Below are 55,222 nucleotides of genomic sequence, written 5' to 3' on the forward strand. Positions count from 1 at the left end.
ACTGCCGAAGACCCTGTGGAAATTAACTTAGAAGGCATCAACCAGGTTAACGTCAACAATAAAGTGGGCTTAACCTTCGCTGCCGCTCTGAAATCTTTCTTACGTCAAGACCCTGATATTGTCATGGTGGGTGAGATTCGTGACCTTGAAACTGCAGAAATTGCAATTAAAGCAGCCCAAACAGGTCACATGGTTTTATCTACCCTCCACACCAACAGTGCGCCAGAAACTTTAACGCGTTTACGCAATATGGGCGTTCCTTCCTTTAACATCGCAACTTCGGTAAACCTCGTCATTGCACAGCGTTTGGCACGACGCCTATGCCCGCATTGCAAAGCTCCTTCCGATATTCCAAAACAAAGCTTATTGGAAATGGGCTTTACTGAAGCCGATTTGAGCAATCCAGAATTTCAGGTCTATCAACCTGTAGGCTGTTCTGAATGCCGTGAAGGTTATAAAGGACGTGTTGGTGTTTATGAAGTGATGAAAGTCACACCAGAAATTTCTAGAATTATTATGGAGGATGGTAATGCCATCCAAATTGCTGATGCGTCAGCAAAATCGGGGTTTAACAATCTGCGTCGTTCGGGGTTACTTAAGGTCATGCAGGGGGTGACTTCATTGCAAGAAGTCAATCGTGTGACCAGTGAATAGTTGTAAAATTTAAAATAAGGATAAATACGCATGGCTGTCAAAAAAGCACAGATGATGCCCACCTTCGTTTATGAAGGGATTGACCGCAAAGGGGCTAAGTTAAAAGGGGAAATTCCAGCGCGTAATATGGCCTTGGCAAAGGTCACATTGCGTAAACAAGGGATTACCATCAAGACGATTCGCCAAAAGAAAAAGAATATTCTTGAAGGCTTAATGAAAAAACGGGTGTCGACCTTAGACATCACTATTTTCACGCGTCAGCTTGCCACTATGATGAAAGCAGGTGTGCCTTTGGTACAAAGCTTTGAGATTGTTGCCGAAGGTCTTGAAAACCCCGCCATGCGTGAAGTGGTTTTAGGCATTAAAGGTGAAGTGGAAGGCGGGAATACCTTTGCTGGCGCATTGCGTAAATATCCTCAATATTTTGACAACCTATTTTGTTCTTTGGTCGAATCTGGTGAACAATCGGGTGCCCTAGAAACCATGCTAGATCGTGTCGCGATCTATAAAGAAAAGAGTGAGTTACTCAAACAAAAAATTAAAAAAGCCATGAAATACCCTGCAACGGTCATTGTGGTGGCCGTGATTGTGACCATTATTTTGATGGTGAAAGTCGTACCTGTGTTTGAAGAGTTGTTTAGCTCTTTTGGTGCGGACTTGCCTGCCTTCACTAAAATGGTGGTGAACATGTCACAATGGATGCAGAAATACTGGTTTATTCTGATTATTGTGATTGGGGTCATCATTGCAGGTTTCTTGGAAACTAAAAAACGCAGTAAAAAATTCCGTGACTTCTTAGACAAAGCGGCACTGAAAGCGCCTATTTTTGGTGACTTGGTCTATAAAGCGATTATTGCACGTTATAGCCGTACTTTAGCCACTACTTTTGCTGCTGGTGTACCCTTAATTGATGCCTTGGAATCTACCGCTGGGGCAACCAACAATGTGGTCTATGAAGAAGCCGTGATGAAAATTCGTGATGATGTTGCGACAGGTCAACAGCTACAATTCGCCATGCGTGTCACCAATAAATTCCCGTCTATGGCAGTGCAAATGGTAGCCATTGGTGAAGAATCAGGTGCGCTAGATGCCATGCTGGATAAAGTCGCAACCCACTATGAAAACGAAGTCGACAACGCAGTAGATGGCTTAACCTCAATGATGGAGCCGTTGATTATGTCTGTCTTGGGTATTTTAGTGGGTGGTTTAGTTGTCGCCATGTACCTTCCAATCTTCCAAATGGGTTCTGTGGTTTAATGCAAGAATTAATCGCGTACTTTATCCAAAATCCAACTGCGCTCTATATCGCAGTTGGACTTTTTAGTTTATGTATTGGCAGTTTTTTGAATGTGGTGATTTACCGCACCCCAAAAATGATGGAACAGGAGTGGCGTAATGACTGCCAAATGTTATTACATCCTGAACAAGCCATTATTGATGAAAGTAAAATCACCCTCAGCAAACCTGCATCGACCTGTCCCAAATGTCACAACCCAATTCGTTGGTATCAAAATATTCCTGTGCTGAGTTGGTTGGTATTACGCGGTAAATGTGGCAACTGCCAAAACCTGATCAGCGTACGTTATCCAATGATTGAAGTATTAACCGCTGTTTGCGCCCTGATTGTGCTTGCGGTATTTGGCCCAACTGTACAAATGCTGTTTGGTTTGCTGCTCACTTATACCTTGATTGCACTCACCTTCATTGATTTTGATACACAACTCTTGCCAGACCGTTACACCCTGCCTTTGGCTGCACTGGGTTTGGCAGTCAACAGCTATGCCATCTATACCTCACCAACCTCGGCAATTTGGGGCTATGTGATTGGCTTCCTATGTCTATGGGTGGTGTATTACCTATTTAAAATCGTCACAGGCAAAGAAGGCATGGGCTATGGCGACTTCAAGCTCCTTGCCGCTTTAGGTGCATGGATGGGGCCGATGATGTTACCCCTGATTGTGCTGCTATCGTCCTTAGTTGGGGCGATTATTGGCATTATTCTGTTAAAAGTACGTAAAGAAAACCAACCCTTTGCATTTGGTCCGTATATCGCCATTGCGGGCTGGATTGCCTTTTTATGGGGCGAGCAAATCATGAAAGTATATTTGGGACAATAAGGACAGCACATGCGTTTTGTTTTGGGTCTAACAGGAGGAATTGGCAGTGGCAAGTCTGCAGCCAGTGCGTGGTTCGAGACCCAAGGCATTGTTGTGGTCGATGCGGATGTTGTTGCACGTGAAGTGGTTGAAAAAGGACAGCCTACCTTAAAGCAAATTCAACAACACTTTGGCGATTGGGTTTTACTTGAAAATGGCGAACTAGATCGTCGCGCATTACGTGAACACATTTTCAAAGAACCAAGTGCACGACAAGCACTTGAAAAAATCACCCACCCTGCAATTCGTGAATCGATTATTCAACAATTAGATACTGCCGACAGTCCCTATGTGGTTTTGGTTTCACCACTCTTGTTTGAAACCAATCAACATCAATTGACCCGACATACATTATTGATTGATGCTACTGAAGCCCTACAAATTCACCGTGCTTCACAACGTGATGGTCAAACGGTTGAGCAAATTCATAAAATTATTCAAGCACAAATGCCACGTGCTGAAAAACAACGCCTAGCCGATGACATTGTGCTAAATGATGGGCATTTAGATCATTTGTATAGCAAACTTGAAGTATTGCATCAGCAGTATTTAAAGCGAGCGATGCAGTAAGCAAATTAATCTGACTGTTGTTTTTGCTGTTCAAGTTGAGCTTTTAAGCTGTCAGGTCGGGCCCACCAACGCCAAGGTTGCAAAGCACCAATCCCCATACCCACCAAGCCACATAAAATTGCTAAACTCAAAGGTTCACCCAATAAAGGGACAGCAAGAATCGCAGCGATAAACGGCGCCAAGGTCACAATACTGCCAGTTTTGAATGCTCCCAAACGCTTAATTGCCTCGACATAGCTAAGTGTTGCGATGATCACCACAAACACTCCATGAAAAATAGTTTGCAGCAATAAATGAATCGGTTCAGGTGTGCTGAGTTGTTTCGGGAAAAACAGTACGTAAATCGGGACATAGACGATTGCCGACCAAATTGCGACACCCGCCATAGCATGCCAAGCGGAAAGCTTCCATTGTCTTAATAAAACCGTAAACACACCCCACCAAATAGCGCTGATAAAAAACAGTCCATCCCCAAGTCCAAAGGCAACACCTGTTTCTTGATACATCAGCGCACTCATACCCGCAATGGCGGTCAGCATAATTACAATACTGATCCATGTATGGCGGTCAAAAGGCACTCGAAATAACATCCAAGCAGCAATGGCGGTACAAACAGGAATACAGCCATTCAAAAAAATGGCAGCATGCGCAGCAGGTACATAATGAAAAGCACTATACGCAGTCAGGCAATAGCCCACTCCACCAATCATTGCCAAAATAAAAGGCTCTTTTTTCCATAAAAATGCCGTATCTTTTTTCCAGATAAGAATCGGCATTAAAATACAAAAAGCCAAAGCAAAGCGTAAGGCGGTAATATCCCAAGCACTGATCTGCCATTGTGCATTCAGCCGAGCAGTTAGGGTAAAACCACCCCAAATGCACATGGTAACAAGCACCAAAGCATAACCTTGCTTTTGGGGAGATAGACGAATCACGGTGTTGAAAGCATCAATAAAATAGCAAATACAAAATCAGCAATTAAGCCTGACGCTGACGACAAGCTTCATACAAGGCCATACCTGTTGCAACACTGACATTCAGACTTTGCAGATTTCCTGCCATTGGAATAAATACGGTTTGATCACATTGTGACTGGGTAATTGGGCGTAAACCTGTATCTTCTGCGCCCATCACCACGCATACTGCTGTGCCTGTAAAGTCAAATTGCTGAATTGGCAAAGCTTTTTCATCCAGCATCGTACCCACCACGCGCACATTAAACTCTTGTTTCAAATGCGCCAAAGTACGTGCCAAATTGGTCACTTGGATAAATTTGACTTTTTCTGCACCACCTGCAGCTACTTTGCGTGCAGTTGGGGTCAAACTTGCTGAACGATCACGCGGCACAATCACGGCAGTAACCCCCATCGCAGCGGCAGTACGGATACACGCACCCAAGTTATGCGGGTCGGTGACTTGGTCGAGCGCCAAAAGTAAAGGCTTGCTATCAGCCTGCAACAAGGCATCCAAGTCTTTTTCATTCAGAGTTGGATGTGGGCGTACTGCAGCCACCACTCCTTGGTGAAAAGGCAAACCTGCCAGTTTTTCCAAGCTGTCACGGCTGGCTTTTTGCACACTAATGCCAAATGGTTCGGCAAGTTCTAAAATCTTTTGTAAACGCTGATCATCACGCCCTTTTAAGGTAAAAAGAGTTAAGACGCGCTCTGGCTCAAGCTCCAATAATGACTCCACCGAGTGAACGCCATAATAATATTCAGGTTTTGCCATGAACGACCTCTAATTAATGCACCAATAAACCAGCGAAAACGAAAAATCCTGCAAAGCTGACTTTACAGGATTTCAATAAGATCTAGTTTAACCGATTCGGGTGAAAATTTCTTGATTCAATTCCGCTTGATTGGGTGCTCAAGCAGGAGAAAAATGAAATCTTAATTCAATACCCTATTATCGGCTGATTAGCCTTCTAAGTGGCACACGTAATCGAGCACTTCATCGGTTTCGATGCTGAAACGGCTATTGCCAGGCACATAGAACGATTGACCCGCGCGGAATAATTCACTTTCTTCGCTATCGGCAATTTTGACACGACATTCACCTGAAATAATTTCCATACGTTCAGGTACATGCGTTTCGAAAGTCAAGGCTTGTTCAGTCGGTAAAATTACCCCTAAGGTTTTTTTGGTACCGTCTTCAAATTGCACCGTGTGACTGATGCATTGCCCACCAAAATAGACATTCGACTTTTTCACAACTGATACATGATCAAACTGAGCTGACATGCGTATTCTCCAGGTAACGCGTTTTTATATTTTTGACTGATGTAGTTTAATTCTGTCCTCAGAACTAATCAATCTGTGTTTACAGTGGGCTTTGCGTAAATTGAACAATGTTTCAATACGCAGCATGCAACACGCTGACAGCACAGTCTAAGCCAATGCCAGAGGCATGCAAAGTACTCTGCTCTAGATTCTTCCCCACTAAAGTGCTAAATCTGAATGTGAAACAGATCACGAATAGTATCTATATCGTTTAAGTTCCACCATATCAAGCAGCACCGAAAACTCCCCAAGTGAATATACTGCAATTTAATGACCATCCAATGAAATGATCAAATGATCATGTGTTTTATATATGATGCTTATCGGGTACATTTTTTGTTGTTTGCGCTGCAATTTAAGCTAGAATTAAATAGAAGAAAATAACAGCCTTGTTATGGCATTTCCAAAACTTGACTCTCTTTCACTGACACTTTTCGCAGCTTGGATGCGTTTATGCTGACTTATTTAACACTGATTAACTTTGCCCTTGCCGACCACTTAGCACTGGATATTGAAACAGGTTTTAACGTTCTGACAGGGGAAACAGGTGCAGGTAAATCCTTACTTTTAGATGCGCTCTCTGCCTGTTTAGGTGAACGTACCGATACCAATTATGTACGTTTTGGCTCAGATAAAGCCGATGTGACCGCGAGTTTCAGTTATCAGGACAATAGCCCTGAAGCACAATGGCTAAAAGAACATGAATTAGATGATGAGTCTGGTGAAATCCATTTACGTCGGGTAATTTTTGCCACAGGGCGCAGCAAAGCATGGATTAATGGTCGTCCAAGCAGTTTGGCAGAGCTGAAAGAAATTGGACGCTTACTGGTACAGTTATACAGTCAGCACAGTCAGCAACAATTGCTCGAACCGCCTTATCCAAAACACTGGCTTGATCGTTATTATAATTTTTATGCCCCTGCCCAAGCAGTACGTGATGCTTACAGTACCTGGCAAAAAAATATCCGACAGCATCAGGCAGCGCTGGATGCACAGGTAACCCGCAAGCAACGCATCGAAACCCTGAACTTACAGCTCGAAGAACTCGAAGAACTGGTACAAATCGATTATAAGGAGATTGAACAAGAGTTTGATCGCCTAAGCCATCATGAACATATCATGCAGGATTGCAGTTATAGCTTAAATGCCTTGGATGAAGCCGAGCAAAACATCACTCAGGAAATTGCTTCAATTATTCGCCGCTTGGAATCGCATGCGGGGCGCAGTGAGCAATTATCGGAAATTTATAATTCATTGTTAAATGCGCAAAGTGAATTAGATGATGCGACAGCCAATTTACGTCAGTTTATTGATCGTCAAAGCTTTGATCCAGAGCGCATGGAAGAACTGAATCAGAAGCTGGAAGTTTTTCATCGTTTGGCACGTAAATACCGCACTCAGCCTGAATTACTGAAACAAGAGTTCGATACTTGGCAAGCCGAACTCACGGCTTTACATGAACTGGAAGATCCTGAAACTTTGGCAGAACAAGTAGAAGTGGCACATCAGGACTTCTTAGCCAAAGCACAACATTTAGATGATATCCGTCGTGAAGCAGCTGCACCGCTCGCTAAACAACTAACCGAGCAAGTTAAACAATTGGCACTGCCTGAGGCACATTTTGAATTTAAATTTGAACCTTTAGAACAAGTTTCTGCGGAAGGGTTAAGTTTTATTCAATTATTGTTTACCGCCAACAAAGGTATTCCTGCACAGCCATTGGCACGCGTGGCTTCTGGTGGCGAATTATCGCGGATTGCCTTGGTCATGCAAGTCATGAATGCCGAAAAAACCGAAGCTGAAGTTTTGGTTTTTGATGAAATTGATGTCGGGATTAGTGGTGGTACTGCTGAAATTGTGGGGCGTTTGCTCGCAGGTTTGGCGCAACACGTTCAAATTTTATGTATTACCCACCAAGCACAAGTAGCTGCACAGTCTGATCAGCACCTTTTGGTGAAAAAGCGTCAGACCGATCCTGCCAGCAGTACCATTGTTGAATTAGAAGAAGATGCGCGTATTTTAGAATTGGCACGCATGACAGGCGGTGTTGAAATTAATGACACTACCTTGCAACACGCCAAACAATTACGCCAATTGAAGTTTCAACAGGCTTAAAAAATAAATCCCCTGATTTTCAGGGGGATTTATTTAGGTCTAAAACAAGCTTAATCATTATTTACCATTTCACAGGTTGGTCACTTGAACCAGGTGTCATTTCATAACCTGGAGAGGTATCATAAAATTGACTGCTAGAAGATTGCACAGGTTGTAGTTTAAGACCCTGTAAAATTTCAGGATTTAAACTTTGGGCAATCTTATCTGCAGTACTATCATTTAAACTATTATTTAAAAGATTCTGTGTCATCAAGTTCGATAAGGTACGATTAAAAGTCCCTGCCGCAACTACCTTACTGGTATTCGCTTCAATCACTCGCCACGTTAAACGCACCTGCTCTGCACCAGCATTTAACCCATACATTTGTTGACCGCTAGCAACTGACAAATCGTTAATACGCCCCACGAGTAAATAATCAGCACCTACTTTTTGACCAATACGCGCTAACTCATGCGGTGCACCATCCCAATACAGGAAGTCATTTTCAAATTGCATTTCATCTATGTAATGACGATCAACAACACTTAACTGCCCTGACTGTGCCAAATAAGTACCTAAAGTATCTGATAATTCTTGACTAAAGTCAGAAGCAGAAGCACCGCTGGCTAAGCGGTTATTTTTTTCTGCCATTTGAAATGGCAAGACTGCAATACGGCGCATGTGTTGATCTTGTACAGTAGATTCAAACTTCACCACATGTGCGCGAACTTTAGCGCGATAATTATTTTTAGCACCAGAAACACTCAAGACCTGAAACTTGGTGACAGAACCCGAACCTTGATTGGCTACACTAAATACAGGTGAAACTTTACCCGTATATGTCCAGCCCTGATTATTTACAGATAAAGAAACTGTTTCTTCATAATTCATTTGTGACGATACCGAAGCACCATTCACCGATTGAACTGCAATCAATAATGCTTCAGAAATAGCTTGGTGTTGTGTTGGACCACTACCCGTTGCCTCTTTAATCACTTCTTTAATCGCAGCAAAAGCAGGACTGCACAGTAATCCAGATAATAAGCCTGCAAATAATATTTTTTTCATGTTCTATTCTTCAACAGCAACTGCGCTTATCACAGCGCAGTTGCTTTCAGATTAAATTAAAGACCAAAAGTTGAGCGCTTTGCTGCCTTACGGATTTCTTTTTCGCCTGTCCACTCTACAATGCCAGTTTGTAAGTTCTGCAATTTAAATGTGAACTTGTAATACACATCGCTCTTACCACCTGCATTTTTTACAATACTAGATAGATTGCCATTGAGCATATATTCAGCACCGATATGTCCACCAGTACGCACTGCAGTCGCTTGATTGACCATGCCGCTTTGCTTTTGATAGGCAAGTTGCTGCGCCATCGCATTGACAGATTTCATATCTACAAAACGAAACTTCCCTGAATTAATTAATTTGTTCTGAATCGTATCTGTAATAGATTCTGTATCGATATGTTCTTGTGTCTTGTTATGAATACGATCAAGCACAATGACTGGACGACGAGTTTGCGTCATTTGCACCACAGGTGGGAAGGTCAGCATATCATCCACCATCTTTGCAGCAATCATTTGTAGATCTGTCGATCCAAAATCTTTCGTTAAAGTTTCTACAGCTTGAGCATCACCATAACTCACTGCACTACCCGTTGTTGCACAACCTGTTGCCAAAACAGAAGTTGCTACCACAGCCATGATTAACTTTGCATTCATTGCTCTATCTCGCTTATTTCTTTAAATACACAACAACATCTACAGCCGATGGATTTGGTGCTAAAGATTGCACGCCCTTCACCTCTCGACCCGTTAACTGAATTGGTTTCCAAATCGCACCTTCAGGGTTCACTTCTGCCCCATGTGCATCGACCCATACGATTTTGTAGCTAAAATCTTTGTTATTGAAACGGCGGTTTTTAATGGCAATTGATGCCTTTTTTAAGTCGCCTGCCATAGACATTCCCACACGCTCAACAAATACCTCAGTGGTTAAGACTGGGTTATTGGTAATGGTGCGAATACTTACTTCGTTATTCGCATCTGTCTGTGTAGACAAAGCATTAGGGGCTGTACATCCAACCATCGCCGCAGCACTAAGACCGAGTAATGCGAGTTTTAACTGATTTTTCATAAAGTTCTCTTCAAAATTATTGGCGTGGAATACTACTTACACTTGCTGTAATTTTGTCATTTACATGATGTGCATAAACAAATACTGTCTCATTGGCTTTTACATCTAACTTCACAGAGGAGCTTGACAAATTACCTGACGATAACTGTAAGTTGTGTATCCCTGGCGTTAAGTTCAGACGTGCAATTTGCGTATTACTTGGCAAAGTTGTCCAAGCTCGTAAATCTGCTCGCTCGGTTGCCATATTGAGCACGTTACCTGCCAATTGCCCTAAAACACCAAATTGGTTACCAAGCTCTTTTTGAGCAGCATATTTGGCTGTGGCACGAATCACTTGGGTTGTTAAAGTTCCAACGACTTTTTCTTTTAAGTCTTTAACAGCCAATGCACCAATATCACTAATCACATAACTGTCTTGCAAAACTCGGTTATTCAGCTTCACTTTCAGGCTTTTGGGTGCAACATAAGTGCTAGGTTCATAAGTCGCAAAAGCAATGTTGATAATGCCGCCTGGAGTCGGAATATCTAACTTATTTTCAATTTTCTGTGGAACGATACCTTGTTCAATAAATACAATAACAGGCACACTACTATTACTTTGTTTTGCAACCAATTGATCTAAACGCTTTACATCTTTAGCAATCTGCTCATCAGGCTGTAACTCATAAGCTTTTTTGTAATCCACCAAAGCATCGTTGTATTCGCCTAAGGTTTCCCACAAGTTAGCTGCCATATAAAAAGCATAAGCATTTTGATAAGTATTCTTAATCTTGCCCGCAATTGGATCTAAGCCAACAAATGCCTCATCTAAAACATGCAATGCGGCATTTGAAGATGTATTTGCTTTTGTATTTTTCTCTTTTTTCTTTTCAAACTCAGCCTGATGTGCCAGTTCAATTTCACGCTGAATGCCCTGTGCAACACGCATTTCTACTGCAGCAGCCTCAAGATTTTTTAAAAAAATATAATTTTTCGCTTGAGAAATATGCGCCAATACCTGTTCATGAGGTGGCACCAAATAAGGTACCACCGAATCATTACTCACCATAGAAAGTGCTTTAAATCCGACCCGACTCAGACTAATTTTTGCACGACTTTTTTGTTTATCTAGAAATTCAAAAGCCTGCTTATAATGATTCAAACTTTCTTCATACTGATGATTGACTTGTAATAAACGTGCCTGCTCCAGTAAATATAGTACGCCGTCTTTTGAATCTACTTTATCTTTAAATTTAGCAACTAAATCTTCAGATAAATGATTATTCAAATGACTGCGAAACAAATTACCTTCATCATTATAAGTTCCAAAAATTGCTGCTTGAGAAAAAACTGAAGCTGAAAAAACAGCAGCAAACAAACTTCCCTTTATTAAATAATTCATATTAAACCATCAAAAAAAGCTATAAAAGATGAAAATTTCACCATCTTACAAACAATTATTTTTTGTTTCAATATGTATTTTATGTATATTTATTGAAACATATCAAGCTATAAAAAACACAAATTTTACACTAAAGCACAAAACTTACAAAAGAAATAAATAGACTTATAGATTTTTTATATTAAAAAACCACTATTCATTAGACAAACTTAATATTTAATAAAAGAGAATATAAATGCAATCAAACTGCCTATTTTGCAATTAAAAAACAGAAATCACATTCGTTAAAATTAAAAGTAGATTAAAAAATATACACTAAAACATTTAAACAAACCCACATCACAAAGATAATAAAGCAATCAATTATTATGTTCCTATATCTTCAACTTTGTAACTAAATAGATAAATTTAATGACATCATTTTTTCTAAATTTTAAATTTATTCTTTTATTTATCCTTTGTCTCACTTTTACCAAAGCAAAGTTGTCATCACAGTGGTTTTATGGGATAAGTACAGCTAAGAAATGTATATTTGCATGATTTGGCTGTAACTCGTTTACGTTTCCAAGTCGGTTTACAGTTCTGTTTGCCACCACCTCAGATTAAGGAGAATTGCTTAGGTGACTAAACAATATCTGACGCATCGCTGTCTCATAGCCCCGCCCGATATGAATGATGAGTTTTTTGCAAACACCGTCATCTATTTGGCACGTCATGATGAAGACGGTGCGCAAGGCATTATTATCAACCGTCCATCGGGTATCCAAATCAAAGAATTACTCAATGATTTAGATATAGACGCAGATAATGTGCATCCTCACGAAGTTCTACAAGGTGGTCCATTACGACCTGAGGCAGGTTTTGTTTTACACACAGGGCAGCCAACTTGGCATTCATCTATCGCTGTTGGTGAAAATGTCTGTATCACCACCTCTAAAGATATTTTAGATGCGATTGCCCACAACGAAGGCGTTGGACGTTACCAAATTGCCTTGGGCTATGCCAGTTGGGACAAACAGCAACTGGAACAAGAAATTGCCCGTGGCGATTGGCTCATTTGTGAATCGGACATGGACTTGATTTTCAATTTACCTTATGACGACCGTTGGGATGCCGCTTATCGTAAAATGGGCGTAGATCCAACATGGTTATCTTCAGAGATTGGTCATGCCTGAAACAACACAAGCCCAAACTATCATGGCATTTGACTTCGGTACTCAAAAAATGGGCATGGCTGTGGGGCAGGCACTAATTGAAAGTGCGACCCCACTCGCCCTCTTCCCCATGAAAGATGGCATTCCACAATGGGAAAACTTGCTGAAAATCATCAAGCAACATCAGCCACAATTATTTCTAGTGGGCTTACCTTTAAATATGGATGATAGCGAGTCGGAACTGTCTACCCGTGCACGTAAGTTTGCCAGACGCTTACGCCATCAAAGCAATATCAACACCCTAATGGTCGATGAACGCCTAACCACACGTGAAGCACGTGATGAGCTTGATCATTATAAAGCCCAAGGGCGTGGCAAAAAGCTCGCAGCCGACAGTCTTGCCGCAGCACTATTGATTGAAAGCTGGTATCGTGAGCCTCACGGCATTCAGCCTTAAATCCTGTTTCTGAATAGATAACAACGACAAACGAAAGAATTGGGATATTGATCGTTAGAATGCCTAAGACCATCTTTAAAAAGTCTATTGGTCTGGCGATTTTTTGATATAAAGTGACACCATCCTTTTGGTGTGAATGGGTAAATCCGCATGGCACTGTCTAGCTTTGGCAAGATTCTCACAGTCTTAGACTTATTTTCAACCGCACGTCCTGTCATTAATGTAGATACCATTAGTGAGGAACTTGGTTTATCTAAGCCTACCAGTTACCGCTATTTAAAAGAGTTGGTTTCAGCAGAGTTGTTGCAGCGCATGAGTGGCACATCGGGAGATTACACCCTTGGGCCAAAAATTGCGGTATTGGATTTTATCTCTCGCACGACCGATCCTTTGGTCACCATCAGTATTCCGTTTATGAAAAAAATTGCGGAACGTACAGAATTTTGCTGTTTATTGACCCAACTCAATCAAGATTCCTGCATTGATGTGCATCACGAAATCTTTAAAGATACGCCTTTGCTGTCTTATGGTCGCGGCTGCCCACGTCCTGTTTATGTCGGCTCATCGCCAAAAATTATTATGGCGCATCTGCCTAAAGCTAAAATTTTAGACTATTACCAGCGTTTTTCTACCGAATTGGCACAAGTCAATTTTGCACAAGATGAAGATGACTTTTTGCAGCAAATGCGCAAAATCAAAAAACAAGGCTATTATTTTTCTAACGGCGAACTTGATGCAGAAATTGCAGGTTTATCTGTACCGATTCGTTTTTCATCGAAAGATGCGCCTTATGCCTTGACGCTGTTGGCATCTAAAAACCGTTTTGAATTTGTCAATTTGCAAAAGCTGATTGAAATTTTGCAGGACAATGCAGAGCAAATTGAAAAACAGGTGGAAGTACTGAATACCAGTTTTAATATAGAGCTCTCTTAAATTTTTAGGTTATCGACACATTAAAGCACTGAATTTAAATACAATTAAAATTTATTTCTGAATAAGGATTTAGAGTGCTAAATCAAGTCTTATTCAGTAGCCGCGTGAAAATAGCGAAAGGTCAGATTAATTCTGGGTTGTATAATTTTATTGGACTTCATTAAGGCATGTTTCCAATGGTGTTGCGTCGTGCCACGCATGACCAACAACTGACCACTTTGCAACAGTAGCTCAATTTTGTTGGCACGGTGTTTATGCTGAAAACAAAATTTACGGGTTGCCCCCAAACTTAAAGATGCAATGACAGCCTGTCTGCCTAAATTTGGCTCATCATCACTGTGCCAACCCAAGCTCTGCGTACCATCTTGATATAAATTGGCCAAACATGAGTTAAAGGGATGCCCGACCCATTGTTCAATTTGCTGTTTCAGTCGCCACAAAGCAGGCCGCCATAGCTGTGCCTGCTTAACTGCTCCCGAATAACGATATTGATACTGCTCATCGCCATACCATACCACTTGGCGCTGTGTCCGATAATACTGACCAAAGAGCAGACCTTCATCAGGCTGCCATGCCAAATGTTGCAGAAAATACTGCAAATAACGCTCACTATGCTCCGCACTCAGCACCAAACCATAGTCCTGCACAATGCCGTCATAAGGCAGTACGTTGTCACAACGCTCAGGTGCAAACAATTCTAGATTCATGGTCATTCCTATGCTGAATAGCTTATTGTTTAATCTAAAACAAGGATCAGGACTGCTCACAAAATGACACAGCTTTTTGGCTTGTGAGTCGTGAAGTTCATCCTTAGACTTAAAATCATCGTTCTTATAACAATAATAGCTTATGAATTTATGGCATTTATTTCAAAAATTGCGTCCCTTCGTTCGACCTTATCAGCTCTTGGTGATTGCTACCTTAGTTTTAACGCTCATCGGCTCATTAACAGCTCAAGTCAATGCACTAACTTTACAATACGCTGTTGACCGTATTAACGCCTTAATTGAGGCAGGACAAGGTCTGTCTGCAGGCTGGCACATTTTAATCACCATTTCAGCCATTTTGCTGGGTAAAGAAATCATCAATGCCTTTGTGCAGTTTGGACAGAAGTTTTATGGTGAAAAACTACGCATTTTTGTGTCACAAGATTTGGCACAGGGCATTATTGAGAAATTTTTGCGTTATCGACTGGCCTTTTTTAATCAGGACAACAACCAAGCAGGTAAATTACAAACACGTATAGATCGTGGCATTGGTTCGCTCACCCGCTTAGTGCAAATTTTCTTTATTGATATTTTGCCACTCTTTACCAGTGCAATTGTGGCTTTGGGCTTAATGTATTATGCCAATTTTTATGTGGGCTTGGTCGCGACACTCATTGTGCCTATTTATTTTTGGCTGACCTATCAGCAGGCACAAAAACTAGGAAGCTGGCGACGTAATTTACGTGATGGACGTGAGAAAAAAAGCCAAGGGATTCTCAGCATCATCAACTCAATTACCGTGATTAAATCATTTAACAGAGAAAGCATCGAAGCAGAAAAACAACTCACCCTGCAGAAAAAACTGACCCACAATCAAATGCAGACCCGCCAAACCAGTTTTTTATTTGATGGTTTAAAAAGCTTTATTGAACAAATTGGCGTGGTGCTGATTATTATTTTAACTGCTTATTTTGTGTTAGATAGACAAATGAGCATCGGCATGATCATGTATCACGTGTTGCTGTTTGGCAATGTTTCTGCCCCAATTCGCTCATTGCATCGTATTTATGATGAAGTCAATGATGCAATGATCTATTCAGAAAGCTTCTTTCAAATTTTGGAAGCCGAGCATGAAATTGAGCCAAGTGGTACGCTTAAACCAGTTATTCGAGGGCAGTTTGATCTGCAACAGGTAAACTTTTTTTATCCGAATGGACATCATGCACTCAAAGACATTCAAATGCAGATTCAGCCCAATAAAATTACCGCATTGGTGGGATTGTCGGGAGCAGGAAAATCTACCCTGATCAGTTTATTAGATAAATTCTATGAACCACAACAGGGAACAATTCAGCTCGATGGGATTGATATTAACCACATCGACACTCAATATTTGCGTGACCATATCGGCTTGGTTTTGCAAAAAAATCATATTTTCCAAGGCTCTATTTTTGAAAATATTCGTTATGGCAAAACTGATGCAAGCTTGGAAGATGTGATTCTGGCAGCCCAAAAAGCCTCTATTCACGAACAAATTTTGCAATTGCCTCAGGCTTATGACGCAGATGCCCTCATGCTTTCAGGCGGTCAACAACAACGGATTGCCCTTGCACGTATGTTCCTGAAAAATCCACCTATTATTTTTTTAGATGAACCGACTGCTAGTCTGGATGCCATTGCAACCGAACAAATCAAACAAAGCCTCGATGAAATTAAACAAGGGCGTACGGTCATCATCATTTCACATAGCTTATCGCAAATTATTGATGCCGATTACACCTATGTCATGAAAGATGGCAGGATTGCGGAACATGGCGAACATGATGCGCTTTATCATCAAAATGGGGTTTATAAAGAAATTTTTGATGCGATGGCAAAAAGTTTAAATATTGAAAAAATTGCCAAAACTTATGAGGATGATGCCGAGGAAGAAACCCATAGTTAATCAAAAAGTGCTTCAATCAGAAGCACTTTTTAATGAAGAATCACGATATTTAAGGTTGTTTCAAATATGGCCATGCCGCTTTTAAATAAATAAACATCGACCAAAGCGTTAGAATTACAGCAGTATAGAGCAACAAATAAGCCACCATTTCCAATGGTTGCCAGTTCAATAAGAACACTGAAATCGCAATCATTTGGAATGCTGTTTTATATTTCCCCACTGTAGACACCGCCACACTGGTACGTGCGCCGAGTTCAGCCATCCACTCTCGTAAGGCAGATACGGTAATTTCACGGGAAATAATTACAATCGCGGCAAAAGCCATAGAAATAGTCGGTTGCCATTGCACTAAAACAATCAATGCCGCAGCGACCATAAGTTTATCGGCCACAGGGTCTAAAAAGCGCCCAAATGCAGAGGTCTGATTCAAAGTACGTGCCAAATAGCCATCAAACCAGTCGGTCACAGCAGCAATCACAAAAATAGACGTCAAAATAATATGACGCGTCATGCCACCATCATAACCATTTACGCCCATTGCAGGCGGCCAATACGCCACCAACAAAAAAACAGGAATCAAGGCGATTCGAGCCAAAGTTAATATATTTGGAATGTTCAGGATACGACCTGTTGTCATAGACACCGCCAATGTTTCCCCTCTTTACGCTGCATATTCACAAGTTTTTTGAGGATTTGTCATCGTGAATAGGCTTCACTTTATACGAAATGCTAGTAGGTGTCACTAGGCAAACACGGTGATGGTCTGTCGGGCAATCGCTATTAGCCGATCCTGATCATCCCATAAGTGCGCATATTCTGTGGCATAACCACCGCTAGCATGATCGGTAAAAACTTTATATTTCATCCAATCTTGCAGCTGATTTTGCAAAGGATTGACATAGGTCACATGCCAAGTCAGTGAACTGGCAGGAGCAAGCTGCTCAAACATCGGCAGTACTCCAGGCGGCCACATATCAAAAGCCACCATCAAATCGGCAATGGTCATGGCACGATTCGTATGCTGTTTTGGGTTAAAACGCATCCAGCCTGCAAAATCAGGTTTATGACTAGCAGTAAACGGATATTGTCCTTCAGACCAAACCAAATCCATCTGCTGAAAACATTCAGGTGCTAAAGGATGATGCTGTGTAACAGGCAATTCCGTTGCAGGTGGAAAATTGGGCGCAGTACGTTCTTGTTGCACCACAATGCTGGATTCACGTGCCGCACCAAAACTGGCAATTAAAATGCTTTGTACTGCATCATCCTGCCATAAACGAACTTCGACACTGGTCACAGATTTGCCTTCACGCAGAATTTCCGCCGTGAGCCGTGCCCGACCTTGTTGCACAGGTCCGACAAACGTGACACTGCTGCTTAGCAAGCGCTTTTTCGGATCGGCAATACAAAGCTGGGCTTTTTGCATCATCAAACCTGCCACCAATCCACCATAAATAGTGCGCCCTTGTAACCACCCAAGCGGGATGTCTATCCATTCTTGCTCGGCAATGGCTTGATAGGTCTGTAGCAACGACATAGCTTTTCCTTAAACAATGTTGTGGTTGATATTACAGGGTTTCGATCTGATGTGAATGTTCAATGACGACAGAGTCAATGCACTTTTTTGCTATTTACCTTTGTAGAAAATACTGCTTTTTATGCAGTAAATAGGGTCTGTTGACAATTCGTCTATGTTTGCGACGTGAGAGATATATCTCGCAAGATTTTTAGCTAATATAAGGCATGAGGCAGGAAATTTAGTCATTCATGCAGCACTTTATAAATCGTACGCGCCATTACTTCACCCAGTCCGGGTACTAAAGTCAACTCTTTTTCAGAAGCTTTCAGGACACCTTGTATGCCACCAAAATGGGTGAGTAAATCACGACGACGTTTTGGCCCTAAGCCCGGAATCACTTCAAGTATTGATGAGCCACGTTTTTTATCGCGCTTGGCACGGTGCTTGGTAATTGCAAATCGGTGTGCTTCATCACGTACCTGCTGAATCAAATGCAGCGCCTTATGATCTTCAGGCAGCTGAATTTTGCTGCCATCGGTAAAATGTAGCGTTTCTAGACCAGGTTTGCGTCCTTCGCCTTTGGACACCCCAATCATAAAGGCATCCAATCCTAACTCCTGCATGACCTCCATCGCCATATTCAACTGCCCTTTACCGCCATCAATCAGCAATAAATCGGGCAGCATGGCTTTTTTATAACGGCGCGTTAAAGCTTGGCGCATGGCAGCATAGTCATCTCCAGCCTGAATATCCTGAATTGAAAATTGTCGATAATCACGTTTGCGAATACCACCACTGTCAAATACCACGCAAGATGCCACAGTGTCTTCGCCCATAGTGTGCGAAATATCAAAACATTCAATCCGATCAATCGGGCGTCCAACCACTTGCTCTAACTGATGAAAACGCTCATTTAATTCAAAGTGATTGGCGAGTTTACCTTTAATGGCATGCTGCACATTCATTTGTGCCAATTCTTGCCACTCGGCACGGGTTTCACGCACTTTATGTTTAATTTGAATTTTTTTATCGAAGTGTTGCTGTAAGGCTTGTTCCAACTCTTTGCAATCTGCCACTTCCACATTAACAATCAATTCCGCTGGAATTTCATCGGCCACCTGAAAGTAAAAGTTGGCAATAAAATCGGCCAACATTTGCCCCAAATCATCGCCCAACATATCAGGAAAATAGCTTTTACCGCCCAGCATTTTGCCATTGCGCACATGCATAATTTGCACACAGGTCACACCTGCCTGATAAGCAATTGCGATAATATCGGCTTCGCCTTTGAGTTTATAAATGGCTTGCTGTGCCTGCACATCACGCAACAAAGCCATACGGTCACGGTAAAAGACTGCTTTTTCAAATTCCAACGCTTCGGCTGCAGCTTCCATTTTAGCAATCAATTGCTGATTCAGTTCTTTACTATCGCCCTGTAAAAATCGAATCGAATTATTAACATCTTCTTTATATTCTTCGGGCGAAATCAATCCTACACACGGTGCCGAACAGCGTTTGATCTGATATTGCAAACACGGACGCTGCCGTTGAGCAAAATAACTGTTTTCACACTGCCGCACATTAAACAGTTTTTGTAACACCACCAAAGTATCGCGGGCATTGTACGCACTCGGATAAGGCCCAAAAAACTTGCCTATCTGATGCTTGCCTTTGCCGCGTCCACTGGCAATACGCGGATAAGGCTGATCTGCCGACACAAAAATATAAACATAGGACTTATCATCGCGCAGCATAATATTGTACGGTGGACGATGCAGCTTAATCAGATTTTGTTCAAGCAATAACGCTTCAGTTTCGGAACGCACCACCAAAGTTTCAATATCATAAATACGCGCCACTAAAGCCTGCGTTTTAGGATGCTCGATGGTTTTGACAAAATAACTCGACACTCGGTTTTTTAAATTTTTGGCTTTGCCGACATATAACAACTCCCCGTCTTTACCCAACATACGGTAAACCCCTGGCAATTGGGTCATATTTGCCAAAATTTTCTCGATATGCTCACCTGCGTTTGGGTTCACGAGTCATCCTATTCTTGCTACATTCTTTACATGATGTGCTGCTTTATCTGATTTTTTCAAGCTTTATCCTGTGGCATAGCGCATGATCTATCCACTAAAACGATCAGCTCAGTGCTAAAAACGATCAGTCGGCAACACAAGATTTGCTATGCTCAGGCATCTTGTCAGCAGAAGGAAAGTGCAGGATGACGACCGCACCACACGGCATACCGACCATTCAATCCGCAACGTCCCAGCCGATCAGTACACATCAGTATGTATCCGCCAAAGACCGTTTGATTGGCAAGCCGCGCTTTCATTTTGAACCTACACAAGTCATGCAATTGTTACGTCAACGGATTATTGGACAAGATGCAGCGCTGAATGAAATCGAAAAAATGCTGTATGTGGTCAAGGCCGATTTCTCCAGCACAGAGCGACCACTTTCAGTGACTTTAATGCTTGGCCCGACAGGTGTTGGCAAGACCGAAACGGTGCGCCTGATTGCCGAAGCCATTTATGGTCGCCCCGATGCCTTCTGCCGCATTGATATGAATACCTTGGCGCAGGAACACTATGCGGCTGCACTCACAGGCGCGCCTCCTGGCTATGTCGGCTCTAAAGAAGGCCATAGTTTATTTGATGAAACTGCGATTGCAGGTTCGCACACCCGCCCAGGCATTATGTTATTTGATGAACTGGAAAAAGCCTCAAGCGAAGTGATACGTGGCTTAATGAATGTGCTAGATACAGGCAAACTGACCCTGACTGCAGGCACCAAAACCATCGACTTTCGCAATTGCATGATTTTTATGACCAGCAATGTGGGTACTCAAGCCGCACAACAATACTTAGATAAATTGAATCTGTTGCCGCAAAAAGTACAACAACTGTGCTTAAAACGCATGCCCACACAACGGATCATTGAAAAAGTCATGCAGCGTAAATTTGACCCTGAATTTTTAAATCGGATTGACCGTAGTTTGCATTATCAAGCGGTATCTGCTGATGCCCTGCCGCAATTGGTTGAAATTGAATTGGAAAAGTTAAACCATCGCCTGCAGCATCAACAGCGCCAAGTCGAACTCACTGCAGCAGCTAAAGCCTATTTTTATCAGGGGCATGATATTCGTTACGGCGCGCGGCATTTGGGGCGTAAAATTCGTACTGAACTTGAACCCATTTTAGCTTTATATTTTTTAAAGTATCCTGAAAAATCGGAAATATGTGTAGATTGCAGTGCAAATCAATTGCACCTCAAAATAGAATAAGCCCGCGACTTATGCTGCGTGAATCTTGAGAATGCCGCTCTGCTCATCCTCAAAGTTTTGATGCTTATTTTTGCTTAAAAAGCCTAGGGTCTGTTGACAATTCGTCTATGTTTGCGACGTGAGAGATATATCTCGCAAGGTTTTTTAGCTGATATAAGGCATGAGGCAGGAAATTTAGTCATTCTAAATGACTGACTCATAACGCAATAGCAGCAAAAAATATGCTCGTCCTGAAAGGCTGTGGCTAAAACTTTCTCAGATTGCGTTATGAAACTTGGCAATAGTCTCGCTATTCCCTACGTTTCATGCCTGATCTGCTCAGTTTTAGCCTACAGCGCAAGCCATTTATGAAATGTCAACAGACCCTAGGGATTAGTCGGTAATTTCCATTCCCAAGGCTTGACTAAATTTGGTCTGATCTTTAGGTGAAACCAATACAAATTTTGGCTGCCCCGCTTGAAGATAATCAATTTTTAAACGCTTCAGCGACAAAGCAGGTGACGCTACAGAATTATTGGTTTTAGATATTTTTTGAATACTGTCGCGCGGAATATCCCATTTTAAAAACATGCAACGGATCTGCAAGCGTTCTGCATCAACCTGATAACGCGTATTGAACACAGGCCACCACAACACAAAAATGGTAATGAAATACACCCCTGTGTGCACAGGAAATGCAGGCATCGTGCCTTTGGCATACATGGTCAGCAATAATTGAATTAATAAGCCTGACATACAAATCACAAAGGCCAAGACCCACCAATCTTTTTTAGAACGAAACGTTTGCATAAATTTTCCCCTAAGTTGCTTCATTCTATACATAAAAGCAGCGTGAAATTGAAGCTTGACGCTAAAATTATGGAAAAATGCCATAAAAAAACGCCCCGAAAGGCGTTGTGATGATTTAAAACAGATAAGGACGAATAAAAATTAGGAAGAAAATACCTAACATCAAAAACCATTTTAGAAAGTAATACAAACGGCTATTTCTGGCCTTTAAAGCTTTGGCTTTTAAACGCACTTGGTAAACATAACCAAAGACTTTATTTAAGCCGCCCGTTTGGTCACCGGCTTCATTTGGAGAACTGGCTGCAGTCATGACATTCTTACCAAACCAGTGATTAAACTTTTGCATTAACCGTGATTTTAACGGGCGCTCGACATCCGCAAAGAAAATAATACGGTTTTGATCAGTGCCATTTTCGGCATAGTGAATATAGGTTTCATCGAACACCACACTTTCACCATCACGCCATGAATAGCGCTCACCATCGACATCAATAAAACAACGGTCATCATTGGGTGTCATTAATCCCAAGTGGTAACGCAATGAACCCGCATAAGGATCACGGTGACGCACCAAGCGACTGTCGGGTGCAAGCTCGGTAAACATGGCTGCCTTAATACTAGGTAAAGTTTTTAATAATGCTGTGGTTTTTGGGCATAATTCTGCGGCAGATGGATGCGCGGAGTCATACCATTTTAAATAAAAACGCTTCCAGCCTGTTTTAAAGAATGAGTTAAATCCCAAATCATCGTAGCTACTTGAAGCTTTAATACCACCCTGTTCATACAAAGCTTTGGCTTCATCACGAATCATTTCCCAATTGTCATCCAAAACCTTTAAATCTTGAAAGTGCTGGGTGTCGATATAAGGTTGATTCGGCACTTTAGAAAATAAGTACATTAAATAGTTGATCGGTGCGAGAATGGTAGAATGGTCAAAAAACTGACGATAAAAACTATGACGCACCTTGCCGCGCTGTTGAATATACAACGCTGAAGCGATAAAAATCGCCAAAATAACCCACTTCAACATAGAACAACCCAAATTGCTGAAAACAGCTGAAATTCAAAAATGGCGCATATTCTACTCAATTTCAGCGCATGAGGTCATAGCAGAAAATAGAACACAGCATTGCAAGTCGCTGTCCAAACCTATCGACTTCATGCTTTAAAACTTATCATCAAAACAAGGGATTGACTTTCCTGTCCCAAACAACCCACTGATAACATCTATTTATCAAGCTTTTCTAAATCGAAAATGCAATACAACCTGATTAAAAATAAAAGAGAAAACAATCACTTTCATCTTTCTTTAAACATAGGATTTTAAAATCGGGTCAAAAAGCAATTCCGCGCTATGAGAAAAATCATGACCCTTGCGTCACGGCTTGATACAACTTGCTATATTTTTTTTCGATATAGTTATCGTAAGATTAGCGAGGCATATATGTGTGCAGGACTATCGCACACGCTTCATAACATCAACTTAGAAGTCCTCCAAAATAAAGGAGATCAGGCATGATCCACGCTGGCAATGCCATTACCGTCCAAATGCTTTCGGACGGAATTGCAGAATTCCGCTTTGACTTACAAGGTGAGTCGGTCAACAAATTTAACCGTGCAACGATTGAAGACTTTAAAGCTGCGATTGAGGCTGTTAAAGCAAACAATGAAGTGAAAGGTTTAATCGTCACTTCTGCGAAATCAACCTTTATCGTGGGTGCAGACATCACCGAATTTGGCGCAAACTTCGCTCAAGGCGAACAAGCCATTGTGGATTGGGCATTGCCTGTTCACGACATTTTCAATGCTTTTGAAGATTTAGAGATTCCTAAAGTTGCTGCAATCAATGGTATGGCATTGGGCGGTGGCTTTGAAATGTGTTTGGTATGTGACTACCGTGTCATGTCAGACCAAGCACAAGTGGGCTTACCAGAAATCAAACTCGGTATTTTCCCGGGCTTTGGTGGTACGGTTCGTTTAAGCCGCGTTATTGGTATCGACAATGCGGTTGAATGGATGGCAATGGCCAACCCTAAACGTCCTGATGCTGCACTTAAAGACGGTGCTGTAGATGCTGTAGTTGCTGCAGATCAATTACAAGCGGCTGCGCTTGATTTGGTTAAACAAGCCATTGCAGGTCGTTTGGACTGGAAAGCAAAACGCCAAGAAAAATTAGACCCAGTGAAATTGAACCCACTTGAACAAATGATGGCGTTCAACACTGCAAAAGGTGCGGTATTAGCCAAAGCGAATCCTGCACAATACCCTGCACCAAAACTCATGCTTGATTCTTTACAAGCAGGTGCAAGCTTGCCACGTAATGACGCACTCAAAGCGGAAGCGGAAGGCTTTGCTAAAGCTGCGGTAACGCCACAAGCAGGTGCATTGATTGGTTTGTTCATCAACGACCAAGTGGTGAAGAAGACCTCGAAAAAATATGAAAAAGGTGCGCATCCTGTTAACCAAGCGGCTGTACTCGGCGCGGGTATCATGGGTGGTGGTATTGCTTACCAAGCGGCAAGCAAAGGCACACCAATTATCATGAAAGACATTGGCAATCCACAATTGGCATTGGGGATGTCTGAAGCAAACAAATTGCTGACCAAGCAAGTTGAACGTAAAAAAATGACACCTGCCAAAATGGGTGAAACTTTGGCACGTATCCGCCCAACTTTAAGCTATGACGAGTTTAAAGAAGTGGATATCGTGATTGAAGCTGTGACGGAAAATCCAAAAATCAAAGGCATTGTACTGAAAGAAACTGAATCTAAAGTACGTGAAAACACGATTATTGCATCGAATACATCGACCATTTCAATCACGCGTTTGGCTGAAAACCTAGAGCGTCCTGAAAACTTCGTCGGTATGCACTTCTTTAACCCAGTGCACATGATGCCATTGGTTGAAGTAATCCGTGGTGAAAAAACTTCTGCTGAAGCGATTGCTACCACTGTTGTTCTTGCTCAAAAAATGGGTAAAACACCAATTGTTGTAAACGACTGCCCAGGCTTCTTGGTGAACCGCGTATTGTTCCCTTACTTCGGTGCATTCGACTTATTACTTAAAGATGGCGCAGACTTCCAACAAGTCGACAAAGTCATGGAAAAATTCGGCTGGCCAATGGGCCCTGCATACTTAATGGACGTGGTCGGTATTGACACGGGCGTTCACGGTGCAGAAGTTATGGCAGAAGGTTTCCCTGACCGCATGAAGCCTGACTACAAAGGCTCTATCCAAGTCATGTACGAAAACAAACGTCTTGGTCAAAAGAATGACGTTGGTTTCTACAAATATGAATTGGATCGCAAAGGCAAAAAAGCCAAAGTGGTTGATCCAACTGCATACGAGCTTGTGGCATCTGTTGCAACTGCTGAAAAACGTGAATTTGATGCACAAGAAATCATTGACCGTATGATGCTGGCTTTCTGTAACGAAACTGTTCGTTGCTTAGAAGACAACATTGTAGCGACACCATCTGAAGCAGATATGGCGATGATTATGGGCGTAGGTTTCCCTCCATTCCGTGGTGGTCCATGCCGTTACATCGACCAAACAGGTGTTGCTGAATATGTTGCGCTTTGCGACAAGTATGCACACTTAGGAAAAGCTTATGAAGCGCCACAAATGTTGCGTGACATGGCTGCTAACAACAAAAAATTCTACGGTTAAGGAGCAACGTGAATGGCTACTTTAAATCCACGTGACGTTGTCATCGTTGATGGCGTACGTTCTGCAATGGGTAAAACCAAAAACGGTATGTTCCGCAATGTACGTGCTGACAGTCTATCGGCTGAATTGGTTCGTGCTTTAGTTGCTCGTAACCAGTTTGATGTCAACGAAGTTGAAGATGTGATCTGGGGCTGTGTTAACCAAACCCTAGAACAAGGTATGAACATTGGTCGTAATATTGCTTTATTGGCTGATCTTCCAAAAACAGTAGCGGGTCAAACTGTGAACCGTCTGTGTGGTTCTTCAATGCAAGCGATCCACACCGCTGCGGCACAAATTGCAACCAATCAGGGTGATATTTTCATCATTGGTGGTGTAGAGCACATGGGCCATGTGGGCATGATGCACGGTATCGACATCAACCCTGCTGCATCGAAGCACTATGCCAAAGCCTCAAACATGATGGGCTTAACTGCTGAAATGTTGGGTCGCATGAACGGTATTTCTCGTGAAGAGCAAGATGCCTTTGGTGTGGAATCACACCGTCGTGCATGGGCTGCAACGCAAGAAGGCCGTTTTAAAAACGAAATCATTGGCATTGAAGGTCATGATGCAAACGGCTTTAAACAACTATGTGACATCGACGAAGTGATTCGTCCAGATGCTAACCTTGAAGCATTCCAAGCTTTACGTCCTGTATTTGATCCGAAAGGCGGTACCGTAACTGCGGCGACATCTTCAGCATTGTCTGATGGTGCTTCTGCTATGTTGCTTATGTCTGCTGAACGTGCACAAGCATTAGGTTTGAAACCACGTGCGGTGATTCGCTCTATGGCCGTTGCAGGCTGTGATGCAGCAATCATGGGTTATGGCCCAGTACCTGCAACGCAAAAAGCACTTAAACGTGCGGGCTTGTCAATTGCAGACATTCAAACCTTTGAATTAAACGAAGCGTTTGCTGCACAAGGTCTATCTGTTCTAAAAGGCTTAGGCATTTATGATCAGCAAGATCGTGTGAACTTGAACGGTGGTGCAATTGCACTCGGTCACCCATTGGGTTGTTCAGGTGCGCGTATCACCACCACGTTATTGAACGTGATGGAACAACAAGACACGCAAATTGGTCTTGCGACCATGTGTATCGGTCTTGGTCAAGGTATCGCGACAATTATTGAGCGTGTGTAAAAAGTCTTCGTAATAAAAAAATCCTCGCATCATGCGGGGATTTTTTATTTTGTTGTTTTGAGCTGTTCTAATTTTTAAATTTTATTCTTTTGCATTGTTATCTTGAAGACTAGATGGCTGATCAGTTGTGATTTACCTGCACGGCTTAAACCAACAACTCCCCCATCAACCATGTCATATAGCGTTCTTTATCCATAAAATCTGGGGCGCTGCCTGTATCCAAGCAATAATATTGTTGATTAAATTCAATCACAATTTGTTCAGTCTGATGCCAATCTTCAACCAAACGAAAGTGCTGATTAAAGAAGTAACGGTTCTTGCCCCAATTATTTAAATTTTCGAGTTTCGGGTAGTTTTTATTTTCTAAGAATTGCAAATACAGTTGTTGAATATCATCAAAGACTTGAATGCTGTTCATATTGGACCTGCCTAGCTGAGCAATTAAATCAACAGGCACAGTTTAGGCAAGAGATTTGAACGGCAGATGACATTCTTTTGACAATTTGATGTAAGGATTTGCCAGACCTTACAACTTGCTTTCCAGTGCCCGCTGATGCTGCTGAGTGATCTCTTGCATTTGCGTATTGAGCTGCACCATCTCTTGATATACCGCATTAAATTCTTTCAAGGCTGCATCTTCATAGAACATGAAGGTATTGTTTTTGAGCTCCCATTTATTGTTTTTTAAAATTGCAAACAACACATACGCCTTACCCAAATTTTTCTTTTCCAATTCAAATAATGCGTGTCCTTGGTCATTATGGCGGCTTTCTAGCAAAGATTCTGCTAAATGACGGCGCAAATTATGATTGATTTCAAGATTCTCAATCTGCTCCAAAGCCATCGCTTCATGCTGTTCTAAATGTTCCTGATACAGCTCTACCATGGCACGTACTTGCACCAACATGGCTTCGGTATCAGCATAGTCTTGTTTTTTATCTGCAGCAAGTCGTTGAGGATCTAAAAACTGATCCCAATTCAAGGCTTTTAATTCACGTAAATAGCTATTGCGCGCTTCGGCACTTTGCACCATGTGACTCAAGACAAAACTCGCCATAATTTGATAGTCGCCATCTAAACGATTATCTTTTAAGTCAATTTGAATCGGCTTAGACCAATCCTGTGCCTGTACAAAAATTTGTTCGGCTTTTTCATAAATCACATTTTGATAAGCATGCAATTGAGTGACTTGTTTTTGCTGCTGTTGATATTGATAAAACATCCCGCCAAAAATCAGCAGCGTTGCACATCCTATAATTAGCACTATACGTCGCATGCGTGCCCTCTTATTTTTTAGTATTTGCAATATCTTAGCGTGAAGCCTGTCACATTTGTATAGCATTTTATGCTTATTTTCTAATGCAGCCATTAGAATATAGTGAAATAAATCAATTCATTTATGCCTTTATATGATTCTGTATCCATGACGCTATTTGATCAGATGCTCAAAAATAAGTTTAGCATCGCTTTATGCTTTAAATTTTATGTAACATCCCCATCTTAGTAAAAAACAGAATTTGAGATTGTTCATGCGCGTTGATATTTGGTCAGATATTGTTTGCCCGTTTTGCTATATCGGCAAAAAACGTTTAGAGGCTGCTGCTGAAGAAGCAGGTGTAGAATTAGAAGTGCATTGGCACAGCTTTGAACTTGATCCAGATGCGCCACCGCGTCAGGAAGTGTCCAATTCAGAGCGTTTGGCACAAAAATATGGGCGCAGCCTTGCCGAAGTAGAAGACATGCAGCGTAATATTGCCGAAATGGCAAAAGCTGAAGGCATTGACTTTCAATGGGAAAATGCCAACTCTGGCAATACCTTTAATGCCCATCGCTTGGTGCATTTAGCGCAAAGCAAAGGCTTGGGCAGCGAAGCCAAAGAGGCTTTTTTCTATAGCTATATGACTCAAGGTTTGGCAATTGGCGAGCGTGAAACACTGGAAGATGTTGCATCACGTATTGGGCTGAATCCTGTAGAAGTGGATGATGTTTTGGATTCTGACGAATATGCCGACTTTGTAAAATTTGACCAAGAAGTTGCACGTGAACAATTAAACGTCACTGGCGTACCGTTCTTCGTATTTGATCAGCGTATTGCTTTAGCAGGTGCGCAGCCACGCGAAGTTTTTGTGCAAGTTCTGCAAAAAGCCCTTGAAACAGCAAGCGAGCTAGAGCTTGACGATGCAGCAAGCTGCGATGCAGAACAATGCGATGTATCTGAACCTAAAGCTTAAGATTGAAATACAGACAAGGCTGAATAGTGTTCTTCCAGCTGATTAGACGCACAAAAAAAATCCCATTACGGGATTTTTTTGTGCTTTTAAAATGGGTCAAAGTTCCAGCTTTGCCCCGCAACCATGCTTCGGTTAGTTGTCATCTTACTATGCTTCGTTAATGAAGCGAGGTGTTATTCAACCAAGAAGCTGATTTTTAAATTGACCCGATACTCCGTGATTTGATTGTCTTTAACCACCACTTTTTGTTCGTTAATCCACGCCCCTTGGACATTTTTAATTGTTTCTGTCACTTTAGCGATTCCAGTCTGAATCGCGTCTTCAAAACTTTTTGTACTGCTTGAATTAACTTCAACTACTTTTGCAATTGCCATGATTTTCTCACTGTCCTTTATCGTTATTGGAATTCCATCATAGATTAAAAAAACCGCATTTTTAGACTGTTTAACCAATCACAGCCAAAACATTACATGATTTCACACTGTCAAAAATTGTCACCATTCACCCTCATTTCAGACTTATCCAAATACAAATTTTGCAGACATCTCAACCATTTAAGCCTACACAAAAAACTAGAGCTAAAACTCTAATATATTGTTTTATATTGCTATTTTTAAAATAATTGCCGAAATGATCATTTTGTAAATTTTAAACTTTGTTATGATTCATGTGAATTTTTTATTTCGTTTGATCTCCCTACGATGTCTATTCTTCTGCCTAGACATTAACACTTTGGATGGATATTCCCATGAATATGTTTAAATCTGTTTTGATGGTTTCACTTTTAGCAATTGCTGCAAATGTATCTGCTCAAATTGTGCATGTACCTGATTTTCCAACTCAAAAAGTGAATACAGAATCGGCTGCATCTGAAGCTGTTGTAAATGAACCAACTTCGCAAAAGGCAGCTTAAGTTACGCGTTTTATCCACAAATTTTAGCTGTATTAATCTCTCCCATTTCTCTCCCCAAACAGCAGTCTAAAGCAGGCTGCTGTTTGTTTTTCTAATGCTAAATTTGCTTTAAATCGTCCATGCAACATCTAAAAACTGTGTTCTACCCAATTGCTAATACTTTTTTGGCACTGCGATTTAAATTTTTTTGATTATTTTTCATATAAAAAGCGCATTTTTTGTCAATAATGTCTAAAAAAGCACAAAAGCTGACAATTTTTAGCATGTATTTTTTAATTAAATCCATATAATTAAAGTGATTTTTTTTCATTGCTATAGCAGATGCCTATGCAACAACTTCAAGCACTTATACAAAGAAAAATTCCACCTCAAGCGATTGAGGTCAACCATTTAATCGAATTAGCCAAACGCTATCCTCAACCACAATCGGCAGAATATAAATTGATTGAATTGGCTCTGAATATTGTCTTGGCAGATTATTTGGAAAAAGCACAACAACATATTTAAGTATGCATCAATGAATACACTAGAAAAATCACTGTTGATTAAAGAATTACGCGACTTAATTGATGCTTTAACGCATAAAAGACTCAGTCTGTATGAAACAGCCAAAGCCAAAGCACGCATTAAAGAAATTTTTATGCTGTGCGATAAACCGATTTTTCAAAAACAGTTGCTCACATTTAAAGCCTCACAAAATCCAATTCAAACTGCGGTAACTTTTGCAGAACAAAGTTTATATGCACAATCTTTTCGTGGCGTATTTACACAACTTGAAGCACTTGAAACAGTACTTTATCAACAGCCTGAAGCAGGTTGGGCGATTTTGTATCAACCGAGAGCAGGTTGGCAAATTTGGTTAATTCCTGCTGCTGACCGCACTGCTTTACTAAGTGAGTTTCAAGATTTAGAGCAGGTCTATCGCTGGATGTTGGAACAGCAGCAACAATATCACTGCCTTCAAACCGATGCAGAACTCAAGCAAGCTGCTGTGCTAGAAGCTGCTCAAACTGTAACGATAGAAGCAGCACAAACTCAACCAATTTTTGCCACTGTAGACCCAGAAGAAAATAAAGCTGCAGATCCGCCAATTCAATTTGACTTTATTACAGACCACATCGCTACAGAAGAAGTTGCCTCGTCTGATACTCAAGTTGTGGACGTGGCTAAAGATGAACTTACAATTGAACCGACAGCAGACCAAACGATCATTTCCAATGCAACATTGGATATAACTCAGCCTGATGCAACGACAATAGATACTGCCCAGATGACGGCTGGCACGCAAAAACCAAGCGTCAACCCAGCTTATAATCTATTGTTAAGCCAATATAGTTGCCCCATTTCTGCGCTCAATCTTAGCCAAAATGAGTCAGCACAGTTGTATCGGGTCTTTTTGCCTGAAGCGCCAGAAGTCACGCAATATGCCGATGTATTGGTGCATTTGTCTGATCCCGAAGAAGATCAGCAACAGGTGTTGGCGCGTGCGGTATATTTGGCAGAACAAACCAATACGCAAGGACGCTTTATTAAATATGTGGTACTGCTTGGCGCATTAGATCAAATGCAAGCGATTCGTTTGACTCAAAACTTTTGCCAACAGTTTGAACATGAAATTGCAGCAATACGTGAAATTTCTTGGGAAAAATTACAAGAACATTTATTTGATTTCGATCAGCTTTTTCAATGCTATAGTCATGATGCTCAAATCGTGTGGCAGCAAGAGCATTATTTTCCTTTCATTCCAATACAGCACATTCAAACTACTAAGTTTATTCAGTTTGAAGAAAGTGAAGCACAGAGTCATACCCCTTTGATTTTACTGAAAGAACGACAAAAAATTCGTGTGATTCATGGTCAAAAGCGCTTACAACTGTCCCGTACTGAACAAGCTATACCGCACATTTTATTAGATCGACAACAAGGTATTAGTTGGCAAATGATTCAAAAAGTCATCTCCCAATTACAGCAACCGATTGATGCTTTGCAGTTATGCCAAGCACTTCAAATGTATCAAGAAAAAGAGGTTTCTGCCTAAAAACTGCCGTTTATATTATGATTTTGTAGCCAAGTCTTGCTTTTATCTCATAGATTTTCAACACTAACAAAAATGGCTTAAAGATCAGTAAATAATGTCAAGAATAAAGCACACATCGCCTTTTATATTAAGCTGTCTCTTAAGTGGGGTCGCAGGCATCACTTTTGCACAAGAATCAACTCAAGCAGTGGATCAAGCCCATACGCCACTGCCACCTTATGAATTGCTTGTCGCTCCGCCAAGTGCAGCAGATAAAAACGGTTTTTATTACACGATTCCACGTTGGATTGATGCTACACCGACGGTGTTACCCGAACAATCCAATGAACCCATTGTACCTGCCACCGCAGAAACGGAACATTTAACTTGGTTCGATCAACGTCAAAAAAATATTCGCAACTGGGCAGATAAAACAGCACATAAACTGGATAACTGGTTTGGTGAACCAAGTCCTGAACAGCCTGCCTCAGCCACTTTGCGGGTTTTGGTCGATAGCAGTTGGGATAAGCATAATGAATATGAAGTCAAACCTCGTATTCGCGGGAAAATCAAACTGCCTACGCTTGAAAATAAACTCAGTGTGGTCTTTGGTGATGACTCGCTCGATAACGAATTGCAAAATAACGTCGCCATTACCAACGAAAACCCAGCGCATGATGCAGACAAAACTGTAGACAGCAAACGTAGCCGTGAAGACAACAGTTCTCTGGCATTACGTTGGTCGAACTTTGCCGAGCGTCTACCTTTTGAAACAGATGTCGATTTAGGGGTACGTTCTGGCGATGATATTTATCTGCGTTTAAAAGCCTCTAAAGACTGGACTTTGGAAAATGATTTCTCTTTTCATGCCGAACAAATTTATCGTTATGGCATCGACAGTGAAAATTATCTCAGAACCAACTTGGAGCTCACGCACGCACGCCCCAATCAGGCTTTCTTGTCCAATCAATTTAGCCTGACCTATGCCGATGAACAAGATGATGATTTGGTTTGGGACAACTACACCTTTAGACAACATCAATTCTTTGCAGGCAACCGCTTTAACTATGGCATTTATACAGGCGGTTATTATCACGATGATGACTTACGTTTAAATCGTTGGGGGCCATTTGTCTCTTGGCGTCAACCATTTTTACGTGAATGGTTCTTTATTCAGGGCGATGTCAATTATTTAAATGATGATCGCGCAGATCGTAATCATTATCTCGGTGCTTTAGTGCGTTTAGAAGCCATTTTCTAAACAGGTAACATCTACAATCAAGCCAAATTAAAAAACCAAGTCTTGCGAACAGGACTTGGTTTTTTTGCAAGATGATTTTGCAAAATGACGATGCATTATTTGGACAACGCATCATCAATCACGTTCGTGTAAAAATAGTCTTACTTTAACAGTAAGCTATTAATACGTTTCACATATTCCGCTGGGTCTTCAGGCAAGCCACCTTCAGCAATCACAGCTTGATCAAAAATCACATGCGCCAAATCATCAAATTGATTGGAGTCCTGTAATTTTTTCACCAAAGGATGCTCTGGGTTGATTTCCAAAATTGGCTTCATATCAGGTACAGCTTGCCCTGCATCCTTCAACATACGAATCAATTGTGGTGACAGTTCACCTTCACCTGTTACCAAACAAGCAGGGGAATCAACCAAACGTGTAGTCACACGCACTTCTTTGGTTTTACCGCTTAAAGATGCAGACAATTGCTCAACCACAGGTTTAAATTGTTCTGCAGCCGCGTCTAAAGCTTTCTTCTCTTCAGCATCTTGTAGATCGCCTAAATCAACCGCACCTTTAGATACGTTTTGCATTGGCGTGCCATCAAACTCCTGCACAAAGTTCATCGCCCACTCGTCTACGCGTTCTGCCATCAACAACACTTCAATGCCTTTTTTCTTAAACAACTCCAACTGTGGAGAATGCTTTGCTGCGTTCAAGTTGTCTGCCGTAACGTAGTAAATGGCTTTCTGACCTTCTTTCATTCGCGCTTTATAGTCCGCCAATGAGGTACTGATGTCATCATTACTTGAAGTAGCGTAGCGTAATAATTTCAGGATACGTTCACGGTTGCCAAAGTCTTCGCCTAAGCCTTCTTTTAAAACTGAACCAAATTCTTGATAGAATTGCTTAAATTTTTCTTGGTCTTTTTCATCTTCAGACTTGGCTAAATTGTCCAACATGGTCAACACACGACGGGTATTGCCTTCGCGGATGGTTTTCACATCACGGCTTTCTTGCAATAACTCACGGCTCACGTTCAATGGCAAATCGGCGCTGTCCACCACACCTTGTACAAAACGTAGATAGTTCGGGATCAGGTTGTCTGCCTCATCCATAATAAATACGCGCTTCACATACAATTTAATCCCCGCTTTGGCTTCACGAGTAAAAATGTTGTGCGGTGCTTTACTTGGCACATACAACAACTGGGTGTATTCAGTACTGCCTTCAACACGGTTATGCGCCCATGCCAATGGTGCGTCAAAATCGTGGCTGAGGTTTTTATAAAACTCAATGTACTGTTCTTCACTAATTTCGTTTTTATTGCGCGTCCACAACGCACTGGCCGAGTTAATTGCTTCCCACTCATCAGTTTTCACATACTGACCTGCTTTCGGTGTTTCACCTTCAGCTGCTTCTTCTTGCTGCCATACTTCTTTCTGCATTTGAATTGGCAAACTGATGTGATCAGAGTATTTATTGATGATCTGCTTAACTTTGTAGCTTTCTAAATAATCCAGTGCATCTTCACGCAAATGCAAAATAATATCGGTACCCCGTTCTGCTTTGTGAATTTGCTCGACATCAAACTCGCCCGTACCCGCACTGCTCCAACGCACGGCTTCATCTGCAGCCAATCCCGCACGGCGTGATTCAACGGTGATTTTATCCGCCACGATAAAACCCGAATAGAAACCCACACCAAATTGACCAATCAATTGCGCATCGGCTTTTTGATCGCCCGTTAATTTAGACATAAAGTCTTTGGTGCCGGATTTGGCAATGGTACCCAAATGCTCAATTGCTTCCTGTTGGCTTAAACCAATGCCGTTATCTGAAATGGTTATGGTTTTCTGATCTTGATCTAAACGAATACGCACACGTAAATCAGGATCATTTTCATAATATTCAGGATGATTGATACCCTCAAAACGTAATTTGTCGCAGGCATCTGATGCGTTAGAAATCAGTTCACGTAAGAAAATTTCAGGGTTGGAATAAAGAGAATGGGTCACCAAATGTAATAACTGCGCCACTTCGGCTTGGAAACTGTGTTTTTGGCTTTGCTCGCTCATTCATCACTCCTTAAATTCATAAACATGGTTATTGTTGGATGTGTTAATGAATTGGAGTGATTACCAGATTTTTCAAGCCTAAACCCAGAAAAATTTAAAAAGGCGCACGTTGATAGACCTGATTTAAATGATACTCTAATTTCTGCTGACGCAAATTATACACTTGGGTTAAACAATCGACGGAAGCGCCACAACGATCACGCAACTCTAACCAACGCAGTTGTTCATCACGAATTTGTGAGCGCGTCCCCATAGCGACCAAACGGCTGACGATACGATAGGTGGTGGCCATTTTCACATCGGCATCATTGACCGCACGATGTTCACAAATGGCATGTTCCGTTTGTGTTTTGGCTTTCTCACAAGAAAAACTCGCCGCATGCCCTGCGACACTCAGCATTAAACCAAGACACACAAACCAACCGTATTTGATCAACATGAATTAATTCCTTTTTTTATCGTTCTTTACTTTATCTTTCAGACTGTAAATGAACATGGCATATGCTCTCAATTTTTTCATTCGCTACATTTGTTATTTTTTGCAATAAAAAACCCCATCATAAAGATGGGGTTGCGCTGATTTTTATTATTATAAAGAGCTACATTTTATAATTAGAATTTGTAGCTATAACCGATGGTGTACACCATTGGGTCGATGTCTAAATCGAATTTATGGTTACCTACATCAACTAAAGTTACTTCAGGACTCAATTGTGCATAACGTGCATCAACGAATACACCCCAGTTTTTCGCATCAGCTGGCTGGAAGTTAAAACCGATTTGGCCTGCAAAACCAAAATCTTCTTTAACTTTAACTTTACCTAATGCATCTGATTTTTCATCCCATGCAACAAATGCAGTACCACCTACACCAATGTATGGTGTAAAACGGGTTGCATTTTTAAAGTGATATTTCGCTGTTAACGTTGGTGGTAAGTGTTTGATTTTAACAGCAGACTCGCCTTCCACCAAAACATCATGGCTAATCGGAGTTGCAAGCAATAATTCTGCAGAGATATTGTCATTAAAGAAATATTCTACAGATGGGGTAAATGCATACTCATGATCAGCCTCAACATTAAGACCTAATGTTGTACTATCTTGGGTTGGAGAAATAACCGAACCACCAACTTTAACTTGCCATTGACCTGCCATAGCAGAAGCAGACATTCCCATTAATGCAATTAGAGCAACATGCTTTAACATTTCAAAACCACCTTTAGAATAAAAATCTTAACGCTTAATTAATATTAAACATGACCACTATTAATATGCAACACATATTAAACATAATATTTTAATTATTTTATAAGCTATTCATTATTATATAAATTTATTTTAAATAGACTAAATTACTTGGTTTTAAAACCCGAGTTAATTAATAGAGTTTATATTATTATTTCCCGACTATATTACTCAATTTTATTTAAAAAATATATTAAAAGGTTTATTTAAAATACATCTTATATTTATTTAAAAATTAAAACAAATTTATTTTAAATAGATTGATTCACTCGGGTTTTATATTTTCAAAAAATAAAAAACCAATAAAAATTATTTAAATTAAATAAAGAGAATTAAAATCATCTTCATTCTAATATTAGAAGTTAATTACAACGAAAATGAATCATTCTGTTTGAAGATTTTAAATCGTGTATTGAGATTCAATCGGCAGATGCAAGGATGAATTTGAGAAAGATTCTTCTTGTCGTTTTAGCACGATGCTGCAACGTGCCCAACCTATTCTGAACACGTGTGCTTACAAATTTTGGTGATGATTTACAGCACCATCGCTGCAATCCAGCCAAAAATAATCAGTGGAATATTAAAGTGAATAAAAGTCGGTACCACACTGTCTTTCATGTGGTCGTGCTGCCCATCCATATTTAAACCCGAAGTTGGCCCCAAGGTTGAATCCGATGCTGGAGAACCCGCATCTCCTAAGGCTGCTGCTGTACCAATAATCGCAATGGTTGCTGCAGGGCTAAAACCGAACTGCAAACATAAAGGCACATAAATAATCGCTAAAATAGGCACGGTAGAGAAAGATGAGCCAATCCCCAAGGTGATTAACAAACCAATCAATAACATTAAAAATGCAGCCAAAGCTTTGCTATTGCCAATCCATTCCACCGACGCTTCTACCAAAGCAGGCACTTGATTAGTCGCTTCAATCACTGAAGCGAAACCTTGTGCAGCAATCATAATAAAGCCGATGAGTGCCATCATACGCATACCTGTAATGATCACATCATCTGCTTCTTTCCATTTGAAAATTCCCGCACAGCTTAAAATGGCAACACCCACCAAACCTGCCAGAATCATCGAATCTGAATACAATTGCACCGCCAAGGTTGCAATAATCGCAAACACTGCCATCCACAAGGTAAATTTTGCAATCTGAGGCGCTTGTAGGGTTGGCGCGGCGGTATTTGCATTGAGCTCACTCGAAATGCTTTGAGTACGTGCTACCTGCACATCTAGATAGTGTCGTGGCTTGCGATAACTTACAAATAACGCAAACAATAGACCAATAAACATCCCAAATACAGGAATAAACATAGCAGAAGGAATATCTTCATTTTGAATGGCAAAACCATACGGAGCACCAAAGGTGTTGATATTGTGCGCCAAAATATCATTCAGGAAGATTGCACCAAAACCGACAGGAACAAACATATAGGTGGCAACCAAACCAAAAGTCAGCAAACAAGCCACTGCACGACGGTCTAAGTTTAAATGATTGAAAACACTTAATAAAGGTGGAATCAATACAGGAATAAATGCAATGTGTACAGGGATTAAGTTCTGTGAAAATACCGCTGCCAAAGCCACAGTAAAATAAATCAGATATTTAACGCGGTTCTGTACCTTAGTATTACTGCTACCTGTTAAAGTGCGAATCAGTTTGTAGGCCAATAAGTCAGGCAAACCTGAACGTGCCAAAGCCAAAGCAAATGCACCTAAAATACCGTAAGCAAGGGCAATTTTAGCGCCACCACCTAAGCCATTATTAAACGCATCTAAAGTGCCTTGTAAGCCTAAACCAGCCAGTAAACCACCTGAAACTGCACCAATAACCAAGGCAAAAACCACAGGCACACGAGCCAACGACAATCCGAACATGATTGCAATGGCAGCAAGAATTGCGAACATAAGAGATGAAATTCAAAAAAGAAGCTATTTTATCAGAGATTATGAAGATTGGAGTTGACCAAACATTCAACTCCGACAAATGAATCTAAGTATGATCAAGCAAAAATCACTGATTTTCATGCTTATAAGCAAAGTCACGGATAGCTGTAGCAACAGCTTGTGGCTGACTAAGAATTGCCCAATGATTGGCAGCCAACTCTACACGTTGAAAATCATCTACCCAAAGCGACATTTCATCAATCAATTCAGCACCCACAAATTGATCATATTTCAAGACAATAGCTTGCACAGGACAAATTGCATAACGTTGACGCGGCTTTAATAAACGTGGGATAAAATTGGCACGATATAAATTGACGCCATAGCGCCCATCTTTGCGGATATTAGGATTGACCGGAATATCTTGATCGCGTTCTAAGCGCATCACTACCTGACGCCATTGTTCAGGTTGAAAGAACTGCCAAACTGTAGGCGCAAGTGCAGGAAGTTGAAAGGCAGCAATATACCAAGATTTACGCATTTGTTTGAAAAATTTAATTTTATTTTCAGAAAACTGCTTACGCATCCAGAACGCTGCATGATCCAAACATGGGCCTGAAATACTGCTGTACGATAAAATTCGTCCCTTTAATTCTGGATCCGTCACTGCTTCCCAAGACTGAATTGAACCCCAGTCATGAGCTGCCAAGTGAAATGCACGCTGCCCCAAAACGGCATTAGCAACAGTCATTAAATCTGCAGCCAATTGAGCCAAGCTATAGGCACGAATGGATTTGGGAATGGAGGATTGTCCCGCACCACGTACATCGTAACTCACCACATAAAAATCTTGCACCAACACGGCAATCACCCGTTCCCAGACTTCTTGGTTATCTGGATAGCCATGCACCAAAATCAGTGCAGGTGCTTTTTTTTCGCCCCAAGTTTTGACATAGAGCTGTTGTCGATCAGAGGTTTCAATCCATTGCGTTTGCGCTTGCATAAACATCCTGTTGGTTTTTATTGACACGATTGCTGTTGAGAATAACAAAATATGCCATAGGTTTGCTTAAATTTCATACTAATATAAAAGACAATCTGCTCTAGGCTCTATGAAATATCACATGAACCTCATCAAAAAATTGCAGCAACTTCCTATCGTTTCTAAATACTTTTTAAATCGGTACCCACCCTATCGGGGTGCAGGTATTGAAATTGATCAAATCGATTTAGCCAACCACCATGTCCGTGTCAAAATGCCACTCACTCGCAAAAATCAAAATATTGTCGGCGTACATTTTGGCGGCAGCCTCTATTCCATGGTAGATCCATTTTATATGTTAATTCTGATGCATCACTTGGGTTCAACATATATTGTTTGGGATAAAGCGGCAACGATTCATTTCCTCGCCCCAGGACGCAGTACGGTGTATGCCGATATTCGCCTAAGTGCCGCTGAAGTCGAGGAAATCAAACAGATCGCAGAAGACTATGCTCCTCTGACACGTCAATATACGCTCAATATTATCGATGAATCAGGTGTACGAATTGCAGAAGTGCATAAAACGTTATATATCCGACGTAAAAAGCCCAAAGCCGTAGCAACGTAATTTTTAGCTCACATAAAAACGCAGAATCTAATGATTCTGCGTTGTTGGTAATATTATTTTAATCAAAAGACAAAAAGATCAATGTCACCGACAAACTTCTCTACTCTTTTTGAGCAGGTATGAATTAATTAACAGTATTACTGTTGATACATCAGTGGATCATAAAAATTATAAACATTGATAGTATTTAAAATTAAAGGATCATTAAAATGAAAAAAAATCTTGTGCCAATCTTTTCCCTACTTTGTTTCTATTCATCGACATCCCTCCATGCTTTGGTGCCGAATACATTTACCAAAGTCCAGACTTTGAAAAATGTGGCTTATGGATCTCATCCTCAACAAGTGATGGATGTCTATTTCCCTGCCAAAGTACTCACAGATCAAACACCAGCCCCGCTCATGATGATGGTCCATGGCGGTGCTTGGAAAATGGGTGATAAAAATCATGCTGCTGTGGTCAAAAATAAGCTGAGTTACTGGACCAAGCAAAACTGGATTTTTGTGTCTATCAACTATAGATTAGTTCCAGATGTGACCGTACAGCAGCAAACTCAGGATATCGCCCAAGCGCTTATTTATATCCAAAATCAGGCACCGCATTGGCATGCTGACTCAAAACGCTTGGTGCTGATGGGACATTCTGCGGGCGCACACCTGGTCAGTCTATTAACCGTTCGCCCCCATTGGCTGGCACCCCAGCCACAGCCTTGGCGTGCTACAGTTGCTTTAGATAGCGCGGCTTATGATATAGAAAAGATAATGCAAACACGTCATGCACGTTTTTATGATCAAGCCTTTGGTGATCAACCTTCCAACTGGAAAGCCCTTTCTCCGATAGCTCAGCTACATCAAGCTTTACCTGCATTTCTCGCGGTGTGCTCAACCATCCGTGCAGATCAACCCTGTACTCAAGCTCGACAATTTATTCAACAAGCACAGAAATTCGGAACTCAAACCCAGTTATTGCCTGTCCGACTTTCACATGCTGAAATCAACAAGTCATTGGGACAAAATAATGCTTATACTCAAGCAGTCAATCAATTTATCCAAACGCATTAATTTTTCAGCTAGCGCATAAAAAACGCAGAATCATAAGACTCTGCGTTGGATGTACTGAAATATAAATACTTCAGTAGGATGGCATGGCTGTTCGTATTCAGATTAACGCTTTTGCTCGATGGCTGCACCAGCACCACCACCAACAGCACCACCGATTGCAGCGCCTGCATTACCACCTATCACTTCTTTACCTAAAATTGAACCAATCGCACCGCCAATTCCACTATAGGTTGCGTTACGGTTAGAACCATCTTGGGTTTTACTTCCAACTGCTGCACCTGCACCTGCGCCTGCTGCTGCACCAACACTACCACCTACGCTGTTACCCGCTGCGCCACCAACGGCACCGCCTAATGCTGCTGCACCAATACGTTGGTCATTTGAACTCATGCTCTCACAACCCGCCATTAACATGGTCGATACAGTTGCAACTGCCAATACGCTAAATACTTTTTTCATCGCGATGTCTCCCCGCTGTTGTTGATTTTAAGTGTAGTGCATCTTGCGGCATCAACTTTGAAAAATCTGTTACCAAGCACAGTAAGATATGAGTATTTCTGTAAAATGCTTAAGGCATCATAAAGGATTCTGTACCCTCTTCTTCAAGTACCACCACATCACGTGTGGTTTTACCATCTTCAGTAAACACAGCATGAGAAACTGTTTCTTTGCTTTCAGGCGTTTTGACCCGATCCAGTTTTAATGTGCGATGAATTGGCGCCTGCCCCTGCTTATATTCCATGCCTTCTGCATCAATCGTTTTCACTTCAGAAATGACTTTACCATCCTGCTTTAGGGTTTTATTCAACTCAATTTTTGAGGTTGGTACAATCACCCCACCTTTTTGAATCACAGGAATACCCAATTGTTTCTCTGAAAACTGTGCTTGATCATCATCAAAAACAACTTCCTTTGCCACAATATCTATACCCTGATTGCTCACTTCAAAAATCGTGGCTTCTACATGGCGTATAGGCTTTTCACCTGTCACTGTACGAATCACTTCAGTTTTTAGAATAGGCACAATGGCTTTGTCTTTCACCACAATGCTGTTTGGCATTGGTGCAGCCGAAACAGACACACTCAGTAGCATTGCCGATAAACACAGTGTCAGTCCTCTAAATTGCATAAGCTATCCCCTTAGTTTTCTTGATATTTTTAAATTGTTCTTAATTCACTATATGCAATATTGCGGCTTTATTAAAGCAAAATATGCAACTAAAACGTTGGCAAAAAAAAGACGCCTCGAAAGGCGTCTTTAAATGATGCTTTAAAACGAATTAGAGATCGTTAAATTCATCGCTAAATGCTTGGCTTAATGCTTGATCTACATCAGAGAAATCATTCACTAATGCCAATTCAGCAGCTTCAGCTTCTTGACGACGACGCTCTAAGTGGTAAGCAAGACCCGTACCTGCTGGGATCAAACGACCCACAACAACGTTCTCTTTCAAGCCACGTAAATCATCTTCTTTACCTGTTACAGCCGCTTCAGTTAACACACGTGTAGTTTCCTGGAACGATGCAGCAGAAATGAACGAGTCTGTTGAAAGCGATGCTTTGGTGATACCCATCAATTGACGTTCAAACTTCGCTGGGAACTTGTTTTGTGCAAGTACAGCTTGGTTTTCTTGTACCACGCGAATGTAATCCACTTGTTCGCCTTTGATGAAGCTCGTATCGCCACCATCGGTGATTTCAACTTTACGCAACATTTGACGCACGATGACTTCAATGTGCTTATCGTTAATTTTTACACCTTGTAAGCGGTAAACGTCTTGAACTTCGTTCACGATGTAGTTGGTTAATGCCACTTCACCTTTCAAGCGTAAGATGTCATGTGGGTTTTGTGGACCATCAGAAATGGTTTCACCACGGTTCACATGCTCACCTTCAAACACGTTGATGTTACGCCATTTTGGAATCAACTCTTCGTAAATCTCAGAGCCATCATCTGGTGTAATCACTAAACGGTTCTTACCTTTGGTTTCTTTACCAAAGCTCACGATACCTGACACTTCTGCAAGAATCGCATGCTCTTTTGGTTTACGTGCTTCAAATAAGTCTGCAACGCGTGGTAAACCACCGGTAATATCACGAGTACGTGAAGATTCTTGTGGTACACGACCAATAACGTCACCCACACCGATATTTTCGCCATCACGGACAGAAAGAATCGTGTTCTGTGGCAAGAAGTAGAACTGTTCGCCACCATCCACAGTGTCTAATACCACAGCAGGACGTAAGTCTTTACCTGACGCAGGACGTGAAGTCACTGGCAAGATTTCAACTGTGGTCATACCTGTTGCATCATCAGTTTTCGAGGTTGCAGTCACGCCATCAGCAATTTGGCTGAAACGGATTTTACCCGCAACTTCGGTCACAAGTGGATGCGTGTGTGGATCCCAAGTCGCCACAATACCGCCAGCTTCTACCGCTTCGCCATCTTTGAGCAAGATTGACGCACCGTATGGCAGTTTATAACGCTCACGCTCACGACCTAACTCATCGGCAATACCAATTTCACCTGAACGTGAAACAGATACCAAGTGACCTTTAGCGTGTTGTACAGTTTTCACGTTATGGAAACGTACTGAACCTTTGTTACGCACTTGTACGCTATTGGCTGCAGAAGTTCGGCTTGCCGCACCACCCACGTGGAATGTACGCATGGTTAACTGTGTACCTGGCTCACCAATCGATTGAGCAGCCATTACACCCACAGATTCACCTGGATTCACCAAGTGACCACGTGCTAGGTCACGACCATAACACTTCGCACATACACCAAAGGTCGATTCACAAGATACCACTGAACGTACTTTTACTTCATCGACACCTTGCTCTTCTAAGAAGTTAGCAAGTTTTTCATCAATGAGTGTGTTACGTGGCAGAATAACTTCGTCTGAACCCGCTTTCTTCACATCTTCTGCAGTTACACGACCTAATACACGCGTACCAAGGTTTTCAATGACATCACCACCTTGAATGAATGGTGTCATCACTAAACCGCCATAAGTACCGCAATCTGGCTCAGTAATTACCAAGTCTTGTGCAACGTCAACCAAACGACGTGTCAAGTAACCTGAGTTCGCTGTTTTCAATGCGGTATCGGCCAAACCTTTACGCGCACCGTGAGTTGAAATGAAGTACTGAAGTACCGTCAAACCTTCACGGAAGTTCGCTTTAATTGGCGTTTCAATGATCGAACCATCTGGTTTCGCCATCAAACCACGCATACCCGCCAACTGACGAATCTGTGCCGCACTACCACGCGCACCTGAATCCGACATCATGTAGATCGAGTTGAATGATTTTTGCTTCTCGTCTTCACCCTGTTTGTTTTTCACAGTTGTGAATGACAAGTTGTCCATCATCGCTTTAGCAACTTGGTCGTTGGTACGTGCCCAAATATCGACCACTTTGTTATAACGCTCACCCGCAGTTACGAAGCCTTGCTCGAACTGTTGTTCAATTTCACGAACTTCAGTTTCTGCTTTTTCAATAATTGCTTGTTTTTGTGGTGGAATAACCATGTCTTCCATACCCACAGAAACACCTGAACGTGTCGCTTGACGGAAGCCCAAGTACATCAATTGGTCTGCAAAAATAACCGTGTCTTTTAGACCTAATTTACGGTAGCAAGAGTTGATTAACTTTGAGATGTTCTTTTTGTTCATCTCTAGGTTAATTTGCTCGAAGCTTAAACCTTCAGGCACAACTTCCCAAAGCAAGCAGCGACCTGGTGTCGTATCTACAACAATAGTTTGTTGCTCACGCTCACCATTTTCATTGATTACGGTTTGGTGTACACGTGCTTTTACGCGAGCGTGTAAGTCAACTTGACCCGTTGCAAGTGCACGGTTTACTTCGTGCGTATCTGCAAACACCATGCCTTCACCTTTGGCATTGATTGCATCACGCGTGATGTAATACAAGCCCAAGACAACGTCCTGAGATGGTACGATGATTGGCTCACCGTTCGCAGGAGACAAGATGTTGTTGGTCGACATCATTAACGCACGCGCTTCTAATTGCGCTTCAAGTGTTAATGGTACGTGTACCGCCATTTGGTCACCGTCGAAGTCAGCGTTGAACGCAGCACAAACGAGTGGGTGTAAACGGATGGCTTTACCTTCAATCAGGATCGGTTCAAATGCTTGAAGACCTAAACGGTGAAGTGTAGGCGCACGGTTCAACATCACTGGGTGTTGACGAATCACAGAGGCAAGTACATCCCAAACTTCTGGGGTTTCGCGCTCAACCATTTTCTTCGCAGCTTTAATGGTGGTTGCTTGACCTGAAGCTTGTAATTTTGCAAAGATGAATGGCTTGAACAGTTCAAGTGCCATTTTCTTCGGAAGACCACACTGGTGTAAACGTAGGTTTGGACCAACGGTAATCACCGAACGACCTGAATAGTCAACACGCTTACCAAGTAAGTTTTGACGGAAACGACCTTGCTTACCTTTGATCATATCTGCCAAAGATTTAAGCGGACGCTTGTTTGAACCTGTGATTGCACGACCACGACGACCGTTATCTAACAAGGCATCAACAGACTCTTGTAACATACGTTTTTCGTTACGTACGATGATGTCTGGCGCTGCAAGGTCAAGAAGACGCTTCAAACGGTTGTTACGGTTAATCACACGACGATAAAGATCGTTCAAGTCAGAAGTCGCAAAACGACCACCTTCAAGTGGAACCAACGGACGAAGATCTGGTGGAAGTACAGGCAGTACATTCATCACCATCCATTCAGGCTTGTTGTTCGACTCTTTGAACGCTTCCATCAACTTCAAACGCTTAGAGGCTTTTTTCAGCTTAGTTTCTGAAGTTGTTTGTGGAATTTCTTCACGTAAACGAGCAATTTCAGCTTCAAGATCGATGTCTTTTAACAAGTCTTGAACTGCTTCAGCACCCATTTTCGCAGTGAATTCATCACCATGCTCTTCTAGAGCATTGAAGTATTCTTCGTCATTGAGAAGTTGATATTTCTCAAATGGCGTCATACCTGGGTCAGTAACCACATAAGATTCGAAATACAATACGCGCTCGATATCACGTAAAGTCATATCAAGTAATAAACCAATACGGCTTGGTAATGATTTCAAGAACCAAATGTGTGCAACTGGAGAAGCAAGTTCGATGTGACCCATACGCTCACGACGAACTTTTGCAGTCGTTACTTCAACGCCACATTTTTCACAAATGACGCCTTTGTATTTCATACGCTTGTATTTACCACACAAGCATTCGTAATCTTTTACTGGACCAAAAATTTTGGCACAGAATAAACCATCACGTTCAGGCTTAAACGTACGATAGTTAATGGTTTCTGGCTTTTTAACTTCACCGTGAGACCATGACTTAATCATTTCTGGTGACGCAAGACCAATACGGATGCGGTCAAACTCTACTGGAGCATGACCGTCTGAATCCGTCTTTTTGCGCATGATATCGAGCAAGTCTTTCAATTTTTTTCTCCGTGTGCTGGGAGGCTGTTTTCACATCCCAACTGGGTCACAAATATTGTTTTTTTAACTGAGTTTTAATCCCCCTTAATCCCCCTTTTTCAAAGGGGGAAAAGTCCCTCTTTTATAAAGAGGGATTTAGGGAGATTTAATGGAGATGCTTAGTCACCATTTTTCAGTTCAATGTTGATACCTAAAGAACGGATCTCTTTGGTCAATACGTTAAACGATTCAGGCATACCTGGGTCCATATAATGGTTACCATCTACAATGTTCTTATAGATACGGGTACGACCTTCAACGTCATCCGACTTCACAGTGAGCATTTCTTGAAGCGTGTATGCAGCACCGTATGCTTCAAGTGCCCAGACTTCCATCTCACCGAAACGCTGACCACCGAATTGTGCCTTACCACCCAACGGCTGTTGCGTTACAAGTGAGTAAGAACCTGTAGAACGTGCGTGCATCTTGTCATCCACCAAGTGGTTGAGTTTGAGCATGTACATATAACCTACAGTCACTGGACGGTCAAATTTCTCGCCTGTACGACCATCGTACAACACGGTTTGACCAGAACGTGGTAATTCAGCCAGTTCAAGTAATTCTTTAATTTGACCTTCTTCTGCACCATCAAATACAGGAGTAGCCAACGGAACACCTGCACGTAAGTTGCCAGCCAATACCAAGATTTCATCATCAGTTAAGCTGTCAAGATCTTCTTGCTCGCCACCAACTTTGTTATAAATCTTGTCTAGGAACTCACGTAGTTCAGCAATTTCACGTTGTTGTTTGAGCATTTTATCAATTTGCTCACCCAAACCTTTGGCTGCCATACCCAAGTGTGTTTCAAGAATCTGACCCACGTTCATACGCGATGGTACGCCTAGTGGGTTCAATACGATATCTACTGGTACACCGTTAGCATCGTGCGGCATGTCTTCTACAGGCAAGATGTTTGATACAACACCTTTGTTACCGTGACGACCCGCCATCTTGTCACCCGGTTGGATGCGACGCTTAACAGCAAGATAAACTTTAACAACTTTCAACACGCCCGTAGTGAGTTCATCGCCTGTAGAAAGCTTACGTTTCTTCTCAGCGAATTTCTCATCAATTTCAAAGCTCTTCTCTTTCAAGAAAGTTTGAATTTGAGTTAAACGCTCAGCAATTGCTTCATCACTTGGTTGAATTTCAAGTAGATCAACTAACTCTAAACCAGACAACACATCTTCAGAAAGTTTGTCGCCACGTTTAGTTGTACCGCCACCGTTAGATTCTTGACCTTTTAATAAGCGGATAATACGTTCACGCGCTGCTTCTTCAAAGATTTTGTATTCTTCTTTCAAGTCTTTGCGGTATGCATCAAGTTGTGCTTTTTCAATCGCTTGTGCACGTTCGTCTTTTTCTAGACCATCACGGGTAAAGACTTGAACGTCAATCACAGTACCTTTAGTACCTGATGGAACGCGCAATGATGAATCTTTCACATCTGCTGCTTTTTCACCGAAGATTGCACGAAGCAATTTTTCTTCAGGGGTTAACTGAGTTTCACCCTTAGGCGTTACTTTACCAACAAGAATGTCGCCTGCAGTCACTTCAGCACCAATGTAAACGATACCAGACTCGTCTAGTTTAGACAGTGCAGCTTCGCCCACGTTTGGAATATCAGCTGTGATTTCTTCCGCACCCAATTTGGTATCACGTGCAACACATGACAATTCTTGAATGTGAATCGAAGTTAAACGGTCTTCTTGAAGTACACGCTCAGAAAGCAAGATCGAGTCTTCGTAGTTATAGCCATTCCAAGTCATGAACGCGACACGCATGTTCTGACCGAGTGCAAGCTCACCGCCATCTGTAGATGGACCGTCAGCCAATACATCACCACGACCTACCTTATCACCCATCTTCACCAAAACTTTTTGGTTAATACAAGTGTTTTGGTTTGAACGTGTGTATTTGATCAGGTTGTAGATATCTACACCTGCTTCACCCGCGATCATTTCTTCTTCGTTCACACGAATGACTACACGTGAAGCATCGACATATTCAATACGACCACCACGGTTTGCAATCACACATACACCTGAGTCATGTGCTACGTTCGCTTCCATCCCTGTACCCACAAGTGGTTTATCAGCGATAAGCGTCGGAACAGCCTGACGTTGCATGTTCGATCCCATCAAGGCACGGTTGGCGTCATCGTGCTCAAGGAATGGAATCAGTGATGCTGCTACAGATACAACCTGCTGTGCAGAAACGTCCATGTGCGTCACGCGCTCTGGCGGCATACGCACGAAGTCACCTTGGTGACGTACAGATACGAATTCTTCTGTTAAATTGCCATCTTGGTCTACGCTTGAGTCCGCTTGCGCAATGATCGTGCCCACTTCTTCAATTGCAGATAAATACTCAACCTCATCGGTTACACGACCATCAACCACTTTACGGTATGGCGTTTCCAAGAAGCCAAAATTATTACATTTTGCATAAACAGAAAGCGAGTTGATCAAACCAATGTTTGGACCTTCAGGCGTTTCAATTGGACACACACGACCATAGTGAGTTTGGTGTACGTCACGTACCTCAAAGCCTGCACGTTCACGTGTCAAACCACCTGGACCAAGCGCAGATACGCGACGCTTGTGGGTAATTTCAGACAACGGGTTGTTTTGGTCCATGAACTGAGACAATTGGCTTGAACCAAAGAATTCTTTGATTGCAGCAGCCACTGGCTTCGCATTGATTAAATCTTGCGGAGACAGGTTGTCTGTTTCAGCTTGTGACAAACGCTCTTTTACAGCACGCTCAACACGTACCAAACCAACACGGAATTGGTTTTCAGTCATCTCGCCCACTGAACGTACGCGACGGTTACCCAAGTGGTCGATATCGTCGACTTCACCTTTACCGTTACGGATTTCGATCAATGTTTTAAGTACATCGGTAATGTCTTCGTTAGACAAAATACCTTCAACTTCACGTGATTTCTGATCTGTACCCACTTCGTAAGGACGACCCAAACGACGGTTGAACTTCATACGACCTACTGGCGATAAATCATAACGCTCAGAAGAGAAGAACAAGTTATTGAACAGATTTTCAGCGGCTTCTTTCGTCGGTGGCTCACCTGGACGCATCACTTTGTAGATTTCTACCAAAGCATCTTCACGACCAACAGTTGTATCTGCACGTAAGGTGTCCGCAATGAACGAACCACGGTCGATGTCATTGGTGAATAGGATGTTAAATTGTTTAACACCACCTTCTGCAAGTTTCACCATGATTTCATGGCTTAACAAGGTGTTTGCAGCAATCACATCGCCATCTTTTAGCTGGATGTCTTCTGCAGTAATATGTTCGTACAAGTACTCATCAGGAACTGAAAGCTTCTCAAGACCAGCTGCTTCCATTTGACGTACGTGACGCGCATTAATGCGTTTACCTTGCTCAACAATCACTTTGCCGTCAGTATCAGTGATGTCAAATTGTGCCATTTCGCCACGTAAGCGTTCTGGGACAAGGTCAATTTGGTAGCTACCCATGTCTAAATAGACAGGTACTTTCTCAAAGAACAAGTCTAGGATTTGTTCATTGCTATAGCCCAATGCACGCAACACTACAGTCGCAAGCAATTTACGACGACGGTCAATACGCACATAAACGAGGTCTTTGGCATCGAATTCAAAGTCTAACCATGAGCCACGGTAAGGAATAATGCGTGCTGAATACAACACTTTACCGCTCGAGTGGGTCTTACCTTTATCGTGGTCAAAGAACACGCCTGGTGAACGGTGTAATTGAGAAACAATTACACGCTCAGTACCGTTAATCACAAAGGTACCGTTATCCGTCATCAATGGCATTTCGCCCATGTAGACTTCTTGCTCACGCACATCTTTGATTGATTTCGTTTCACGATCTTTAATGATCAAACGAATTTTTACGCGCATTGGTGCCGCATAAGTTGAGCCGCGAAGAATACACTCACGTACATCAAACTCAGGCTTACCAAGACTATACTCAACAAATTCTAAAGCAGCATTGCCAGAATAACTTTCTATAGGAAAAACTGAACGAAATGCGGCTTGGAGACCGATATCTTCGCGGCTTTTTGGAGTTTTGCCATCTTGAAGGAAAGTACGGTACGAGTCGACTTGAATCGAAAGCAAGTACGGTGCATCCATTACTTGGGGCAATTTACCAAAATTCTTACGGATCCGTTTCTTTTCGGTATATGAGTATGCCATCTGGAGTCCTCGGAAAGTAAACTAAACCCGCCTGCAGAACGGGTTTAGAAGGAATTACGCAGGCCGATATGGCCACCACTCTTTACAAATGCTGCAATTTTTAGTGGTATTAAAACGCTTAACAATATTTTTAAATGTGGAAAAATATTGGTAAGCGTTTGATTTTATTGATTTATATTGTTTTCGATGGTTTTCCCATCATTCAAACAAAAATCGAGCCGATAATTGTAACGCAAAAAGGCTGATGACCCAAGAGCCATCAGCCATTTTTTGGAGTCGATTATAAAAAAATCGACTCCCCTTAAGATTACTTAAGTGTAACTGTAGCACCAGCTTCTTCAAGTTTCTTCTTAAGCTCTTCACCTTCTTCTTTAGAAACAGCTTCTTTGATCACTGAAGGAGCGCCTTCAACGATGTCTTTAGCTTCTTTAAGACCAAGGCCAGTAGCTTCACGAACTGCTTTAATTACAGCAACTTTGTTCGCACCGAAAGAAGTCAACTCAACGTTGAATTCAGATTGCTCTTCTGCAGCAGCAGCGCCAGCGCCTGGAGCAGCAGCAACAGCAACAGCAGCAGCTGATACATTGAATTTCTCTTCAAAAGCAGAGATAAGTTCAACAAGTTCAAGAACAGTTTTTTCAGCAACTGCGTTTAAGATTTCTTCGTTAGTTAAAGCCATGAGAATAACTCCAAATGGAAATTGAATGGTGTGGAAATAAATTTAAGCTTATGCAGCTTCTGACTCGTTTTTCTCTTTGAGCGCAGTAATAAGGCGACCCAATTTCGAAATAGGAGCTTGAAGAACGTTTGCAAGCATAGTAAGCGCTTTTTCTTGGTTCGGAAGATTCGCAATTACGCTAACTTCAGCACCTTGATAAAGTTTGCCGTCAAATGCAGCAGCTTTAAGTTCAAATGCTTTATTCGTTTTAGCGAATTCTTCGAACAAGCGTGCAGCTGCACCCATGTCGTCTTCAGAAGTTGAGAAAGCTAAAATTGTTGGGCCAACAAGGTTGTCGTTCAAGATCGTGAATTGCGTATCTTGAAAAGCACGTTTAGCCAAAGTATTACGTACAACACGTGTAGTAACACCTAATTTACGCGCTTCAACACGTAGAGCCGTTAATTGCTCAACGCTCATACCTTGATAGTCAGCAACAACAGCAGAGAACGCTTTAGAAGCAACTTCGTTAACTTCTGCTACGATCTGTTTTTTGTCTTCGATAAGAAGAGCCATTGTAAAACCTCCTAACGGTGATTTATGTGCTTACCTGAAGCACACTCCCAATTCGTAAATTCATTGCTGAACTTACACGCGGAGGAGGAATAAATCACACCACCGCGTCTACCCAGGCTGGAAGATTAAGAAAGCAGCATAAAACTACTCTCGCCTGAGGTCTTTGACGCTGATAAATTCTCATTTACCAATTCAAAGTCCGCCTGAATGTCCCCCTCTCCTGCTAGGAGAGGGTTAGGGAGAGGTTTAACCCTCATCCCGACCTTCTCCCAGAGGGAGAAGGAGACTTTTCAGGACTTTAAAATTCTTTCTAAGTCAGACTTAGTTAGAAACGTTCTGTACATCAATAACAAGACCAGGACCCATAGTAGAGCTCAAAGTGATCTTTTTGATGTATACGCCTTTAGAAGTTGCAGGCTTTAACTTTTTCAAGTCAGCAACTAAGGTTTCAACGTTTGAACGAACTGCTTCAGCAGTAAAGCCAACTTGACCAATCGCAGCGTGGATAATACCCGCTTTGTCTACACGGTAACGCGCTTGACCTGCTTTTGCATTTTTAACTGCAGTCGCAACGTCAGGAGTTACAGTACCCACTTTAGGGTTTGGCATTAAGCCACGTGGACCAAGAATCGTACCCAACTTACCTACTACGCGCATTGCATCCGGAGCTGCAATCACAACGTCAAAGTCAAGGTTACCCGCTTGAATGCTTTCAGCTAAGTCGTCGAAACCAACTACGTCTGCGCCTTCAGCTTTAGCAGCTTCTGCAGCAGCACCTTGAGCGAAAACAGCTACACGTACAGTTTTACCAGTACCTGCAGGAAGTGTAGTCGCACCACGAACAACCTGATCAGATTTACGTGGGTCAACACCTAGGTTTACCGCAACATCCAAAGATTCTTTGAATTTAGCAGCAGGAAGGTTGTTTAGAACTTCAACTGCTTCTTCCAAAGTGTAAACTTTGTTTGCTTCTACAGCAGCAGCAATGGCTTTTTGACGTTTAGTTAACTTTGCCATGTCTTATAGCTCCACATCCAAGCCCATAGAACGTGCAGAACCAGCAATGGTACGCACACGTGCTTCTAAATCAGCACCAGTTAAATCTGGTTCTTTAGTAGTCGCGATTTCTTCTAATTGAGCACGAGTCAACTTACCAACTTTGTTTTTGTTAGGTACAGCTGAACCCTTTTGAATGCCTGCAGCTTTCTTAAGAAGAATTGCAGCAGGAGGAGTTTTCATGATGAATGTGAACGACTTGTCGTTGTACACAGTGATCACTACAGGAATTGGCAAACCTGGTTCAACTTTTTGTGTAGCAGCATTGAATTCTTTACAGAATGCCATGATGTTAACACCACGTTGACCTAATGCAGGACCAATTGGTGGAGATGGATTCGCTTTACCAGCTGGAACTTGCAGCTTGATATAGCCGTCAATCTTCTTAGCCATTTCAAATTACCTCTGGGTACAAACGCCGCTAGGCTCCCCAATATTTTAAGTAACGATACCGTTACAACAACAATGCCCGATTCATCATAAATCGGGCGTTTTCCAACCACTCAAACTTAAACGGATTTTTCGACTTGACGAAATTCCAGCTCAACCTGAGTAGGTCGATTAAATACATTAATTGTCAACGTTAAACGTGACTTCTCGTATTGAACTTCTTCCACCACGCCTTTAAAGTCGGTGAATGGACCATCAATCACAAGTAATTCTTCGCCTGGTTCAAACATCGTCTTCGGACGAGGTGCTTCACCAGTATTGCGTACACGTGCAAGAATCGCGTCAGCTTCTTTTTGCGTAATTGGGGCAGGCTTTTCTGCTGTACCACCAATAAAACCTAAAACTTTTGGACACTCTTTAACAATGTGCCAAGTTTCATCGTTCATTTCCATTTCAACCAATACATAGCCTGGAAAGAACTTACGCTCTGACTTACGTTTCTTACCATCCTTCATTTCTACCACTTCTTCGGTAGGAACAAGGACTTCACCAAAGCTATCGGCAACAGCGCTACGCTGGATTCGATCATTAAGCGAACGCATCACTTGTTTTTCATAACCTGAGTAGGCATGAATAATGTACCAACGTTTCATAGCTCTTTTACCCGATAATTAACTTGATTGCCCAGCCTAACAAATAGTCAAAACACCACAATACAATTGAAGTGACTACAACAACAATCAATACATGCCATGACGTTGTTACAGTTTCCTGTTTAGTAGGCCAAGTGACTCGACGTAACTCAATACGTGAATCTTTAAGCAAACGAACAAAGCCTTTGCCTTGATGGGTGGCGTATAATAAACCTAAAGCCACAACGATACAAGCCAAAATTACCCCAACACGCACCCAAATATCATTGGCTGGTGCCCAATACGCAGGAAGATGCTGATTCACCATCATCGAAGCAATGAATAAAATCAAAGCGATACCCCACAACACGTAGTCTAATGGAGAACTCGATTGAACAACTTCAGCAGAATTATTTCTTTGAGGGATTGGCGCGTCGCTTAATGCGTCACGCGATTTATCATTCGACATTTTTGTACTCGTCGTAGAATTCGCGACTTATTATATGACTAGATTAGCCGACATCAAGCTTTTTTAAAAAAAGTGGCAGGCCAGGAGGGACTCGAACCCCCAACATTCGGTTTTGGAGACCGACGCTCTACCAATTGAACTACTGACCTACAAAACAGAACGAGAGCCAAAGCTCTCGACCTGTTTAACACATTCTATAATTATGCTGTTACTTTAGCAACAACACCCGCACCTACAGTACGACCACCTTCACGGATCGCAAAACGTAGACCTGGGTCCATTGCGATTGGGTGGATTAATTCTACTGACATTTCAACGTTGTCACCTGGCATTACCATTTCAACGCCTTCTTTCAACTGGATTGCACCAGTTACATCAGTTGTACGGAAATAGAATTGTGGACGGTAACCGTTAAGGAATGGAGTGTGACGACCACCCTCTTCTTTAGAAAGTACGTATACTTCCGCATCGAATTTAGTGTGTGGCTTGATTGTACCTGGCT

Annotated in this window: 50 protein-coding genes, 1 tRNA gene and 1 pseudogene (1 of these 52 cut by a window edge); 19 read left to right on the forward strand and 33 right to left on the reverse strand. The window is 41.8% G+C overall.

Annotated features, from left to right (window positions below; translation table 11 throughout):
- The 4 genes in view from pilB to coaE are tightly spaced (at most 30 nt apart) and all read left to right on the forward strand, a layout consistent with a single transcriptional unit that may run on beyond the window.
- Window positions 1-654 carry the end of a type IV-A pilus assembly ATPase PilB gene (pilB, locus tag FTT70_RS04165; RefSeq protein WP_178318340.1) on the forward strand. Its footprint begins 1,059 nt before the window's first position, so only the last 654 of its 1,713 coding nucleotides appear in the window; its start codon lies beyond the left edge, outside the window; its stop codon occupies window positions 652-654.
- Window positions 655-684: 30 nt separating this feature from the next.
- Complete coding sequence (locus FTT70_RS04170; protein ID WP_004975864.1) at window positions 685-1,911, forward strand: type II secretion system F family protein; 1,227 nt, start codon at window positions 685-687, stop codon at window positions 1,909-1,911.
- The gene (locus FTT70_RS04175; protein WP_096901344.1) at window positions 1,911-2,771 is read left to right on the forward strand and encodes an A24 family peptidase; all 861 of its coding nucleotides are present in this window, start codon (window positions 1,911-1,913) and stop codon (window positions 2,769-2,771) included. Before FTT70_RS04170 ends, FTT70_RS04175 begins: the two co-directional genes overlap by 1 nt.
- Before the next feature lie 9 nt (window positions 2,772-2,780).
- Window positions 2,781-3,380 carry a dephospho-CoA kinase gene (gene coaE, locus FTT70_RS04180; RefSeq protein ID WP_004975860.1) on the forward strand — a complete coding sequence of 200 codons (600 nt, stop codon included), beginning with the start codon at window positions 2,781-2,783 and terminating at the stop codon, window positions 3,378-3,380.
- Window positions 3,381-3,385: 5 nt separating this feature from the next.
- Here the strand turns inward: coaE and FTT70_RS04185 are convergent, their stop codons facing one another.
- From FTT70_RS04185 to FTT70_RS04195, 3 genes are all read right to left on the reverse strand, one after another.
- Window positions 3,386-4,315 (reverse strand): DMT family transporter, encoded by a 930-nt coding sequence (locus tag FTT70_RS04185; protein WP_004975858.1) that lies wholly within the window; start codon window positions 4,313-4,315, stop codon window positions 3,386-3,388.
- Window positions 4,316-4,358: 43 nt separating this feature from the next.
- The gene (rlmB, locus tag FTT70_RS04190) at window positions 4,359-5,108 is read right to left on the reverse strand and encodes a 23S rRNA (guanosine(2251)-2'-O)-methyltransferase RlmB (protein ID WP_004975856.1); all 750 of its coding nucleotides are present in this window, start codon (window positions 5,106-5,108) and stop codon (window positions 4,359-4,361) included.
- A 188-nt stretch (window positions 5,109-5,296) separates the two neighbouring features.
- Window positions 5,297-5,620: a pyrimidine/purine nucleoside phosphorylase gene (locus FTT70_RS04195; protein ID WP_004975854.1), complete on the reverse strand. Its 324-nt coding sequence runs from the start codon at window positions 5,618-5,620 to the stop codon at window positions 5,297-5,299.
- 492 nt (window positions 5,621-6,112) lie between these two features.
- Here FTT70_RS04195 and recN point away from each other — a divergent pair, with 492 nt between their 5' ends.
- Entirely contained in the window at window positions 6,113-7,774 is a 1,662-nt protein-coding gene (gene recN / locus FTT70_RS04200) for a DNA repair protein RecN (protein ID WP_180168316.1), read from the forward strand.
- Window positions 7,775-7,835: 61 nt separating this feature from the next.
- Here the strand turns inward: recN and FTT70_RS04205 are convergent, their stop codons facing one another.
- Genes FTT70_RS04205 through FTT70_RS04220 form a run of 4 tightly spaced genes read right to left on the reverse strand, consistent with a single transcriptional unit; the run spans window position 7,836 to window position 11,277 of the window.
- Window positions 7,836-8,822, reverse strand: a complete 987-nt coding sequence (locus FTT70_RS04205; protein ID WP_180168317.1) for a CsgG/HfaB family protein — start codon at window positions 8,820-8,822, stop codon at window positions 7,836-7,838.
- Between the two features lie 56 nt (window positions 8,823-8,878).
- The gene (gene lpoB, locus FTT70_RS04210) at window positions 8,879-9,481 is read right to left on the reverse strand and encodes a penicillin-binding protein activator LpoB (RefSeq protein ID WP_004975849.1); all 603 of its coding nucleotides are present in this window, start codon (window positions 9,479-9,481) and stop codon (window positions 8,879-8,881) included.
- Window positions 9,482-9,494: 13 nt separating this feature from the next.
- Window positions 9,495-9,896, reverse strand: a complete 402-nt coding sequence (locus FTT70_RS04215; protein WP_004975847.1) for a DUF1425 domain-containing protein — start codon at window positions 9,894-9,896, stop codon at window positions 9,495-9,497.
- 16 nt (window positions 9,897-9,912) lie between these two features.
- Complete coding sequence (locus tag FTT70_RS04220) at window positions 9,913-11,277, reverse strand: COG3014 family protein (protein ID WP_154321119.1); 1,365 nt, start codon at window positions 11,275-11,277, stop codon at window positions 9,913-9,915.
- 620 nt (window positions 11,278-11,897) lie between these two features.
- On the opposite strand from FTT70_RS04220, the gene FTT70_RS04225 reads away from it, so the two are divergent.
- From FTT70_RS04225 to FTT70_RS04235, 3 genes are all read left to right on the forward strand, one after another.
- Window positions 11,898-12,452 (forward strand): YqgE/AlgH family protein, encoded by a 555-nt coding sequence (locus FTT70_RS04225; protein ID WP_180168318.1) that lies wholly within the window; start codon window positions 11,898-11,900, stop codon window positions 12,450-12,452.
- A complete protein-coding gene (gene ruvX, locus FTT70_RS04230; protein WP_180168319.1) occupies window positions 12,445-12,888 on the forward strand; it encodes a Holliday junction resolvase RuvX in 444 nt (147 codons plus the stop codon). Before FTT70_RS04225 ends, ruvX begins: the two co-directional genes overlap by 8 nt.
- A 150-nt stretch (window positions 12,889-13,038) precedes the next feature.
- Window positions 13,039-13,821 carry an IclR family transcriptional regulator gene (locus FTT70_RS04235; protein ID WP_179993500.1) on the forward strand — a complete coding sequence of 261 codons (783 nt, stop codon included), beginning with the start codon at window positions 13,039-13,041 and terminating at the stop codon, window positions 13,819-13,821.
- Window positions 13,822-13,910: 89 nt separating this feature from the next.
- Here the strand turns inward: FTT70_RS04235 and FTT70_RS04240 are convergent, their stop codons facing one another.
- On the reverse strand, window positions 13,911-14,528 hold the full coding sequence (locus FTT70_RS04240; protein ID WP_180168320.1) for an alpha-ketoglutarate-dependent dioxygenase AlkB: 618 nt from the start codon (window positions 14,526-14,528) through the stop codon (window positions 13,911-13,913).
- 142 nt (window positions 14,529-14,670) lie between these two features.
- Here FTT70_RS04240 and FTT70_RS04245 point away from each other — a divergent pair, with 142 nt between their 5' ends.
- Window positions 14,671-16,473, forward strand: a complete 1,803-nt coding sequence (locus FTT70_RS04245) for an ABC transporter ATP-binding protein (RefSeq protein WP_154321120.1) — start codon at window positions 14,671-14,673, stop codon at window positions 16,471-16,473.
- Window positions 16,474-16,522: 49 nt separating this feature from the next.
- On the opposite strand, the gene pgsA is transcribed toward FTT70_RS04245, so the two are convergent.
- The 3 genes from pgsA to uvrC form a co-directional block, all read right to left on the reverse strand.
- The gene (gene pgsA, locus FTT70_RS04250; RefSeq protein ID WP_004975835.1) at window positions 16,523-17,110 is read right to left on the reverse strand and encodes a CDP-diacylglycerol--glycerol-3-phosphate 3-phosphatidyltransferase; all 588 of its coding nucleotides are present in this window, start codon (window positions 17,108-17,110) and stop codon (window positions 16,523-16,525) included.
- Window positions 17,111-17,215: 105 nt separating this feature from the next.
- Window positions 17,216-18,010 (reverse strand): thioesterase family protein, encoded by a 795-nt coding sequence (locus FTT70_RS04255; RefSeq protein WP_096901351.1) that lies wholly within the window; start codon window positions 18,008-18,010, stop codon window positions 17,216-17,218.
- Between the two features lie 224 nt (window positions 18,011-18,234).
- Entirely contained in the window at window positions 18,235-20,034 is a 1,800-nt protein-coding gene (gene uvrC / locus FTT70_RS04260) for an excinuclease ABC subunit UvrC (RefSeq protein WP_004975832.1), read from the reverse strand.
- A gap of 185 nt (window positions 20,035-20,219) precedes the next feature.
- On the opposite strand from uvrC, the gene FTT70_RS04265 reads away from it, so the two are divergent.
- Window positions 20,220-21,284, forward strand: coding sequence for an AAA family ATPase (locus FTT70_RS04265; protein ID WP_004975830.1), 1,065 nt, complete (start codon window positions 20,220-20,222; stop codon window positions 21,282-21,284).
- A gap of 372 nt (window positions 21,285-21,656) precedes the next feature.
- Here FTT70_RS04265 and FTT70_RS04270 read toward each other — a convergent pair whose 3' ends face one another.
- Both FTT70_RS04270 and lpxO read right to left on the reverse strand, forming a co-directional pair.
- Window positions 21,657-22,073 carry a PH domain-containing protein gene (locus tag FTT70_RS04270; protein ID WP_004975829.1) on the reverse strand — a complete coding sequence of 139 codons (417 nt, stop codon included), beginning with the start codon at window positions 22,071-22,073 and terminating at the stop codon, window positions 21,657-21,659.
- A 115-nt stretch (window positions 22,074-22,188) separates the two neighbouring features.
- Complete coding sequence (gene lpxO / locus FTT70_RS04275; RefSeq protein WP_180168321.1) at window positions 22,189-23,103, reverse strand: lipid A hydroxylase LpxO; 915 nt, start codon at window positions 23,101-23,103, stop codon at window positions 22,189-22,191.
- A 485-nt stretch (window positions 23,104-23,588) separates the two neighbouring features.
- Here lpxO and fadB point away from each other — a divergent pair, with 485 nt between their 5' ends.
- Together fadB and fadA are read left to right on the forward strand one after the other, a co-directional pair.
- Complete coding sequence (fadB, locus tag FTT70_RS04280) at window positions 23,589-25,742, forward strand: fatty acid oxidation complex subunit alpha FadB (protein ID WP_180168322.1); 2,154 nt, start codon at window positions 23,589-23,591, stop codon at window positions 25,740-25,742.
- Between the two features lie 12 nt (window positions 25,743-25,754).
- Window positions 25,755-26,927: an acetyl-CoA C-acyltransferase FadA gene (gene fadA, locus FTT70_RS04285; protein WP_004975824.1), complete on the forward strand. Its 1,173-nt coding sequence runs from the start codon at window positions 25,755-25,757 to the stop codon at window positions 26,925-26,927.
- A 145-nt stretch (window positions 26,928-27,072) separates the two neighbouring features.
- Here fadA and FTT70_RS04290 read toward each other — a convergent pair whose 3' ends face one another.
- Window positions 27,073-27,345, reverse strand: coding sequence for a hypothetical protein (locus FTT70_RS04290; protein ID WP_004975814.1), 273 nt, complete (start codon window positions 27,343-27,345; stop codon window positions 27,073-27,075).
- Between the two features lie 108 nt (window positions 27,346-27,453).
- Entirely contained in the window at window positions 27,454-28,203 is a 750-nt protein-coding gene (locus FTT70_RS04295) for a hypothetical protein (protein ID WP_104852942.1), read from the reverse strand.
- 253 nt (window positions 28,204-28,456) lie between these two features.
- On the opposite strand from FTT70_RS04295, the gene FTT70_RS04300 reads away from it, so the two are divergent.
- Window positions 28,457-29,158, forward strand: a complete 702-nt coding sequence (locus FTT70_RS04300; RefSeq protein WP_180168323.1) for a DsbA family protein — start codon at window positions 28,457-28,459, stop codon at window positions 29,156-29,158.
- A gap of 173 nt (window positions 29,159-29,331) precedes the next feature.
- Here the strand turns inward: FTT70_RS04300 and FTT70_RS04305 are convergent, their stop codons facing one another.
- Window positions 29,332-29,532: a dodecin family protein gene (locus FTT70_RS04305; protein ID WP_004975809.1), complete on the reverse strand. Its 201-nt coding sequence runs from the start codon at window positions 29,530-29,532 to the stop codon at window positions 29,332-29,334.
- Window positions 29,533-29,906: 374 nt separating this feature from the next.
- Between FTT70_RS04305 and FTT70_RS04310 the strand changes: the two genes are divergently transcribed.
- The 4 genes from FTT70_RS04310 (at window position 29,907) to FTT70_RS04325 (ending at window position 33,349) form a co-directional block, all read left to right on the forward strand.
- Window positions 29,907-30,071 carry a hypothetical protein gene (locus FTT70_RS04310; RefSeq protein WP_019836107.1) on the forward strand — a complete coding sequence of 55 codons (165 nt, stop codon included), beginning with the start codon at window positions 29,907-29,909 and terminating at the stop codon, window positions 30,069-30,071.
- Between the two features lie 327 nt (window positions 30,072-30,398).
- The gene (locus FTT70_RS04315) at window positions 30,399-30,578 is read left to right on the forward strand and encodes a hypothetical protein (RefSeq protein WP_019836108.1); all 180 of its coding nucleotides are present in this window, start codon (window positions 30,399-30,401) and stop codon (window positions 30,576-30,578) included.
- Between the two features lie 10 nt (window positions 30,579-30,588).
- Window positions 30,589-32,109: a hypothetical protein gene (locus tag FTT70_RS04320; RefSeq protein WP_180168324.1), complete on the forward strand. Its 1,521-nt coding sequence runs from the start codon at window positions 30,589-30,591 to the stop codon at window positions 32,107-32,109.
- A gap of 94 nt (window positions 32,110-32,203) precedes the next feature.
- On the forward strand, window positions 32,204-33,349 hold the full coding sequence (locus tag FTT70_RS04325) for a hypothetical protein (protein WP_180168325.1): 1,146 nt from the start codon (window positions 32,204-32,206) through the stop codon (window positions 33,347-33,349).
- Window positions 33,350-33,489: 140 nt separating this feature from the next.
- Here the strand turns inward: FTT70_RS04325 and htpG are convergent, their stop codons facing one another.
- The 5 genes from htpG to FTT70_RS04350 all read right to left on the reverse strand — a co-directional run bounded on the left by htpG (window position 33,490) and on the right by FTT70_RS04350 (window position 39,544).
- Window positions 33,490-35,406 carry a molecular chaperone HtpG gene (htpG, locus tag FTT70_RS04330; protein ID WP_180168326.1) on the reverse strand — a complete coding sequence of 639 codons (1,917 nt, stop codon included), beginning with the start codon at window positions 35,404-35,406 and terminating at the stop codon, window positions 33,490-33,492.
- A 94-nt stretch (window positions 35,407-35,500) separates the two neighbouring features.
- Window positions 35,501-35,845 carry a lysozyme inhibitor LprI family protein gene (locus FTT70_RS04335; RefSeq protein ID WP_131260954.1) on the reverse strand — a complete coding sequence of 115 codons (345 nt, stop codon included), beginning with the start codon at window positions 35,843-35,845 and terminating at the stop codon, window positions 35,501-35,503.
- Window positions 35,846-36,018: 173 nt separating this feature from the next.
- Window positions 36,019-36,612, reverse strand: a complete 594-nt coding sequence (locus FTT70_RS04340; RefSeq protein ID WP_131260957.1) for an OmpW family protein — start codon at window positions 36,610-36,612, stop codon at window positions 36,019-36,021.
- Window positions 36,613-37,185: 573 nt separating this feature from the next.
- Window positions 37,186-38,562: a Na+/H+ antiporter family protein gene (locus FTT70_RS04345; protein WP_131260959.1), complete on the reverse strand. Its 1,377-nt coding sequence runs from the start codon at window positions 38,560-38,562 to the stop codon at window positions 37,186-37,188.
- Window positions 38,563-38,668: 106 nt separating this feature from the next.
- A complete protein-coding gene (locus FTT70_RS04350; protein ID WP_131260961.1) occupies window positions 38,669-39,544 on the reverse strand; it encodes an alpha/beta fold hydrolase in 876 nt (291 codons plus the stop codon).
- A gap of 121 nt (window positions 39,545-39,665) precedes the next feature.
- Here FTT70_RS04350 and FTT70_RS04355 point away from each other — a divergent pair, with 121 nt between their 5' ends.
- Both FTT70_RS04355 and FTT70_RS04360 read left to right on the forward strand, forming a co-directional pair.
- On the forward strand, window positions 39,666-40,151 hold the full coding sequence (locus FTT70_RS04355; RefSeq protein WP_131260963.1) for a DUF4442 domain-containing protein: 486 nt from the start codon (window positions 39,666-39,668) through the stop codon (window positions 40,149-40,151).
- A gap of 209 nt (window positions 40,152-40,360) precedes the next feature.
- The gene (locus FTT70_RS04360) at window positions 40,361-41,212 is read left to right on the forward strand and encodes an alpha/beta hydrolase (RefSeq protein WP_096902328.1); all 852 of its coding nucleotides are present in this window, start codon (window positions 40,361-40,363) and stop codon (window positions 41,210-41,212) included.
- A gap of 102 nt (window positions 41,213-41,314) precedes the next feature.
- Here FTT70_RS04360 and FTT70_RS04365 read toward each other — a convergent pair whose 3' ends face one another.
- The 12 genes and pseudogenes from FTT70_RS04365 to FTT70_RS04420 all read right to left on the reverse strand — a co-directional run.
- Window positions 41,315-41,671, reverse strand: coding sequence for a DNA transfer protein p32 (locus FTT70_RS04365; protein ID WP_096902329.1), 357 nt, complete (start codon window positions 41,669-41,671; stop codon window positions 41,315-41,317).
- Window positions 41,672-41,780: 109 nt separating this feature from the next.
- Window positions 41,781-42,341 (reverse strand): hypothetical protein, encoded by a 561-nt coding sequence (locus FTT70_RS04370; RefSeq protein ID WP_180168327.1) that lies wholly within the window; start codon window positions 42,339-42,341, stop codon window positions 41,781-41,783.
- A gap of 151 nt (window positions 42,342-42,492) precedes the next feature.
- Window positions 42,493-46,692, reverse strand: coding sequence for a DNA-directed RNA polymerase subunit beta' (gene rpoC, locus FTT70_RS04375; RefSeq protein ID WP_096902331.1), 4,200 nt, complete (start codon window positions 46,690-46,692; stop codon window positions 42,493-42,495).
- 158 nt (window positions 46,693-46,850) lie between these two features.
- A complete protein-coding gene (gene rpoB / locus FTT70_RS04380) occupies window positions 46,851-50,939 on the reverse strand; it encodes a DNA-directed RNA polymerase subunit beta (RefSeq protein ID WP_180168328.1) in 4,089 nt (1,362 codons plus the stop codon).
- Between the two features lie 307 nt (window positions 50,940-51,246).
- Window positions 51,247-51,618: a 50S ribosomal protein L7/L12 gene (gene rplL / locus FTT70_RS04385; RefSeq protein ID WP_004975779.1), complete on the reverse strand. Its 372-nt coding sequence runs from the start codon at window positions 51,616-51,618 to the stop codon at window positions 51,247-51,249.
- A gap of 48 nt (window positions 51,619-51,666) precedes the next feature.
- Window positions 51,667-52,173, reverse strand: a complete 507-nt coding sequence (rplJ, locus tag FTT70_RS04390; protein ID WP_096902333.1) for a 50S ribosomal protein L10 — start codon at window positions 52,171-52,173, stop codon at window positions 51,667-51,669.
- A gap of 321 nt (window positions 52,174-52,494) precedes the next feature.
- Complete coding sequence (gene rplA, locus FTT70_RS04395) at window positions 52,495-53,190, reverse strand: 50S ribosomal protein L1 (protein WP_004975774.1); 696 nt, start codon at window positions 53,188-53,190, stop codon at window positions 52,495-52,497.
- A gap of 3 nt (window positions 53,191-53,193) precedes the next feature.
- Window positions 53,194-53,622, reverse strand: a complete 429-nt coding sequence (gene rplK, locus FTT70_RS04400) for a 50S ribosomal protein L11 (protein WP_004975771.1) — start codon at window positions 53,620-53,622, stop codon at window positions 53,194-53,196.
- Between the two features lie 116 nt (window positions 53,623-53,738).
- Window positions 53,739-54,272 carry a transcription termination/antitermination protein NusG gene (nusG, locus tag FTT70_RS04405; protein ID WP_004975770.1) on the reverse strand — a complete coding sequence of 178 codons (534 nt, stop codon included), beginning with the start codon at window positions 54,270-54,272 and terminating at the stop codon, window positions 53,739-53,741.
- 7 nt (window positions 54,273-54,279) lie between these two features.
- Window positions 54,280-54,720 carry a preprotein translocase subunit SecE gene (gene secE / locus FTT70_RS04410; protein WP_004975769.1) on the reverse strand — a complete coding sequence of 147 codons (441 nt, stop codon included), beginning with the start codon at window positions 54,718-54,720 and terminating at the stop codon, window positions 54,280-54,282.
- A gap of 73 nt (window positions 54,721-54,793) precedes the next feature.
- Window positions 54,794-54,869 (reverse strand) — tRNA-Trp (locus FTT70_RS04415).
- A gap of 51 nt (window positions 54,870-54,920) precedes the next feature.
- A pseudogene (locus FTT70_RS04420) lies at window positions 54,921-55,222 on the reverse strand (elongation factor Tu); the annotation flags it as partial.

The organism is Acinetobacter sp. YH01003 (assembly GCF_013420525.1).
GTDB classification, from domain to species: domain Bacteria; phylum Pseudomonadota; class Gammaproteobacteria; order Pseudomonadales; family Moraxellaceae; genus Acinetobacter; species Acinetobacter towneri.

Coding starts and splice junctions, on each gene's coding strand:
- FTT70_RS04170 (WP_004975864.1), top strand. CDS start 685: ATGGCTGTCAAAAAAGCACAGATGATGCCCACCTTCGTTTATGAAGGG.
- FTT70_RS04175 (WP_096901344.1), top strand. CDS start 1,911: ATGCAAGAATTAATCGCGTACTTTATCCAAAATCCAACTGCGCTCTAT.
- coaE (WP_004975860.1), top strand. CDS start 2,781: ATGCGTTTTGTTTTGGGTCTAACAGGAGGAATTGGCAGTGGCAAGTCT.
- rlmB (WP_004975856.1), bottom strand. CDS start 5,108: ATGGCAAAACCTGAATATTATTATGGCGTTCACTCGGTGGAGTCATTA.
- FTT70_RS04195 (WP_004975854.1), bottom strand. CDS start 5,620: ATGTCAGCTCAGTTTGATCATGTATCAGTTGTGAAAAAGTCGAATGTC.
- recN (WP_180168316.1), top strand. CDS start 6,113: ATGCTGACTTATTTAACACTGATTAACTTTGCCCTTGCCGACCACTTA.
- FTT70_RS04205 (WP_180168317.1), bottom strand. CDS start 8,822: ATGAAAAAAATATTATTTGCAGGCTTATTATCTGGATTACTGTGCAGT.
- lpoB (WP_004975849.1), bottom strand. CDS start 9,481: ATGAATGCAAAGTTAATCATGGCTGTGGTAGCAACTTCTGTTTTGGCA.
- FTT70_RS04215 (WP_004975847.1), bottom strand. CDS start 9,896: ATGAAAAATCAGTTAAAACTCGCATTACTCGGTCTTAGTGCTGCGGCG.
- FTT70_RS04220 (WP_154321119.1), bottom strand. CDS start 11,277: ATGAATTATTTAATAAAGGGAAGTTTGTTTGCTGCTGTTTTTTCAGCT.
- ruvX (WP_180168319.1), top strand. CDS start 12,445: ATGCCTGAAACAACACAAGCCCAAACTATCATGGCATTTGACTTCGGT.
- FTT70_RS04235 (WP_179993500.1), top strand. CDS start 13,039: ATGGCACTGTCTAGCTTTGGCAAGATTCTCACAGTCTTAGACTTATTT.
- FTT70_RS04240 (WP_180168320.1), bottom strand. CDS start 14,528: ATGAATCTAGAATTGTTTGCACCTGAGCGTTGTGACAACGTACTGCCT.
- FTT70_RS04245 (WP_154321120.1), top strand. CDS start 14,671: ATGAATTTATGGCATTTATTTCAAAAATTGCGTCCCTTCGTTCGACCT.
- pgsA (WP_004975835.1), bottom strand. CDS start 17,110: ATGACAACAGGTCGTATCCTGAACATTCCAAATATATTAACTTTGGCT.
- FTT70_RS04255 (WP_096901351.1), bottom strand. CDS start 18,010: ATGTCGTTGCTACAGACCTATCAAGCCATTGCCGAGCAAGAATGGATA.
- FTT70_RS04265 (WP_004975830.1), top strand. CDS start 20,220: ATGACGACCGCACCACACGGCATACCGACCATTCAATCCGCAACGTCC.
- FTT70_RS04270 (WP_004975829.1), bottom strand. CDS start 22,073: ATGCAAACGTTTCGTTCTAAAAAAGATTGGTGGGTCTTGGCCTTTGTG.
- lpxO (WP_180168321.1), bottom strand. CDS start 23,103: ATGTTGAAGTGGGTTATTTTGGCGATTTTTATCGCTTCAGCGTTGTAT.
- fadB (WP_180168322.1), top strand. CDS start 23,589: ATGATCCACGCTGGCAATGCCATTACCGTCCAAATGCTTTCGGACGGA.
- fadA (WP_004975824.1), top strand. CDS start 25,755: ATGGCTACTTTAAATCCACGTGACGTTGTCATCGTTGATGGCGTACGT.
- FTT70_RS04290 (WP_004975814.1), bottom strand. CDS start 27,345: ATGAACAGCATTCAAGTCTTTGATGATATTCAACAACTGTATTTGCAA.
- FTT70_RS04295 (WP_104852942.1), bottom strand. CDS start 28,203: ATGCGACGTATAGTGCTAATTATAGGATGTGCAACGCTGCTGATTTTT.
- FTT70_RS04300 (WP_180168323.1), top strand. CDS start 28,457: ATGCGCGTTGATATTTGGTCAGATATTGTTTGCCCGTTTTGCTATATC.
- FTT70_RS04305 (WP_004975809.1), bottom strand. CDS start 29,532: ATGGCAATTGCAAAAGTAGTTGAAGTTAATTCAAGCAGTACAAAAAGT.
- FTT70_RS04310 (WP_019836107.1), top strand. CDS start 29,907: ATGAATATGTTTAAATCTGTTTTGATGGTTTCACTTTTAGCAATTGCT.
- FTT70_RS04315 (WP_019836108.1), top strand. CDS start 30,399: ATGCAACAACTTCAAGCACTTATACAAAGAAAAATTCCACCTCAAGCG.
- FTT70_RS04320 (WP_180168324.1), top strand. CDS start 30,589: ATGAATACACTAGAAAAATCACTGTTGATTAAAGAATTACGCGACTTA.
- FTT70_RS04325 (WP_180168325.1), top strand. CDS start 32,204: ATGTCAAGAATAAAGCACACATCGCCTTTTATATTAAGCTGTCTCTTA.
- htpG (WP_180168326.1), bottom strand. CDS start 35,406: ATGAGCGAGCAAAGCCAAAAACACAGTTTCCAAGCCGAAGTGGCGCAG.
- FTT70_RS04335 (WP_131260954.1), bottom strand. CDS start 35,845: ATGTTGATCAAATACGGTTGGTTTGTGTGTCTTGGTTTAATGCTGAGT.
- FTT70_RS04340 (WP_131260957.1), bottom strand. CDS start 36,612: ATGTTAAAGCATGTTGCTCTAATTGCATTAATGGGAATGTCTGCTTCT.
- FTT70_RS04345 (WP_131260959.1), bottom strand. CDS start 38,562: ATGTTCGCAATTCTTGCTGCCATTGCAATCATGTTCGGATTGTCGTTG.
- FTT70_RS04350 (WP_131260961.1), bottom strand. CDS start 39,544: ATGCAAGCGCAAACGCAATGGATTGAAACCTCTGATCGACAACAGCTC.
- FTT70_RS04355 (WP_131260963.1), top strand. CDS start 39,666: ATGAACCTCATCAAAAAATTGCAGCAACTTCCTATCGTTTCTAAATAC.
- FTT70_RS04360 (WP_096902328.1), top strand. CDS start 40,361: ATGAAAAAAAATCTTGTGCCAATCTTTTCCCTACTTTGTTTCTATTCA.
- FTT70_RS04365 (WP_096902329.1), bottom strand. CDS start 41,671: ATGAAAAAAGTATTTAGCGTATTGGCAGTTGCAACTGTATCGACCATG.
- FTT70_RS04370 (WP_180168327.1), bottom strand. CDS start 42,341: ATGCAATTTAGAGGACTGACACTGTGTTTATCGGCAATGCTACTGAGT.
- rpoB (WP_180168328.1), bottom strand. CDS start 50,939: ATGGCATACTCATATACCGAAAAGAAACGGATCCGTAAGAATTTTGGT.
- rplL (WP_004975779.1), bottom strand. CDS start 51,618: ATGGCTTTAACTAACGAAGAAATCTTAAACGCAGTTGCTGAAAAAACT.
- rplJ (WP_096902333.1), bottom strand. CDS start 52,173: ATGGCTCTTCTTATCGAAGACAAAAAACAGATCGTAGCAGAAGTTAAC.
- rplA (WP_004975774.1), bottom strand. CDS start 53,190: ATGGCAAAGTTAACTAAACGTCAAAAAGCCATTGCTGCTGCTGTAGAA.
- rplK (WP_004975771.1), bottom strand. CDS start 53,622: ATGGCTAAGAAGATTGACGGCTATATCAAGCTGCAAGTTCCAGCTGGT.
- nusG (WP_004975770.1), bottom strand. CDS start 54,272: ATGAAACGTTGGTACATTATTCATGCCTACTCAGGTTATGAAAAACAA.
- secE (WP_004975769.1), bottom strand. CDS start 54,720: ATGTCGAATGATAAATCGCGTGACGCATTAAGCGACGCGCCAATCCCT.